This is a genomic window from Xanthomonas sp. NCPPB 3218 (assembly GCF_056725185.1).
Genome location: NZ_CM161516.1, coordinates 917,247 through 974,761, shown reverse-complemented (window position 1 = coordinate 974,761; position 57,515 = coordinate 917,247). Strand labels below are relative to the sequence as shown.

Annotated in this window: 49 protein-coding genes and 1 other RNA gene (2 of these 50 cut by a window edge); 16 read left to right on the top strand and 34 right to left on the bottom strand. The window is 67.5% G+C overall.

Annotated features, from left to right (window positions below):
• The 15 genes from lpxC to mraZ form a co-directional block, all read right to left on the bottom strand.
• A protein-coding gene (gene lpxC, locus AC1PLS_RS04145; protein ID WP_024938333.1) for a UDP-3-O-acyl-N-acetylglucosamine deacetylase crosses the window boundary here: on the bottom strand, window positions 1–85 show its beginning. It extends 827 nt beyond the left edge of the window; only the first 85 of its 912 coding nucleotides appear in the window; its start codon is at window positions 83–85; the stop codon falls past the left edge of the window.
• Window positions 86–317: 232 nt separating this feature from the next.
• Window positions 318–1,556 carry a cell division protein FtsZ gene (gene ftsZ / locus AC1PLS_RS04140; protein WP_126965299.1) on the bottom strand — a complete coding sequence of 413 codons (1,239 nt, stop codon included), beginning with the start codon at window positions 1,554–1,556 and terminating at the stop codon, window positions 318–320.
• Between the two features lie 295 nt (window positions 1,557–1,851).
• Complete coding sequence (gene ftsA / locus AC1PLS_RS04135; RefSeq protein ID WP_003485272.1) at window positions 1,852–3,087, bottom strand: cell division protein FtsA; 1,236 nt, start codon at window positions 3,085–3,087, stop codon at window positions 1,852–1,854.
• Window positions 3,084–3,920, bottom strand: coding sequence for a cell division protein FtsQ/DivIB (locus tag AC1PLS_RS04130; RefSeq protein WP_154831473.1), 837 nt, complete (start codon window positions 3,918–3,920; stop codon window positions 3,084–3,086). Before AC1PLS_RS04130 ends, ftsA begins: the two co-directional genes overlap by 4 nt.
• A 169-nt stretch (window positions 3,921–4,089) precedes the next feature.
• Window positions 4,090–5,046 (bottom strand): D-alanine--D-alanine ligase, encoded by a 957-nt coding sequence (locus tag AC1PLS_RS04125; RefSeq protein WP_481104242.1) that lies wholly within the window; start codon window positions 5,044–5,046, stop codon window positions 4,090–4,092.
• Entirely contained in the window at window positions 5,043–6,476 is a 1,434-nt protein-coding gene (gene murC / locus AC1PLS_RS04120) for a UDP-N-acetylmuramate--L-alanine ligase (RefSeq protein ID WP_481104241.1), read from the bottom strand. Before murC ends, AC1PLS_RS04125 begins: the two co-directional genes overlap by 4 nt.
• Complete coding sequence (gene murG / locus AC1PLS_RS04115) at window positions 6,473–7,750, bottom strand: undecaprenyldiphospho-muramoylpentapeptide beta-N-acetylglucosaminyltransferase (protein WP_481104240.1); 1,278 nt, start codon at window positions 7,748–7,750, stop codon at window positions 6,473–6,475. Before murG ends, murC begins: the two co-directional genes overlap by 4 nt.
• Window positions 7,747–9,126, bottom strand: a complete 1,380-nt coding sequence (gene ftsW / locus AC1PLS_RS04110; protein WP_024939424.1) for a putative lipid II flippase FtsW — start codon at window positions 9,124–9,126, stop codon at window positions 7,747–7,749. The genes murG and ftsW overlap by 4 nt, the downstream gene beginning before the upstream one ends.
• Entirely contained in the window at window positions 9,126–10,211 is a 1,086-nt protein-coding gene (gene mraY / locus AC1PLS_RS04105; protein WP_024939425.1) for a phospho-N-acetylmuramoyl-pentapeptide-transferase, read from the bottom strand. Before mraY ends, ftsW begins: the two co-directional genes overlap by 1 nt.
• Complete coding sequence (locus tag AC1PLS_RS04100) at window positions 10,201–11,694, bottom strand: UDP-N-acetylmuramoyl-tripeptide--D-alanyl-D-alanine ligase (protein ID WP_184432084.1); 1,494 nt, start codon at window positions 11,692–11,694, stop codon at window positions 10,201–10,203. Before AC1PLS_RS04100 ends, mraY begins: the two co-directional genes overlap by 11 nt.
• On the bottom strand, window positions 11,691–13,166 hold the full coding sequence (locus AC1PLS_RS04095; RefSeq protein WP_024939427.1) for a UDP-N-acetylmuramoyl-L-alanyl-D-glutamate--2,6-diaminopimelate ligase: 1,476 nt from the start codon (window positions 13,164–13,166) through the stop codon (window positions 11,691–11,693). Before AC1PLS_RS04095 ends, AC1PLS_RS04100 begins: the two co-directional genes overlap by 4 nt.
• Window positions 13,167–13,174: 8 nt before the next feature.
• The gene (locus AC1PLS_RS04090; RefSeq protein WP_016903085.1) at window positions 13,175–15,043 is read right to left on the bottom strand and encodes a peptidoglycan D,D-transpeptidase FtsI family protein; all 1,869 of its coding nucleotides are present in this window, start codon (window positions 15,041–15,043) and stop codon (window positions 13,175–13,177) included.
• 154 nt (window positions 15,044–15,197) lie between these two features.
• Window positions 15,198–15,461 (bottom strand): cell division protein FtsL, encoded by a 264-nt coding sequence (gene ftsL, locus AC1PLS_RS04085; RefSeq protein ID WP_005991913.1) that lies wholly within the window; start codon window positions 15,459–15,461, stop codon window positions 15,198–15,200.
• On the bottom strand, window positions 15,458–16,516 hold the full coding sequence (rsmH, locus tag AC1PLS_RS04080; protein ID WP_212579598.1) for a 16S rRNA (cytosine(1402)-N(4))-methyltransferase RsmH: 1,059 nt from the start codon (window positions 16,514–16,516) through the stop codon (window positions 15,458–15,460). Before rsmH ends, ftsL begins: the two co-directional genes overlap by 4 nt.
• Before the next feature lie 14 nt (window positions 16,517–16,530).
• Entirely contained in the window at window positions 16,531–16,986 is a 456-nt protein-coding gene (gene mraZ, locus AC1PLS_RS04075) for a division/cell wall cluster transcriptional repressor MraZ (RefSeq protein WP_024939430.1), read from the bottom strand.
• A 314-nt stretch (window positions 16,987–17,300) separates the two neighbouring features.
• On the opposite strand from mraZ, the gene AC1PLS_RS04070 reads away from it, so the two are divergent.
• Complete coding sequence (locus AC1PLS_RS04070) at window positions 17,301–18,074, top strand: NRDE family protein (RefSeq protein WP_184432087.1); 774 nt, start codon at window positions 17,301–17,303, stop codon at window positions 18,072–18,074.
• Between the two features lie 349 nt (window positions 18,075–18,423).
• On the opposite strand, the gene rnpB is transcribed toward AC1PLS_RS04070, so the two are convergent.
• Window positions 18,424–18,853: RNase P RNA component class A (gene rnpB, locus AC1PLS_RS04065), an RNA gene on the bottom strand.
• Window positions 18,854–19,016: 163 nt separating this feature from the next.
• Window positions 19,017–19,838: a 16S rRNA (cytidine(1402)-2'-O)-methyltransferase gene (gene rsmI / locus AC1PLS_RS04060; protein WP_039523544.1), complete on the bottom strand. Its 822-nt coding sequence runs from the start codon at window positions 19,836–19,838 to the stop codon at window positions 19,017–19,019.
• Between the two features lie 82 nt (window positions 19,839–19,920).
• On the opposite strand from rsmI, the gene AC1PLS_RS04055 reads away from it, so the two are divergent.
• Genes AC1PLS_RS04055 through AC1PLS_RS04040 form a run of 4 tightly spaced genes read left to right on the top strand, consistent with a single transcriptional unit; the run spans window position 19,921 to window position 23,962 of the window.
• Window positions 19,921–21,651 carry a penicillin-binding protein activator gene (locus tag AC1PLS_RS04055; RefSeq protein WP_039530705.1) on the top strand — a complete coding sequence of 577 codons (1,731 nt, stop codon included), beginning with the start codon at window positions 19,921–19,923 and terminating at the stop codon, window positions 21,649–21,651.
• A gap of 4 nt (window positions 21,652–21,655) precedes the next feature.
• Window positions 21,656–22,024: a YraN family protein gene (locus AC1PLS_RS04050; protein WP_046345708.1), complete on the top strand. Its 369-nt coding sequence runs from the start codon at window positions 21,656–21,658 to the stop codon at window positions 22,022–22,024.
• Between the two features lie 16 nt (window positions 22,025–22,040).
• A complete protein-coding gene (locus AC1PLS_RS04045; RefSeq protein WP_274340979.1) occupies window positions 22,041–22,580 on the top strand; it encodes a metal-dependent hydrolase in 540 nt (179 codons plus the stop codon).
• Window positions 22,577–23,962 (top strand): FAD-binding oxidoreductase, encoded by a 1,386-nt coding sequence (locus AC1PLS_RS04040; RefSeq protein WP_481104239.1) that lies wholly within the window; start codon window positions 22,577–22,579, stop codon window positions 23,960–23,962. Before AC1PLS_RS04045 ends, AC1PLS_RS04040 begins: the two co-directional genes overlap by 4 nt.
• A gap of 13 nt (window positions 23,963–23,975) precedes the next feature.
• Here the strand turns inward: AC1PLS_RS04040 and AC1PLS_RS04035 are convergent, their stop codons facing one another.
• From AC1PLS_RS04035 to AC1PLS_RS04010, 6 genes are all read right to left on the bottom strand, one after another.
• Window positions 23,976–24,692 (bottom strand): response regulator, encoded by a 717-nt coding sequence (locus AC1PLS_RS04035; protein ID WP_016903095.1) that lies wholly within the window; start codon window positions 24,690–24,692, stop codon window positions 23,976–23,978.
• Window positions 24,682–27,342: a sensor histidine kinase gene (locus tag AC1PLS_RS04030; RefSeq protein ID WP_039523533.1), complete on the bottom strand. Its 2,661-nt coding sequence runs from the start codon at window positions 27,340–27,342 to the stop codon at window positions 24,682–24,684. The genes AC1PLS_RS04035 and AC1PLS_RS04030 overlap by 11 nt, the downstream gene beginning before the upstream one ends.
• A 61-nt stretch (window positions 27,343–27,403) precedes the next feature.
• Entirely contained in the window at window positions 27,404–28,057 is a 654-nt protein-coding gene (gene kdpC / locus AC1PLS_RS04025; protein ID WP_184381301.1) for a potassium-transporting ATPase subunit KdpC, read from the bottom strand.
• Between the two features lie 3 nt (window positions 28,058–28,060).
• Complete coding sequence (gene kdpB / locus AC1PLS_RS04020; protein WP_039515790.1) at window positions 28,061–30,109, bottom strand: potassium-transporting ATPase subunit KdpB; 2,049 nt, start codon at window positions 30,107–30,109, stop codon at window positions 28,061–28,063.
• A gap of 11 nt (window positions 30,110–30,120) precedes the next feature.
• Window positions 30,121–31,935 carry a potassium-transporting ATPase subunit KdpA gene (kdpA, locus tag AC1PLS_RS04015; protein WP_481104238.1) on the bottom strand — a complete coding sequence of 605 codons (1,815 nt, stop codon included), beginning with the start codon at window positions 31,933–31,935 and terminating at the stop codon, window positions 30,121–30,123.
• Window positions 31,936–31,950: 15 nt separating this feature from the next.
• Complete coding sequence (locus tag AC1PLS_RS04010) at window positions 31,951–32,043, bottom strand: potassium-transporting ATPase subunit F (RefSeq protein ID WP_006452907.1); 93 nt, start codon at window positions 32,041–32,043, stop codon at window positions 31,951–31,953.
• A gap of 1,007 nt (window positions 32,044–33,050) precedes the next feature.
• Between AC1PLS_RS04010 and AC1PLS_RS04005 the strand changes: the two genes are divergently transcribed.
• Entirely contained in the window at window positions 33,051–33,389 is a 339-nt protein-coding gene (locus tag AC1PLS_RS04005; protein ID WP_039509881.1) for a hypothetical protein, read from the top strand.
• Between the two features lie 41 nt (window positions 33,390–33,430).
• Here the strand turns inward: AC1PLS_RS04005 and AC1PLS_RS04000 are convergent, their stop codons facing one another.
• Entirely contained in the window at window positions 33,431–34,357 is a 927-nt protein-coding gene (locus AC1PLS_RS04000) for a DMT family transporter (protein ID WP_184432097.1), read from the bottom strand.
• Entirely contained in the window at window positions 34,354–35,145 is a 792-nt protein-coding gene (locus AC1PLS_RS03995; RefSeq protein WP_184432944.1) for a PhzF family phenazine biosynthesis protein, read from the bottom strand. Before AC1PLS_RS03995 ends, AC1PLS_RS04000 begins: the two co-directional genes overlap by 4 nt.
• A 128-nt stretch (window positions 35,146–35,273) precedes the next feature.
• On the opposite strand from AC1PLS_RS03995, the gene AC1PLS_RS03990 reads away from it, so the two are divergent.
• Window positions 35,274–36,683, top strand: coding sequence for an aminotransferase-like domain-containing protein (locus tag AC1PLS_RS03990; RefSeq protein ID WP_184432099.1), 1,410 nt, complete (start codon window positions 35,274–35,276; stop codon window positions 36,681–36,683).
• Window positions 36,684–37,263: 580 nt separating this feature from the next.
• Here AC1PLS_RS03990 and fghA read toward each other — a convergent pair.
• The 7 genes from fghA to AC1PLS_RS03955 all read right to left on the bottom strand — a co-directional run bounded on the left by fghA (window position 37,264) and on the right by AC1PLS_RS03955 (window position 46,354).
• The gene (gene fghA / locus AC1PLS_RS03985) at window positions 37,264–38,094 is read right to left on the bottom strand and encodes an S-formylglutathione hydrolase (protein ID WP_184432101.1); all 831 of its coding nucleotides are present in this window, start codon (window positions 38,092–38,094) and stop codon (window positions 37,264–37,266) included.
• A gap of 58 nt (window positions 38,095–38,152) precedes the next feature.
• The gene (gfa, locus tag AC1PLS_RS03980; protein ID WP_102255721.1) at window positions 38,153–38,728 is read right to left on the bottom strand and encodes an S-(hydroxymethyl)glutathione synthase; all 576 of its coding nucleotides are present in this window, start codon (window positions 38,726–38,728) and stop codon (window positions 38,153–38,155) included.
• Between the two features lie 68 nt (window positions 38,729–38,796).
• Window positions 38,797–39,906 (bottom strand): S-(hydroxymethyl)glutathione dehydrogenase/class III alcohol dehydrogenase, encoded by a 1,110-nt coding sequence (locus tag AC1PLS_RS03975; protein WP_054591879.1) that lies wholly within the window; start codon window positions 39,904–39,906, stop codon window positions 38,797–38,799.
• Window positions 39,907–39,969: 63 nt separating this feature from the next.
• Window positions 39,970–40,245 (bottom strand): formaldehyde-responsive transcriptional repressor FrmR, encoded by a 276-nt coding sequence (gene frmR, locus AC1PLS_RS03970; protein ID WP_016902624.1) that lies wholly within the window; start codon window positions 40,243–40,245, stop codon window positions 39,970–39,972.
• Window positions 40,246–40,517: 272 nt separating this feature from the next.
• Window positions 40,518–44,096 (bottom strand): PAS domain-containing sensor histidine kinase, encoded by a 3,579-nt coding sequence (locus AC1PLS_RS03965; RefSeq protein ID WP_481104237.1) that lies wholly within the window; start codon window positions 44,094–44,096, stop codon window positions 40,518–40,520.
• Between the two features lie 362 nt (window positions 44,097–44,458).
• Window positions 44,459–45,010 carry a hypothetical protein gene (locus AC1PLS_RS03960; protein WP_481104236.1) on the bottom strand — a complete coding sequence of 184 codons (552 nt, stop codon included), beginning with the start codon at window positions 45,008–45,010 and terminating at the stop codon, window positions 44,459–44,461.
• A 243-nt stretch (window positions 45,011–45,253) separates the two neighbouring features.
• Window positions 45,254–46,354 carry a glycosyltransferase gene (locus AC1PLS_RS03955; RefSeq protein WP_054591881.1) on the bottom strand — a complete coding sequence of 367 codons (1,101 nt, stop codon included), beginning with the start codon at window positions 46,352–46,354 and terminating at the stop codon, window positions 45,254–45,256.
• Between the two features lie 137 nt (window positions 46,355–46,491).
• Here AC1PLS_RS03955 and AC1PLS_RS03950 point away from each other — a divergent pair, with 137 nt between their 5' ends.
• Window positions 46,492–47,211: a response regulator gene (locus AC1PLS_RS03950; RefSeq protein WP_280817629.1), complete on the top strand. Its 720-nt coding sequence runs from the start codon at window positions 46,492–46,494 to the stop codon at window positions 47,209–47,211.
• The gene (locus tag AC1PLS_RS03945) at window positions 47,208–48,731 is read left to right on the top strand and encodes an ATP-binding protein (protein WP_481104235.1); all 1,524 of its coding nucleotides are present in this window, start codon (window positions 47,208–47,210) and stop codon (window positions 48,729–48,731) included. Before AC1PLS_RS03950 ends, AC1PLS_RS03945 begins: the two co-directional genes overlap by 4 nt.
• A gap of 135 nt (window positions 48,732–48,866) precedes the next feature.
• Here the strand turns inward: AC1PLS_RS03945 and AC1PLS_RS03940 are convergent, their stop codons facing one another.
• On the bottom strand, window positions 48,867–50,231 hold the full coding sequence (locus AC1PLS_RS03940; protein ID WP_024939451.1) for a glutamate--cysteine ligase: 1,365 nt from the start codon (window positions 50,229–50,231) through the stop codon (window positions 48,867–48,869).
• 319 nt (window positions 50,232–50,550) lie between these two features.
• On the opposite strand from AC1PLS_RS03940, the gene AC1PLS_RS03935 reads away from it, so the two are divergent.
• Window positions 50,551–51,387 (top strand): helix-turn-helix transcriptional regulator, encoded by an 837-nt coding sequence (locus AC1PLS_RS03935; protein WP_435004316.1) that lies wholly within the window; start codon window positions 50,551–50,553, stop codon window positions 51,385–51,387.
• A gap of 104 nt (window positions 51,388–51,491) precedes the next feature.
• Window positions 51,492–52,469: an MBL fold metallo-hydrolase gene (locus AC1PLS_RS03930; RefSeq protein WP_481104234.1), complete on the top strand. Its 978-nt coding sequence runs from the start codon at window positions 51,492–51,494 to the stop codon at window positions 52,467–52,469.
• A 72-nt stretch (window positions 52,470–52,541) separates the two neighbouring features.
• On the opposite strand, the gene yihA is transcribed toward AC1PLS_RS03930, so the two are convergent.
• Entirely contained in the window at window positions 52,542–53,165 is a 624-nt protein-coding gene (gene yihA / locus AC1PLS_RS03925; protein ID WP_024939454.1) for a ribosome biogenesis GTP-binding protein YihA/YsxC, read from the bottom strand.
• Between the two features lie 144 nt (window positions 53,166–53,309).
• Between yihA and AC1PLS_RS03920 the strand changes: the two genes are divergently transcribed.
• The 5 genes from AC1PLS_RS03920 to betT form a co-directional block, all read left to right on the top strand.
• On the top strand, window positions 53,310–54,107 hold the full coding sequence (locus AC1PLS_RS03920; protein WP_184615659.1) for a c-type cytochrome: 798 nt from the start codon (window positions 53,310–53,312) through the stop codon (window positions 54,105–54,107).
• Window positions 54,108–54,204: 97 nt separating this feature from the next.
• Window positions 54,205–54,855, top strand: coding sequence for a thiol:disulfide interchange protein DsbA/DsbL (locus tag AC1PLS_RS03915; RefSeq protein WP_039528724.1), 651 nt, complete (start codon window positions 54,205–54,207; stop codon window positions 54,853–54,855).
• A gap of 91 nt (window positions 54,856–54,946) precedes the next feature.
• Window positions 54,947–55,762: a thiol:disulfide interchange protein DsbA/DsbL gene (locus AC1PLS_RS03910; RefSeq protein ID WP_016902612.1), complete on the top strand. Its 816-nt coding sequence runs from the start codon at window positions 54,947–54,949 to the stop codon at window positions 55,760–55,762.
• Between the two features lie 49 nt (window positions 55,763–55,811).
• Window positions 55,812–56,549, top strand: coding sequence for an endonuclease/exonuclease/phosphatase family protein (locus tag AC1PLS_RS03905; RefSeq protein WP_024940789.1), 738 nt, complete (start codon window positions 55,812–55,814; stop codon window positions 56,547–56,549).
• Window positions 56,550–56,686: 137 nt separating this feature from the next.
• Window positions 56,687–57,515 carry the 5' portion of a choline BCCT transporter BetT gene (betT, locus tag AC1PLS_RS03900; protein WP_481104233.1) on the top strand. The gene runs 1,151 nt beyond the window's last position, so only the first 829 of its 1,980 coding nucleotides appear in the window; it begins with the start codon at window positions 56,687–56,689; its stop codon lies off the right edge, out of view.

Below are 57,515 nucleotides of genomic sequence, written 5' to 3'. Positions count from 1 at the left end.
GTAGCGTCATGTACACCTTGTCGCCGCTATGCAGGCCGACGCCGGTGGCGCGAATGGTGTTCTTGAGAGTGCGTTGCTGGGTCATATGCGAAGTCTGGATGAACAATGCAGACAGACGCTGAACCGGCTGTCTAATCCGTAGAGATTATCTGAATTTTAACAAGTCGCGCGTGACGGGAACTGTAATCCCCAGGTCACGCCACTGCAAAAGCTGCCGGATCGTGGCCGATCCGGCAGAAAGGACATGGCACTGCACCCCCGGGGCGAACCCCGGGGCGGAACGGACCGCGCCGCCGTAGCGACGCAGCCGACGATCCTCAGTCGGCCTGGCGGCGCAGGAACGCCGGGATATCCAGGTAATCGTTGGGCAGGTCTGCGGCCGGCGTAGCCGAACCGCCGCCGTTGTTGCCGCCGCTGCCGACCGAGTCGCTGCTCGGACGACGCAGGCCCAAGCCCATGCTGCCGCCGACGGCCTTGGACACCGCATCGCCGCCGCTGGTGTCGAAATCGCCGAACTCAGGCTGACCGGTGGTGGCGTTGCGCACCAGCTTGATCGGCGCGCGCTGGTCCGGACGCTGGGTCTGGCGGGCAACCGCACGGTTCAGGCCGGTGGCCACCACGGTGACGCGCACTTCGTCCTGCATGTCCGGGTCGAGCACGGTGCCGACGACCACGGTCGCATCTTCCGAGGCGAACGCCTCGATGGTGCGGCCGATCTCGTCGAACTCGGACATGGTGAAGTCCGGGCCGGCGGTGATGTTGACCAGGATGCCGTTGGCACCGGCCAGGTTGACGTCGTCCAGCAGCGGGTTCTGGATGGCGGCTTCGGCAGCGGCCTGCGCGCGATCGTCGCCGCGTGCCGAGCCGGTGCCCATCATGGCCAGGCCCATTTCCGACATCACGGTGCGCACGTCGGCGAAGTCGACGTTGATCAGACCCGGACGCACGATCAGGTCGGCGATGCCCTGCACGGCGCCCTGCAGCACGTCGTTGGCAGCGCGGAAGGCCTGGATCATGGTGGCGTTGCGGCCGAGCACGGTGATCAGCTTTTCATTGGGGATGGTGATCAGCGAGTCGCAATGCTGGCTCAGCTCCTCGATGCCCTTGAGCGCAACCTGCATGCGGCGACGGCCTTCGAACGGGAACGGCTTGGTGACCACGGCCACGGTCAGGATGCCCATTTCCTTGGCCAGCTGTGCAACCACCGGCGCTGCGCCGGTGCCGGTGCCGCCGCCCATGCCGGCGGTGATGAACACCATGTCCGCACCCTGCAGCGCGTCCATGATGCGCTCGCGGTCTTCCAGTGCGGCCTGGCGACCGACTTCCGGATTGGCGCCCGCGCCCAGGCCCTTGGTGACGTTGGTGCCGAGCTGCAGCTGCAGCTTGGCGCCGCAGTTCTTGATCGCCTGCGAGTCGGTGTTGGCGGTGATGAACTCCACGCCATCGACATTGGTGTTGACCATGTGCGCAACCGCGTTGCCGCCGCCGCCGCCCACGCCAACGACCTTGATTACCGCATTGGGAGCCATCTTTTCGATCAGTTCAAAATGTGCCATGTCAGTGTCCTCTTGAGCCGGGATTGGGGGGTGGGGATTGGGGAGTCGCAAACGCGCTGGTCCCTGTCCCACTCCGCATCACGGCGAGTGTTGTTGTTTGAAAGTCGGGATTCGTGTGCCTGGGCCATGGATGCGCTGTTGCGCTCTACGACTCACGGCACCTACTCCTCGACGCAATGCCTGCAAAAAAATTTTACCGCCTACCCGCTCGCCGCTCTCCACTTAATCGTTGCTACCACTCTGCTTTTTCTTCGCCCTTGCCAATCCCAAATTCCGAATTCCAAATCCCGGCCCCTCAGAATTCCCCGCGATACCAGTTCTTCAATTTCTTGAACAAGCTCCCGGCGCGGCCGGTCGGGATCGACGGGCGGCGCGGGTGTTCGATCTGGCTGCCCATCAGCAGCAGGCCCACGCCGGAGGCGTGCACCGGGTTGCCGACGACTTCGCCCAGGCCGGTGACGTGCTGGGGAATGCCCACGCGCACCGGCATCTGCAACATTTCTTCGGCCAGTTCGACCACGCCTTCCATCTTCGACGCACCGCCGGTGAGCACCATGCCGGCGCGCACCATTTCCTCGAAACCGGAGCGGCGCAGTTCGGCCTGCACCATTTCGAAGATTTCCTCGTAACGGCCCTGCACTGCCTGCGCGAGCGCATGCCGCGGCATGCGACGCGGCGGGCGGTCGCCGACCGACGGCACCTGGATGCTTTCTTCGGCGGTGGCCAGCTGCGCCAGCGCACAGGCGTAGCGCACCTTGATCTGTTCGGCTTCCGGGGTGGGCGTGCGCAGCATGTGCGCGATGTCGTTGGTGACGTGGTCGCCGGCGATCGGCAGCGAGGCGGTGTGGCAGATCGCGCCCTGCACGTAGACCGCAAGGTCGGTGGTGCCGGCGCCGATATCCACCAGCACCACGCCCAGTTCGCGCTCGTCGGCGGTCAGGACCGCCACGCTGGAGGCCAGCGACGACAGCACCAGATCGTCCACCTGCAGGCCGCACTTCTGCACGCACTTGGTGATGTTGGCCGCTGCCGACTGCGCGCACACCACCAGGTGCGCGTGCACCTCCAGGCGCACGCCGGTCATGCCGACCGGATTGCGGATGCCTTCCTGCGAATCGTCCAGCACGTACTCGCGCGGGATCGCATGCAGGATGCGCTGGTCGGCAGGAATGGCCACGGCCTTGGCCGCATCCAGCACGCGCTCCAGATCGCTCCAGGTCACTTCGCCGTCGCGGATCGGCACGATGCCGGGCGAGTTCTTGCACTGCACGTGGTTGCCGGAAATCGACGCGTACACCGAGCGGATCTCGCAACCGGCCATCAGCTCGGCCTCTTCCACCGCGCGCTGGATCGACTGCACGGTGGATTCGATATCCACCACCACGCCGCGCTTGAGACCGCGCGATTCATGCGAACCGATGCCGATCACTTCGATCGGATTGCCGGGCGAGTACTCGCCGACCAGCGCGACGACCTTGGAGGTGCCGATGTCCAGTCCAACGATGAGGGATTTGTCGCCTTTGCGGTTCATGTCTTAAAGCCGGGATTCGGGATTTGGGATTCGGGATTGGAGAAAAGCGGGGTACGGGTGCGAGGGAGTTGCAGCACGACCGTGTGATGTGCGGCGGGCGTGGCCGGCGGAGGTTTTTTCTTGGTCTCGGGCACCGCGTTTTCCAAATTCCGTTCGACCGTGAAGCCGTTGGTGTAGCGCAGGTCGGCGCGGGCGATCGGGCGTTGCGGGTCGGCCAGTTGCGGCAGCACGCGGGCGAAGCGCTGCAGGCGCGCGCGCGCGTCGTCGCGGCCGATCACGATCTGCACGCCGTTGCTCAGGCCCAGCGACCAGCTGCCGCGCGCGTCCATTTCCAGCCGCTCCACATCCAGCCCGGTCGGCGCGAACAGCGCACGCGATTCGTTGTAGAGCGCCACCACGTCCTGGGTCTTGCTGTCCGGGCCACCGAGTTGCGGCAACTTGAAATCCTTCAACAACGGCGGGGTGCGGAACAACCGGCCCTGCTCGGACAACATGCGGTCGGTGCCCCAGCGCGCGAACGGCTTGTGCTCGGTGACGTGCACTTCCAGCACATCCGGCCAGCGCTTGCGCACCTGTGCACTTTCCACCCACGGCAGGCGCGCGATGGCATCCTGCGCGTTCTGCAACTTCACCGCGAAAAAGCCCGCGCGCGCATATGGCAGGACCACCGCACGCAACTCTTCGGCCGGCACCCGCTTGAAGTCGCCCGACACCCGCAAGCGCGCCAACGGCCAACGCTCGGCACCGACCCAGCCATTGAGCACGGCCACCACCGGCAACGCGACCAGCGCCACCGCGAGCAACCACGCCAGGATGCGCAGGGTGGCGTTCATGCGCGCGCTCCGCGCGCGGGAATGGGGAATCGGGAATAGGGAATCGCAACGGCGCGCGCTGCGCGCGCGGGATTGGGGATTAGGGATTGGAGATTCGCCACGGCAACAACAACGGCGCGCATGGCGTCGCTGTTGGCCAATCCCGAATCCCGAATCCCCAATCCCCGCGTCATAGCGTCTGCTCCAGCACGCGCCAGACCAGTTCTTCGAAATCGATGCCGAGCTGGCGCGCGGCCTTGGGCACCAGCGAGTGGCTGGTCATGCCGGGGGCGGTGTTGACCTCCAGCAGATACAGCTGGCCGCTGGCACGGTCGCGCATCACGTCGACGCGGCCCCAGCCGCTGGCGCCGGCAGCGCCGAAGGCGTCCAGGGCGAGCTGGCGCAGTTGCGTCTCGGCATCGCCGTCCAGGCCCGGGCACAGGTACTGGGTGTCGTCTGCCAGGTACTTGGCGTTGTAGTCGTACCACTGGCCCTTGGGCACGATGCGGATCGACGGCAGCGCGACCTCGCCGAGCACGGCCACGGTGAGTTCGTCGCCTTCGATCAGCTGCTCCATCAGCAGCGCGCCGTCGTAGCGCGCCGCCAGCAGCACGGCTTGTTCGAGCTGGGCCTGGTCGAACACGCGGCTGATGCCGACGCTGGAGCCTTCGTTGGCCGGCTTGACGATCACCGGCAAGCCGATCTGCCGCGCGGCGGCATGGATGTCGTCGGCGCTGGCACCGGCGGCCAGGCGCGCATAGCGCGGCGTGGACAGGCCCAGCGACAGCCACACCTGCTTGGTGCGGATCTTGTCCATGCTCAACGCCGAGCCCAGCACGTTGGAGCCGGTGTACGGCACCTTGAAGGCTTCCATCAGGCCTTGCACGATGCCGTCTTCGCCGCCGCCTTTATGGCCGTGCAGCACGTTGAAGACGCGATCGAAGCGTTTTTCGACCAGGGCCTGCGCCAAGGCCGGAATGCCGTCGACCGGCTGCGCGTCGACACCGCGCGCGCGCAGTGCGTCAAGCACGTTGCTGCCGGAGTTCAACGACACTTCGCGCTCGGACGAGGTACCGCCGAGCAGCACGGCGACGCGGCCGAACGCGGCCGGATCGCTGGTACGTGCGTTGGGAATCTCCGCGCTCATGCGCTCGCTCCGGTGAAACCGTTGTTGATGATGTGCTGCGCGACATAGCCGATATCGCCGGCGCCCATCATCAGCAGCAGATCGCCGTCCTGCAGCACGTCCGGCAGCACTTCGGCCAGGCCGGAAATCTGCCCGACCACCACCGGTTCGCTGCGGCCGCGCGCACGGATCGCACGCGCCAGCGCGCGCGCATCGGCGCCTGGAATCGGCGCTTCGCCAGCCGGATAGACCTCGCTCAGCACCAGCGCATCGACGGTGCTCAGCACCGCGGCGAAGGCATCGAACTGATCGCGGGTACGGCTGTAGCGATGCGGCTGGAATGCGACGACCATACGCTTGTCCGGCCAGCCGCCACGGGCGGCGGCGAACACCGCTTCCAGCTCGCGCGGATGGTGGCCGTAATCGTCGACTACGCGCACGCGCGCACCGGTGCTGGTGGTGACTTCGCCCAGGTCGTTGAAGCGACGGCCGATACCGGCGAAGTTTTCCAGCGCACGCGCGATGGTCTCCGGCGCCACGCCCAGCTGCCAGCCGATCGCAGCGGCCGCCAGTGCGTTGAGCACGTTGTGGCGGCCCGGCAAGGCGAGCGTCACCGGGGTGGTGGTGCCTTCGGGCAGGCGCAGCGTGAAGCGCATGCGCGGGCCGTCCTGCACGACGTCTTCGGCGCGTACGTCGGCGTTTTCGCTCATGCCGTAGCTCATCACGTGGCGCGGCGTCTTGCCGGCCAGCGCAGCCACTTCCGGGTCGTCGATGCACAGCAACGCCAGGCCGTAGAACGGCAGGCGCTGCAGGAACTCGGCGAAGGCGGCCTGGATGCGTGCGAAATCGTTGCCGTAGTTTTCCAGGTGATCCGAATCGATGTTGGTGATCACCGCCATCAGCGGATTCAGGCGCAGGAAGCTGCCGTCGCTCTCGTCGGCCTCGGCCACCAGCCACTGGCCGCCACCCAGCTTGGCGTTGGCGCCGGCGGCCAGCAACTGCCCGCCGATGACGAAGGTCGGATCCAGCCCGCCCTCGCTCAGCACCGCTGCGGCCAGGCTGGTGGTTGTGGTCTTGCCATGCGTGCCGGCCACCGCGATGCCGCGACGGAACCGCATCAACTCGGCCAGCATTGCCGCACGCGGCATGATCGGAATGCGCTGGCTGCGCGCTTCCATCAGCTCGGGGTTGTCTTCGCGGATCGCGCTGGACACCACCACGCAATCGGTGCCGAGCACGTTGGCCGCCGAATGCCCGCGCATCACCCGCGCACCCAGCTTGGCCAGCCGCCGCGTCGCCACGTTATCGGAGTTGTCCGAGCCGGAGACTTCATAGCCCAGCGTCAGCATCACCTCGGCAATGCCGCTCATGCCGGTGCCGCCGATACCGACGAAATGCACGCGCGGAAACGCCCGCACCAGGTCGCCACTGTCCTGCAGACGGCGGATCACGCAGCACCTCCGGTGGAGGTGCCGGGATTGGGAATTCGGGATTGGAGATTGGCAACGGCGGCGATCGATCGCGCCGAGAATTGACCATTAACGGATTTCTGCATGCTTTCCTGCTTGTGCTGTTGCTCTTTACGAATCCCCAATCCCGAATCTCCACTCCCGGCTTCCTGAAGAATGATGTCGGCAATGCGTTCGGCGGCGTCCGGCTTGGCCAGGGTGCGGGCGGCCTGCGCCATCGCCAGGCGGCGGGCGGGGTCGGTGAGCAGGGTCTGCAAGACCTGCTGCAGGCGCGCGGCCAGGGTGTCGTCCTGCTTGAGCAGCACGGCGGCATCGGCGCCAACCAGGTATTCGGCATTGCGGGTCTGGTGGTCGTCCACCGCTGCGGCGAAGGGCACCAGCACGCTGCCGATGCCGGCGGCGCACAGTTCGGCCAGCGTGGAGGCACCGGCGCGGCACACGACCAGGTCGGCCCAGGCGTAGGCGGCGGCCATGTCGGCGATGAAGGGTTCGACGCTGGCGTTGACGCCCGCCTGCGCGTACGCGGCCTCGGCTTCGGCTTCGGCACGCAGCTTTTCGCCGCACTGGTGGCGCACGTCCACATCCGGGTGACCGAGCGCGGCCAGTGCCGCCGGCACGGCCTGGTTCAATGCGCGTGCGCCCTGGCTGCCACCGAGCACCAGCACGCGTACGGCAGTGCCACGGCCGAGCAGGCGCGTGGCCGGCGCGGGAAGCGCTGCGATTTCCGCACGCACCGGATTGCCCACCGCTTCTTCGCCGGCGAAGCTGCCTGGGAAACCGGTCAGCACACGGCGCGCAAACCGCGACAACACCTTGTTGGTCATGCCGGGCGCACGGTTCTGCTCATGCACCAGCAACGGCACCCCGAGCAGCCGCGCTGCCAGGCCGCCCGGGCCGGCCGCAAAGCCGCCGAAACTGATCACCGCGCGCGGCTGGCGCTTGCGCAGCACGAAGCCGGCGGCGCGCACCGCGCGCATCACCCGCACCGGTGCACCGAGCAATTTCACCAGGCCCTTGCCGCGCAGGCCGCTGATGGCCAGCGTATCGAGTTGAATATCGTGCTGCGGTACCAGCCGGGTTTCCATTGCACCGTCGGCGCCCAGCCAGGTCACCGGCACGCCACGCGCGCGCAGCACCTTGGCCACGGCCAGACCCGGGAAGATATGCCCGCCGGTGCCGCCAGCCAGAATCATCACTGGTTGGATCCCCGCACCTGGATGTGCAGGCGTTTGCGCGGGATTTGCATGAGCGCTCATGCAATCCTCCCGAAGGTCGGTTCCACGCGCGGCTGCATGCGGCTGGTGCCGCGCAGGAACTCGGACGCATGCGCAGACGTGGCCGAGGCTGCAGCAACCGGTGCCGGGGCGGGTGCGGCGGCAACCGGCTCGCGCTGCGGCTTGCGCGCGGGCGCATAGGCCGGCGCGGCCGATTCGACCACCGGTTCGGCCGGCTCGGCCGACGCTGCGCCCGCACCCTGCGGCGACAACTTGCTGCGCAGGCGCTCGGCACGATCCATTTCGTAGGACACGCGCAGCAGCAGGCCCATCGCCACGCAGGTCATCAGCACCGACGAACCGCCGGAGGAAATCAGCGGCAGGGTCAGGCCCTTGGTCGGCAGGATGCCCAGGTTCACGCCTACCGAGACGAAGCTCTGCAGGCTGATCCACAAGCCGATGCCGAAGGCGATGTAGCCGGAGAAGTGACGCTTCATTTCCACGCAGCGCATGCCCAGCCAGAACGCGCGGCCGACCAGCAGCGCGTACAGCGAAATCACCCCACACACGCCGACAAAGCCGAGCTCTTCGGCGATGACCGAGAAGATGAAGTCGGTATGCGCTTCGGGCAGGTAGTTGAGCTTCTGCACCGAGGCGCCCAGGCCCACGCCGGTCCACTGGCCGCGGCCGACCGCCATCAAGGCGTTGGACAGCTGATAGCCGGAGCCGAGCTGGTCGGCCCACGGGTCCAGGAACGAGGTGATGCGACGCAGCCGGTACGGCTCCAGGATCGCGATGAAGGCGAACACCGGCAGGCCGAACACGATCGGCATCGACATGCGCGGCAGGTTCACCCCGCCCAGCACCAGCATGCCGGCGGTGATCGCCAGCAGCAGCGTGGACGAGCCGAAGTCCGGCTGCATCAGCAGCAGGCCGACCAGTGCGATCGCCACGCCCAGCGGCTTGAGCATCGCCGGCCAAGTCGCATTGACCTCGTCGCGAAAGCGCACCAGGTAGCTGGACAGCCACACGATGTAGAGCACCTTGACCGCTTCGACGGTCTGGAATTTCGACACGCCCAGGTTGATCCAGCGCTTGGCGCCGTTGACGCTGCTGCCCAGGCCGGGCACGAACACCACCATCAGCAGGCCGAAGCAGGCCAGCAGCAACACCTGGTTGTACTGCTCGATGGTCTTGAGCTCGGTGCGCATCGCCCAGAACGCCAGGCCCACGCCGATGCCCAGGAACAGCAGATGGCGGGTCAGGTAATAGAACGGATTGTCGGACAGCTCGATCGAGCTGGACGCCACCATCACCACGCCCAGCGAGGCGAGCGTGGCCGCGGCCCCGAGCAGCCACGGGTCGTAGCGGCCGCCGATGGCGTCCAGTCGCGTGGCCTGGCGGGACATGTCGTTCATCAGCGCACCTTCAACGTGGCAAGGCCGATCAGCACCAGCACTACCGAAATGATCCAGAAGCGCACGATCACGCGCGGCTCCGGCCAGCCCTTGAGTTCGAAGTGGTGATGGATCGGCGCCATGCGGAACACGCGCTTGCCGGTCAGCTTGAAGCTGGCGACCTGGATCATCACCGACAGCGTTTCGATCACGAACACCCCGCCCATGATTACCAGCACCATCTCCTGGCGCACGATCACCGCGATGGTGCCGAGCACCGCGCCCAGCGAAAGCGCGCCGATATCACCCATGAACACCATGGCCGGATAGGTGTTGAACCACAGAAAGCCCAGGCCTGCGCCAGCGATCGCCGAGCAGATGATGATCAGCTCGCCGGCTCCGGGAATCAGCGGGATCTTCAGGTATTCGGCAAACACCACGTTGCCCGAGGCGTAGGCGAACACGCCCAGCGCACAGGCCACCAGCACGGTCGGCATGATCGCCAGGCCGTCCAGGCCGTCGGTCAGGTTGACCGCGTTGGAGAAGCCGACGATCCAGAAGTAGGCGATCACCACGAAGCTCACGCCGGCCAGCGGCAGCGCGATCGACTTGAACATCGGGATGTAGAAGGTGATCGCGGCCGGCACGTCGGCGGTGTAGTACAGGAACAGGCCCGCAGCCAGGCCGAAGATCGACTGCAGCAGATACTTCCAGCGCGACTTCAGGCCGTTGGGATCGCGGCGCACGATCTTGATCCAGTCGTCGTACCAGCCGATCGCACCGAAACAGACCATCACCGCCAGCACCAACCACACGTAACGGTTGCGCAGGTCGCCCCACAGCAGCACCGACAAGGTCACCGTCAGCAGGATCAGCGAGCCGCCCATGGTCGGGGTGCCGGCCTTGGAGAAATGCGTCTGCGGGCCGTCCTGGCGAATCGGCTGGCCGCCCTTGAACTGGGCCAGCTTGCGGATCACCGCCGGGCCCATCCACAGCGACAGGAATAGCGCGGTCAGCGCGGCCAGGATGCCGCGGAAGGTCAGATAGTTGAACAGCCCGAACAGGCTCTCCAGTTGCTGCAGCCAACGCGCCAGCTCAAGCAGCATGGGATGCGTCCTCCGCTGGTGCGAGCAGCGCGGCGACGATGCGGTCCATGGCGCTGCCACGGGAGCCTTTCACCAGCAGCGTGGGCGGGGTTTGCGCCGTGGTGGCGGCAGTCTGCGCCGCCGCACCGGTGTGTTCGTACATCGAAGAAGATTCCTGCGTTTGGGTCGGCGAAACGGCGAGCTGCGCCAGATCCGCCTGCAAGGCCGCGATCAACGCGGCATGGGTGGCGAATACGCGGCCGCCCTCACCGAACGCCTGTGCGGCGGCGGCACTGAGCTCGCCCAGCGCGTACAGGCGCTGCAGCTTGGCCGCGCGCGCGCGACGGCCGGCGGCGGCATGCAGGGCGGCGCCTTCCGGGCCGAGTTCGCGCATGTCGCCGAGCACCAGCCAGCCTTCGCCAGGCGCAGCGGCCAGGGTGTCGATGGCGGCATCCAGCGAGCCGGGGTTGGCGTTGTAGCTGTCGTCGATCAGCACCGCGCCGCCAGGCAGGGCGTGGGTGATCTGACGGCCGGCCACCGGACGCACCTGCGCCAGACCGGCGGCGATGATCGGCAAGGCGATGCCCGCACCCAAGGCCAGGCCGGCCGCGGCCAGCGCATTGAGCACGTTGTGGCGGCCCGGCAACGGCAGCGCAATCTGCGCCTGGCCTTGCGGGGTCACCAGGGTGAATTGCGCGCCACTGGCCTGCAGCCGCAAGCCATGCGCGGTGATGTCGGCACTGGCCTGCAGGCCGTAGCGCAACACGCGGCGGCCCTGCACCGGCTGCGCATGCAGTTGCTGCTCGAACCAGGCACCGAAGGCATCGTCGGCATTGATCACCGCCACGCCATCGGCCGGCAATGCGGCGTAGATGGCGCCCTTGGTGCGGGCGACGCCGAGCAGGCTGCCCAGGCGTTCCAGATGGGCAGGCGCAATGTTGTTGACCAGGGCCACGTGCGGCTGGGCGATCTCGGTGAGATAGGCGATATCGCCCGGCTTGCCGGCGCCCATTTCGTAGATCGCCAGGTCCGCATCGTCCGGCGCCGCGATCACCGCCAGCGGCAGGCCGATCTCGTTGTTGCGGTTGCCCGGCGTGGCGTACACGGTGGTGCCGTCGACACGCCCGGCCTCGGTCAGGATGGCCAGCAGCAGCGCCTTGACGCTGGTCTTGCCGTTGGAGCCGGTCAAGGCGATCACCCGCGTGGCACGATCGCGCTGCATGCCGGCGGCGATACGCGCCAGCGCCAGTTCGGTATTTTCCACCAGCACCTGCGGCACGCTCAGCGCCGGCAGCAGGCGATCGACCAGCACACCGCTGGCGCCGTGCGCCACCGCGTCTGCGACAAAGTCGTGCCCGTCGAAACGCTCGCCGCGCAGCGCCACGTACAGGCTGCCGTTAGTCAGCGTGCGGGTGTCGTTGCCGACGGTGTCGATCATGGCGTCGTCGCCATGCAGCTCGCCACCGGCCCAGTGGGCGATCAACGACAGCGGCGTGAGCTTCATGCGCGCACTCCCAGCACGGTCCGCGGCAACAGGGCCTGCGCCGCCACGATGGCGTCGTCGAAGGCATGCCGCACGCCGGCGACTTCCTGGTACGGCTCGTGGCCCTTGCCGGCGATCAGCACGATGTCGGAGGCACTAGCCATGCTGATGGCCTGATGGATCGCCGCGGCGCGGTCGCGCTGCACGATGGCCGCATCCGGGCGCGCGAAGCCGCGCAGGATATCGGCCACGATCACATCGCCATCTTCGCCACGCGGGTTGTCGTCGGTGACGATCGCCACGTCGGCATTGACCTCGGCAATGGCCGCCATCTGCGGGCGCTTGCCGGTGTCGCGCTCGCCGCCGCAGCCGAACACGCAGATCAGCCGGTCCTGTGCATGCGCACGCAGGCTGGCCAATGCCTGTTCCAGCGCGTCGGGCGTGTGTGCGTAGTCGACGACCACCAGCGGTGCGCCATGCGCACCACCCAGGCGATTCATGCGGCCGTGGATCGGTTGCAACCGACCGAGCACTTCGGCGATCTGCGCCGGCGCGATCTCCAGCGCAGACAACGCACCGGCCACGGCCAGCAGGTTGTCCACGTTGAAGCGGCCCAGCAGCGGCGAGTGCACCGGGTGCACCTGGCCGTCGAGATGCAGCGCGAAATTGATGCCGTTGTGATCCAGCTGCAGTGCCTGCGCACGCACGCCTGCCTGGGCCTGCGCGCGCGAACTCACGCCGATCGCGCGCAGCGCGGGGTCGAGCGAGGCCAGCAGCGTGCGGCCGAATTCATCGTCCAGGTTCACCACCGCGGCTTTCAATCCGGCGCGCGTGAACAGCCTGGCCTTGGCCGCGCCGTACTGCGCCATGTCGCCGTGGTAATCGAGATGGTCGCGGGTGAGATTGGTGAACACCGCCACGTCGAAATGCACTGCATCCACGCGGCCCTGGTCCAGCGCATGCGAGCTGACTTCCATCGCCACCGCCTGCGCGCCCGCGTCGCGCAACTGCGCCAGCAAGGCATGCGTCTGCAGCACCAGCGGCGTGGTGAAACCGGTCGGCACGGCGCTGCCGTACAGACCGACGCCCAGGGTGCCGAGCGTGCCGGCAGGGGTGCCGAGCAGCGTCAGGGCCTGCGCCAGCAATTGCACGGTGGAGGTCTTGCCGTTGGTGCCGGTGACGCCGACCATGCGCATCGCCCGCGAGGGCTGGCCGTGGAACTGATCGGCCATCGCGCCCAGGCGCGCACGCAGGCCCGGCACCGCGATCGCGTCGGCCGGTGCCGGCAGATCGGCCGGCGCCGGCGGCTCGAACAACACCGCCGCCGCGCCATTGGCGCGCGCCTGGTCGACGAAGCCCAGGCCATGCGCACCGAAACCGGCGATCGCCACGAAGGCATCGCCCGCACGCACCGCACGGCTGTCCATCACCAGGCCCGAGACCTGCACCTCGTGCGCAAGCGGCACGTCCGGCAACAACTGCGACAGCGGCATGCTGCGGCTCACTGGCGGCTCTCCTGCAGCGGTGCAGGCTGGGCGGGTGCGGGCAGTGCAGCCGGTGCGAGTGCGGTGGGAATACCCGCAGACACTTCATCCACCGGGTCCGGCACCAACGCCGGGTCCAGATCGGCCGGCTGCGGCTTGACCACCGGCTGCCCGGTCTTGCCGGCGGCCTGCGCGGCCAGCCACGACTGGATGTCGTCCGGCGGCACGTCCATCAGCCGCAGCGCGCCTTCCATCACCTTGTGGAACACCGGCGCCGACACCAGGCCGCCGTAATACACCTTGCCCTGCGGATCGTTGATCACGATGACGGTGGCAAAGCGCGGCCGCGTGGCCGGCACCAGGCCGGCGAACAGCGCGTTGTAATGCCCGCGCTCGTACCCGTTGGCGCCGTTCTTGCGCGCGGTACCGGTCTTGCCGGCCACGTGATAGCCCAGGATCGCCGCGCCCTTGGCGCCGCCCTGGGTGACCACGGTTTCCATCATGTCGATGACCTGGCGCGCCACTTCCGGAGTGACCACCTGGCGGGTTTCGTTGTGCTGGCCGCGCACGAAGGTCGGCGGGGTCAGCTTGCCGCCGTTGCCCAGCGTGGCGTAGGCCTGCGCGATCTGCAGCGGCGTCACCGACAGGCCGTAGCCGTAGGACATGGTGGTCTTGGACGGGCCGCTCCAGCGCGCCGGCTGCAGCACCACGCCGGCCGATTCGCCGGGAAAACCGCTGTGCGGGGCAGCGCCGTAACCGAAGTTGCGGATCGACTGATAGAAGGTCTGGTCCGGCACCTTGGCGGCGATCTTGGCCGCGCCGATGTTGGAGCTGCGGGTGATCACGCCGGTGACGTTGAGCACGCCGTTGTTGCGCGGCACATCGCGGATGGTGAAGCGCCCCACCGACATGTAGCCGGGGTTGGTGTCGATGACCGTGTCCTTGGTCACCACACCGGCGGTCAGCGCGGTGGCCACGGTCAGCGGCTTCATCGTCGAGCCCGGCTCGACCAGATCGGTGACCGCACGGTTGCGGCGCGCCGACGGGTTGATGCCGGTGACCGCGTTGGGGTTGTAGGTGGGCAGGTTGACCATCGCCAGCACTTCGCCGGTGGCCACATCCATCACCACCATCGACCCGCCGGCCGCATTGTTTTCGACCAGTGCGTTGCGCAGTTCCTTGTAGGCCAGGAACTGGATGCGGCGGTCGATGCTCAGCGTCAGGTCCTTGCCCGGCTGCGCCGGACGTACCAGATCCACGCTCTCCACGATCGCGCCGCGCGCATCGCGCACCACCTTCTTGGAGCCCGGCTTGCCGCGCAGCCATTCGTCGAAGGCCAGCTCCAGGCCTTCCTGGCCGCGGTCGTCGATATTGGTGAAGCCCAGCACATGGGCCATCGCCTCGCCTTGCGGATAGAAGCGACGGAACTCGCGCTGCGAGAACACACCGGGGATCTTCAGGTCGACGATCGCATGTGCCTTGTCCGGGTTGATCCGGCGCTGCAGGTACATGAATTCCTTGCCGGCCTTCTGCGCCAGCTTGGCGTTCAACTCGTCCAGCGGCTGGCCGAGCGCCTTGGCCAGCTCGGGGATGCGGTCCGGGTTGCGCAACAGTTCCTGCGGATTGACCCAGATCGATTCCACCGGCGTGGACACCGCCAGCGGCTCGCCGTTGCGGTCGGTGATCATGCCGCGCGAGGTGGCGATCGGCAGTTCGCGCAGATAGCGCGCTTCGCCCTGGCGCTGGTAGAAATCGCGGTTGACCAGCTGCACGAACGCCGCCCGGCCGATCAGCGTCACCGAGCACAGGCCCAGCGCGATGCCGACCAGCGTCAGGCGGCCACGCAGGTTGAAGTTGCTGCGCGCGCGGTTGCGGCCGGCCTTCATGGCGCACCTCCGTGTGCGCCACCCTGCGGGCGGCTACGCCGTGCAAAACGGCTGTCCTGCCGTTTTGTCATGGGCGTACCTGTGTGTGCGCCCCCCTGCGGGCGGCTACGCCGTGCAAGACGGCTGTCCTGCCGTTCGGTCACCTGCAGTCCGCTCATGGGCGCACCACCACGATGTCGTTGGTCTCCGGGAACTTCATCCCGATGCGCGCACGCGCAACCTGATCCACGCGATTGCTTTCCGCCCAGGTGGCCTGCTCCAGCTGCAGCCGGCCGAATTCGATATTCAATTCATCGCGCGTGTGCTCGAGCTTGGACAACTGCACGAACAGCTTGCGATGCATGTGGCGCATGTACACGACCCCGATCGCCGAGGCGATGCTGCAGGCAAGCAGCACGATGAGCAGCAGGCGGCTCATGCAGCGTCTCCGTTCGGAGACGCCGGGAATCGGGATTCGGGATTCGGGATTCGTGAAGCAGCGGCACTGTTGCCTTTGCCCATTCCCGATTCCCCATTCCCCATTCCCAGCTTCTCGGCCACCCGCAACACCGCGCTGCGGGCGCGCGGGTTGACGCTCAGTTCGGCGTCGTCGGCCTTGATGGCGCCGCTGATCAGCTGCAGCGTCGGCACGAACGGCTGCGCTTCGGGCAGGCGGCGGTTGCTCGGCGGGGCCTTGGCGTAGCGGGCCATGAACTGCTTGACGATGCGGTCTTCCAGCGAGTGGAAGCTGATCACCGCCAGGCGGCCGCCGGGCTTGAGCGCGCCCAGGGCGGCGTCCAGGCCGGCTTCCAGATCGTCCAGCTCGCGGTTGATGTAGATGCGGATCGCCTGAAAGCTGCGCGTGGCCGGGTGGGTCTTGCTGTCGCCGCGCGGCATCACCGAGGCGATCAGCTCGGCCAGTTGCGCGGTGCGCAGCAGCGGCTGTTCGGCGCGGCGGGCCACGATGGCGCGCGCGATGCGGCGGCTCTGGCGCTCTTCGCCATAGGTCCACAGCACGTCGGCGATCTCGCGGTCGCTGGCATGCGCCAGCCACTCGGCCGCGCTCTGGCCGGCGTCCGGATCCATGCGCATGTCCAGCGGGCCGTCCTTGCCGAAACTGAAACCGCGCCCGGCCACGTCCAGCTGCGGCGAGGACACGCCCAGATCCAGCAGGATGCCGTCGACGGTTGCCGCAGCGACCACCTGGCCGAGGCCGGCGAAGCTGCCGCGATGGATGGACACGCGCGCATCGTCACCGAACGACTGTTCGGCCACGGCGATCGCGTCGGGGTCCTTGTCCATCACCAGCAGTCGACCTCCCGGGCCAAGATGTTGCAGCACGCCACGGGCGTGTCCGCCACGTCCGAACGTGCCATCGAGATAGGTTCCGTTTTCGATCACCTGCAGGCCGTCCAGAACCTGCGTGTACAGCACCGGCACATGGGCCGCCGGTGGCTGCGACACCGGGTGACCGGGCTGCGCTTCACCGCGCATCCGGGCACCCCGGCTCACAACCTGAGATCGAGCAATTCATCGCCCAGATCCCCGTCAGACAATGTCTGCTGGATCAGTGCGCGATGTGCCTGCTCGCTCCAGAGTTCGAATTTGTCGCCCATGCCCAGCAGCACGGCCTTCTTCTCGATGCCGACCGCATTGCGGTGGCTGGCCGGGATGCTCAGACGGCCATTGGCGTCCAGCTCCAACACTGCGGAAGAACCCACCAGTTTCTGCTGCAGCGTGCGGATCACGCGTTGGGTATTGGGCTTGGACATCACATCGTCACGCACCCGCTCCCACTCCTTTTCCGCGTACAGCCACAGGCACCCGGCTTCGAACGGGTTGTAGGTGAGCACCAGGCGATTGCCGCTCACGCGCGTGACCAGGTCGCGGTACGCGGTTGGCACCGCCATACGCCCCTTGTCGTCCACCGTGATGGCAGTCTCGCCCTGAAACACCGAATACAACCTCGAATACCCGCTGGGGGATCATTGAACCACGAAAAACCACAAAACACCTGGTTTTCCCTCCGTTGCCCACCTTAGCAGCGCGTCAAAGGTTGTCAACAACTTTGAAGGTCACAAATCGCCAGTCGCATCAATGAGTTGCAGCACTCTTTAGAGACTTGTTCAAAGGTTATCCACAAGTTGCTGTTTCATCTCAGATTTTGAGATTGAACAAAAATTCAGGGGCGTGAAGGCCATGTAAACCCGACCGCAGTCTCACTTCACACTGCGCCAGCTGCACATGGTCGTTGCGCAAACAGGCGACAATCGGCGCCATGTGCCTGGTCGCTCTTGCCTGGAAAACCCACCCGCGTTGGCGTCTACTGCTGGCGGGCAACCGCGATGAATTCCACGACCGGCCGACCGCTGCACTGGCGCCCTGGCCGGCACCCGCCGACGGCGTGCTGGCGGGCCGCGACCTGCGCTCGGGCGGCAGCTGGGTGGGGTTGGGCAGCGACGGCCGCGCCGCGGTGGTGACCAATGTGCGCGACCCGCTCGCCACTGCGTCCGGCCGCTCGCGCGGACATCTCATTGCCGACTACCTGGCCGGCAGCCTGGACGCGGCCGCTTACGCCGGCGACCTGGCAGCGGCCGCGCACGAATTCCCGCCATTCAATCTATTGCTGTGCGACGCCGAGCGCTGCGAACACCTCAGCAACCACCCGCCGTTGGCACGCACCTTGGCGCCGGGCATCCACGGCATGTCCAATGGCCCGCTGGACGCGCACTGGCCCAAGACCGCCGCACTGACTGCAGTCCTGCACGACTGGTGCGCGGCAGGCAGCGACGACCTGCAACCGCTGTGGACCGCCCTGGGCAACCCCGCCATCGCGCCCGACGCCGCCCTGCCCCACACCGGCGTGGACCTGCCCACCGAACGCCTGCTCTCGGCCGCCTTCATCAACGGCTCCAGCTACGGCACCCGCGCCAGCACCATCGTCGCGGTGGACCACGAGGGCAGCGGCTTCATCCACGAACGCCGCTTCGGCCCCGCCGGGATCTTCCAGGGCGAAACGCGGCTGGACATCGTCGGGACGCGTAGACAATGACTGCCGCAACCAGCGCCCAGCTAGCACCCAAGTGCAAGCCCCCTTGAGTCAAGGGGGCGCGGCGACAGCCGCAGGGTTTTGGCATGCCCGGCGCGGGGCCCGCGTTTTGGACTGCCGAAGGCGGTACCAAGCGTGGGTGTCTGCTTAGGGCGAACGCCAAAGAAGGCAACGGCACAGCCGCGGGGGTTCTGGCATGCCCGCAGCAGGGCCCGCGTTTTGTACTGCCGAAGGCGGTACCAAGCGTGGGTGTGGTCTTGGGGCGAACGCCCAAAGAAGGCAGCGACACAGCCGCGGAATTCTGGCCCCCAGAGGGGCCCGCGTTGAGAAGGGCGAACGCCCGAAAGTAAGGTGGCGGAGCCGGCCGGTAAGCCGGGTTCTGTCGTGGACAGTCATTCGTCTAGGCGCTACGTCACCGCAGCGCTCAAGCAACCTACCCGGATCCAGCGCGGGCCACGCCAATGGATCCCTATTTGGTCTTGCTCCAGGTGGGGTTTGCCGTGCCGGTCCGTTACCGGACTCGCGGTGCGCTCTTACCGCACCATTTCACCCTTACCGGCCCCTCGCCACCCCTCTGCGGCCTCCGAACGCACTTGGCGATGCCTATATGCATCGCCGACACGCTTCAGTGGCGGCAGAGGGGTGACGAGGGACGTAGGCGGTATCTTTCTGTTGCACTTTCCGTCGGCTTGCGCCGCCCAGGCGTTACCTGGCACCTTGCCCTATGGAGCCCGGACTTTCCTCGGCACTCTTGCGAGTGACGCGACTGTCTGGCCGACTCCGCCGGGGCGCACTATACGCTATCGCCACCGTGCAGAACGGCGCCGCGAGCCGGCCCCGCCATCGCCGGCAGGCCCGCAATTGCCCGTAGGAGCGCACCCGGGCGCGAGAGGCCTTACCGAGAAAAATCCCACTACAGGTCAACGTGCTCCTGCAACAGCACACCTACCCGCCATACAAGGCCTTGCGCGGCGCACCGGTCAGCTCGGCAGCCAGCTTGGCCGCGGTGGACGGCGGCAGGTGTTCGGCCAGCTTGGCGTAGACTCGGCGGCCTTCGGCCAGCTGGCCTTCGGCGGCGTCGGCGGCGCCCTGCACCATCACCACGAACTCGCCCTTGCGCTGGTTGTCGTCGGCTTCGACCCTGGCCTGCAGCTCGGCCAGGGTGCCGTCGAGCACGGTTTCGAACAGCTTGGTCAGCTCGCGGGCGATCACCGCCGGGCGCTCGTCACCGAAGGCTCCGCGCAGGTCTGCCAGCGACTCGACAATGCGGTGGGAGGACTCGTAGAACACCAGGGTGCGGGTTTCGCCGGCCAGGTGCGCCAGGCGCTCGCGGCGGGCGGCACTCTTGGCCGGCAGAAAGCCCTCGAAGCCGAAACGGTCGCTGGGCAGGCCGGCCACGCTGAGCGCGGCGATGGCGGCGCAGGCACCCGGCACCGGGCTGACCCGGATCCCGGCCGCGCGGGCGGCGCGCACCAGCTTGAAGCCGGGGTCGCTGACCAGGGGGGTGCCGGCGTCGCTGACGATGGCCAGCGACTCGCCCTCGCGCAGGCGCGCGACGATGCGCTCGGACATCGCCTCTTCGTTGTGGTCGTGCAGGGCCAGCAACGGGCGATCAATGCCGAAATGGCCGAGCAGCTGGCGGGTATGGCGGGTGTCTTCGGCGCAGATCGCGGCCACGCCACGCAGCACCTCCTGCGCACGCGGCGACAGGTCGGCCAGGTTGCCGATCGGCGTGGCGACCACGTGCAGGGTTCCGGGGGAGGTCATCAACGGTATTCCGTAGGGCAAAGGGTAGAATCGTAGCGTTTTTAACGGTCCGCCCCGGCGGGCCCCGTCCAATGGATCTGAAATGAACAAGCGTGTTGCAAGGATCTCCGCCCTGTCGCTGATGGTGATGCTGGCCGCCGGTTGCGCCACCAGCAGCGTGACCCAGACCGCCTCGCCGACCCAGAGCGCGGCGCTGGCGTTGCTGGACCAGGGCAAGCCGCGCGAGGCGGCGCAGCAACTGGAAGCCGAGGCGGCCAGCGCTAGCGGTGCGCAGCGCAGCCGCCTGCTGGCCGCGTCTGCATTCGGCTGGCACGACGCCGGCGATGACGCACGTGCGCGCACGCTGCTGGCCCAGGTGACCCCGCGCCATCTCAGCGGCGAAGACCGCGCCCGCTTCGCGCTATTGACCGGCGAGCTGGCGGTGATCGACAAGCAGGCCGCGCAGGCGCTGCAGGCCCTGGGCGACAGCCCGCAAGGCCTGCCGCAGCCGCTGCAGACCCGCTGGCTGCTGGCACGCGCCGCCGCACTGGAAGGCACCGGCGACCTGTTCGGGGCCGCCGCCGACCGCGCACGCGCCGACGCCAGCCTGACCGGCACCCCGCGCAGCGAGAACCAGCGCGCGATCGTGCGCCTGCTCGCCGCACTCGACGACGCCACGCTGAAGGGCCGCACTGCGGCGCTGCCGGCGGGCGACCCGCTGTACAACTTTGCCGGCCGCGCCTTGATCAGCCGCGGGCTGGCGCTGCCGCGCGCGTTCGATCGCGACGCGCAATGGGGCTTTGACACCAGCAAGCGCCCGCCGGCCGAACGCGACGGCTATCGCCCGCCGGTCAAGCTGGGCGTGCTGCTGCCGCTCAGCGGCAGCCTGGCGACCGCCTCGGCGCCGGTGCGCGACGGCCTGCTGGCCGGTTACTACGCCGAAACCCGCCGCCGCCCGGAACTGCGCTTCTTCGATACCGCCGGCACCGCCGCCGGCGCCAATGCCGCCTACGACAAGGCGGTGAGCGCCGGGGTCGACTATGTGGTCGGCCCGCTGGGTCGCGACGAGGTCAGCGCCGTGTTCGCGCGCGGCCAATTGGCAGTGCCGGTGCTGGCGCTCAACCGCCCCACCGACAACAAGGCACCGCCCAGCGGCAGCGCCGGCTTCTCGCTGGCGCCGGAAGACGACGGCATCATGGCCGCCGAATACCTGCTCTCGCGCGAGCGCCGCAACGTGCTGATCGTCGGCACCAGCGACGACAACGGCAAGCGCACCATCAAGGCCTTCCGCGACCGTTTCACCGAACGCGGCGGCAGCGTCGCCGGCAGCATCAGCGTGGCCGAGGTACCGGGCGACATCGGTGCGCAGCTGCGCAACTACGGTGCTGCCGATGCGGTATTCCTGGCGGTGCGCGGCAACACCGCGCGCGCGCTGGCGCCGCAACTGGCCTTGAGCGGATTCGCCGGCAAGTCGCGCGTGGGCACCTCGCAGCTGGTGGCCGGCACCGGCAAGGTCGAAGACGACCTGGCCCTGGATGGCATCATCTACCCGAGCGAAACCTGGACCGCGCTGGGCGTGTCCGGGCTGCCGGCCTCCACCCAGGTTGCCAGCACGCTGCCCAGCGCACGCGGACCCGGCGCGCGCCTGTTCGCGTTCGGCTACGACGCCTGGAAGATCAGCGCCTATCTGGAAAAACTCGCCACCGGCACCGACGGCGGCCTGCGTGGCGCCACCGGCACGCTGCATCTGGATGGCTTCGGCAACGTGCTGCGCACCCCGGCCTGGTCCACCTTCAACGGTGGCCGCCCGGTGCCGATCGCCGACGGCCGTTGACGCCATGCCGGCAGCGCGCCAGCAGCGGGGTGCGGCGGTGGAAGCGGCCGCACGCACGCTGCTGGAGCAGGCCGGGTTGCAACTGGTGGTGGGCAATGCCAACTACCGCGGCGGCGAACTGGATCTGGTGATGCGCGACGGCCAGGCACTGGTGTTCGTGGAAGTGCGCTATCGCCGCGACAACCGCTTCGGCGGCGGCGCGGCATCGGTGGATGCGCGCAAGCGCCGCAAGCTGGTGCTGGCCGCGCAGTTGTTCCTTGCCTATCACCCGGCGCTGGCGACCTTGCCGTGCCGCTTCGATGTAGTGGAAGCCAGCGGCGAGCCGGTGGTGCTGAACTGGATCCGCGACGCCTTCCGCGCCGACGATTGCTGACGACGACCCACGCGCGATGCCGACCATCATCACCCATGCCGCGGTGCCGCTGGCGCTCTGGTGCGCCAGTGAACGCGGCCGCCTGTCGCCGCGCCTGCTCGGTGCCGGCATCGTCGCGGCGATGTTGCCCGATGCCGATGTGCTGGCGTTCGCGTTGCATGTTCCGTATGCGGATGCGTTCGGCCATCGCGGTGCCAGCCACTCGTTGCTGTTTGCCGGGCTGATCGCGCTGCTGGGTGGTGTTGCGCATCGCCTGTTGCGTGCGGACGCGCTGCAGGCAGCAGCGTTCTTGTTCGTCTGCGCCGCATCGCATCCATTGCTGGATGCGATGACCTCCGGTGGCCTGGGCGTTGCACTGACCTGGCCCTGGAGCGAGGCGCGCTGGTTCGCGCCCTGGCGGCCGATTCGCGTGTCGCCTTTCGCCAACGGTTTCTTCAATGCGCGCGGCCTTGCCACGCTGCTCTCCGAGCTGCGCTGGGTCTGGCTGCCGCTCACCGTCGCGGTGCTGGGATGGAAATGCATCCAGCGCGCGGCATCACAGGATCACACTTCATGACCGATGTGCTTCCCACTGCCCTGGCCGCGTTGCTGGCCGCGCGGCTTGGCCCCGATGGCTGGTTGACCGGCGACGACGCGCGGCGCCGCTATGGCGAGGACGATTCGCGCCGCTGGGCATTGCCCGGCGCCGTCGCCTTGCCGGGCGATACCGAGGATGTGGTGGCGATCGTGCAGGCCTGCCGCGCGCATGGCGTGCCGATCGTCGCGCGCGGCGCCGGCACCGGCACCACCGGTGCGGCGGTACCGTTTTCCGGCGGCGTGGTGGTGTCGATGGCACGCATGGATCGCATCCTTGCGCTGCGTCCGGCCGATCGCTGCGCCATCGTGCAACCGGGCCTGCTCAACGGCCAATTGCAGCAGGCCTTGCAGCCGCATGGCCTGTTCTGGCCGCCGGATCCGTCCAGCGCGGACATCTGCAGCGTCGGCGGCAACCTGGCCACCAATGCCGGCGGCCCGCGCGCGGTGAAATACGGCGCCACCCGCGACAACGTGCTCGGCCTGGTCGCTGTGACCGGCACCGGCGAGGTGATCCGCTGCGGCGGCGCGTACACGAAGAATTCCACCGGCTACGACCTGACGCATCTGCTGGTCGGCAGCGAAGGCACCCTGGCGATCATCGTCGAAGCGACCTTGAAGCTGACGCCGCGCGCGATCGCGCAAGCCGGCGTGCGCGCGCTGTATCGCGATGCGGCCAGCGCCGCGGCGGCGGTGTCGCGCATCATGGCGCAACCGGCCACGCCGACGATGCTGGAATTCATGGATGCCAGTGCGATCGCATTACTGCGCCGCAACGGCAGCGATGTGCCCGAGGCCGGCGCGATGCTGCTGATCGAAGCCGATGGCGATCACGACACCCTGCCCTACGCATTGCAGGCCTTGCACGATGCCGCCGATGGCGAGGGCGTGGTGAGCCTGGACGTGGCCGCCGATGGCAGCGCGCGCGACAGGTTGTGGGCCGCGCGGCGTGCGCTGTCGCCGGCATTGCGCACGATCAAGCCGGGCAAGATCAACGAGGACGTGGTGGTGCCGGTCTCGCGCATCCCCGAACTGGTGGCCGGCGTGGAAGCGCTTGCCGCCGAGTTCGCGTTGCCGATCGTCGCCTTCGGCCATGCCGGCAACGGCAACCTGCACGTCAACATCATGTACGACCCGGCCAATGCCGACGAAGACGCGCGCGCACATGCCGCATTGCCGCGTCTGTTCGCACTGGTGCTGGCGCTGGAAGGCACACTCTCCGGCGAGCACGGCATCGGCGTGGCCAAGCGCGACTTCATGGCCCAGGCCTTCAGCGCAGAGACGCTGGCGGCGATGCGCGCGATCAAGGCCGCGCTGGATCCGGACGGGATCCTGAATCCGGGCAAGGTGCTGCCACCGCGCTAGTGGCGTTGTCGCCTCAGCGCGTCACCCCGATAAAGCGCAAACCCACGCCCGGTTCGGTGACGATGTAATGCGGGTCGGCGGCATCGTCGTGCAGTTTCTGGCGCAGCTTGCCGACCAGGATGCGCAGGTAATGGGTGTCTTCCTCGTGGGTGGGGCCCCACACCTCGCGCAGCAGTTGCGGCTGGGTGACCACGCGGCCGGCGTGCTTGAGCAGCAGCGCGAGCAGGGCGTATTCCTTGCGACTCAAGGGCACCGCCTCGCCATCGAGGGTGACCTCGCGCAGGCCCAGGTGGATGTGCAGGCGGCCGTCGTCGAACACGCTCTCTTCCACCGTGCTGCCGGCGCCGGCCTGGCGCAGCAGTGCGCGGATGCGCGCCATCAGTTCCTGCACGCCGAACGGCTTGGTGACGTAGTCGTTGGCGCCGGCATCGAGCGCGGCGACCTTTTCGGTTTCGCCGGCGCGCACGGTGAGCATGATCACCGGCACGTTGGACCACTGGCGGATCTCGCGCAGCACCTCGTGGCCGTCGCGATCGGGCAGGCCGATGTCCAGCACCACCAGTTCGGCGCCCTGCCCGGCCAGCGTGGCCAGGCCTTCCTCGGCGGTGCCGGCCTGCAGCACGCGGTAGCCCTGCGCACGCAGGCTGATGTCGAGAAAGCGGCGGATCTGCGGCTCGTCGTCGACGATCAGCACGCGGGCAGGCGGGATGGCAGTGGGGTCAGTCGGCATCGGGGCGAGGTGGCGCGGCGGGAACGAGCAACGGCAGCGTAATGCGGATCGTGGTGCCGTGACCATCGGCACCGGCCAGCGCCTCCACGCTGCCGCCATGCGCGCCGATCATGCCCTGGCAGATGGTCAGGCCCAGTCCGGTGCCGTGACGGCCGCGGTCGCCACGCTCCACGCTGTAGAACATGTCGAAAATGCGCGCACGCTCGTCCTCGGGAATGCCGGGACCCTGGTCGCCGATATCGATCTGCAGGGCGCCGGCCTGCAGCCGTGCCTGCACGGTGACGGCCACACCGGCTGGCGAAAATTTCGCCGCATTCTCCAGCACGTTGAAGATGGCCTGTTCCACCAGCGCCGGGTGCACCCAGATCGCCGGCAGGTCGGCGGCCAGATCCAGTTGCAGGCGCACCGCCGGCTGGTAGCGCTGCAGCCGCCGCGTGGCCGAGCCGATCAACTCGTCCACGCCGATCCAGTCGCGCTTCAAGGTCAGCCCGGTATGGCCGAGCCGGGTCATGTCGAGCAGGTTCTGGATGTAGCGATCCAGCCGCTCGCCTTCGAGCTGGATGGTGTCGAGCAGGCTGTGGCGGTCCTGCGCGTCCATTGCATCGCCGTAGCTGGCCAGGCTGCTGGCCGAGCCGATCATCGAGGCCAGCGGCGAGCGCAGATCGTGCGAGACCGAGGACAGCAACGCCGAGCGCAGGCGTTCGGTTTCGCCACTGACGCGCGCGCCTTCCAGATCGGCGACCAGGCGCGTGCGCAGCGCCGCCTGGCCGATGTCCTCCACCATCGCTTCGGCCAGCCGACGCTCCTCCAGGCCGGGCCGCTGCACGCTCTGACGGAAGCGCAATGCGGCCACCCCGAGGCTGCCGCGTTCGTGCCGCACCGGCAGGCACCACCACTGCGCGCCGGCCAGCGTATCGGTGAAGCGGCCGGCCGGTTGACCGTGGCGCTGGGTCCAGTCCGCCGCGCTGCGATCGAGTGCACCGAAGCTGGCCGGTGCATCGCTTTCGCGTTGCTCCAGACGCAGCCAGGCCTCGGCATCCAGGGCCGTGGCCAGCGCGCGACGGCCGGCTTCCAGCACCTGCCCCAGGTCGGCGGCGGTGCTGAGCTCGCGGGCCAGCGTCTGCAGCGCATTGGCATGCGCATTGGCGGCGCGCAAGGCCAGCACCTGGCTGCGCAGGCGCGAGGCCAGGCGGCCGGCGACCAGGGCAGCGATCAGGAACAGGCACACCGTCACCACGCCCTGGCGTGCGCTGATGTGCAGGGTGAAGCGCGGTTCGATGAAGAAGAAGTTGTAGGCGACAAAACTCAGCAGCGCGGCGATCACCGCGGCAGCCATGCGCGTGCGCGAGGCCACCAGCACCACCGCGACGATGAACACCATCGACAGGTCGTCGATGTCGGTCCAGCGCTGGATCACCCACGCCACCGCGACCGCGGCAGCGGCGGCGATCGCCGCAAACGCCAGGTCGTAACGCTGCAGCCACTGGCGCGGATTGCGCCAACGCTGGCGTGCGCGTGCACGCGCGTCCGCGGAGCTGACGATGACCAGTTCGTAATGCGCGCCACGCTGCAGCAGTTGCTGGGTCAGCGTGCGGTTGAACATGCGCGCCAGCGGGCGTTCGCGCGTGCGCCCCAGCACCAGCGTGGACACGCCGTTTTGCGCGGCGAAATCCAGCAACGCCTCGGCGACGTTGGCACCATGCAGCAGCGCGGTATCGCCCCCCAGGCGGCGTGTCAGTGCGAACGCGCGGTCGATCTCCAGCTGCCAGGCGGCGTCGGCCACGGTGCGGGTCTGCACGGTGACCACCGTCCACGGGGCATCGCGTCGTTCGGACAACCGCCGCGCCACCCGCACCAGATAATCCGAGCTGCCACGCCCATCGATGGCCACCACCACGCGGCGGCGCAAGGCGGCAGTGCCCGGCAAACCGCGTGCGGCCTGGGTGTCGCGCAGGTCGCTGTCGACGCGGTCGGCCGCGGTCTGCATCGCCAGCTCGCGCAGCGCGGTGAGGTTGGAAGGCGAGAAAAACGCCTGCAAGGCCTGTGTCGCCTGCTCGGGCAGATACACCTTGCCCTGCTGCAGGCGCTCGATCAGTTCGCGCGGCGGCAGGTCCACCAGCACGATGTCGCGCAGGCGGTCGAACACCGCATCGGGCACGGTTTCGGACACGCGCACGCCGGTGATGCGCAGCACGATGTCGTTGAGGCTTTCCAGGTGCTGGATGTTGACCGTGGTGTAGACATCGATGCCGGCATCGAGCAGTTCCACGATGTCCTGCCAGCGCCGCTCGTGCCGGCTGCCCGGCACGTTGCGATGGGCCAGCTCGTCGATCAGCGCCAGCTTCGGCTTGCGCGCCAGCAACGCGTCCAGGTCGAGTTCTTCCAGCTCCCGGCCCTGGTAGTTGATGCGGGTGCGCGGCAGCAGCGGCAGGCCATCCAGCAGTGCCGCGGTTTCGCTGCGGCCATGGGTTTCCACCACACCGGCCACCACGTCCATGCCCTGGCGCAGGCGCTCGCGCGCCCGCGACAGCATGGCGTAGGTCTTGCCAACCCCGGGCGCCGCGCCCAGAAACACGGTCAGGCGCCCGCCATGTTCGCGCTGCAGTTCGCCGATCAGCGCGTCGGCTTGTTGGGTGCGGGCATCAATCATGGAGGCCGGGATTGGGGAAGCGGGATTGGGGATTGGTGCAGCCTACCGCGAGCTGACAGCTCTAGTGCTGTTGCCTTGGCCCATTCCCGATTCCCGACTCCCCATTCCCCGCGCGATCCAGCGCCAGGTTCAGTGCCAGCACATTCACCCGCGGCTGCCCGAGCAGGCCGAACTGTGGCTGTTCGGTGGCGGCCTGTACCAGCGCGGCCACGCGCTGTTCCGGCCAGCCGCGCGCGGCGGCGACGCGGCGCACCTGGACCTGGGCGCCGGCCGGGCTCAGGTGTGGATCCAGGCCACTGCCAGATTGGGTGATCAGCTCGGCGGGGACCGCCTCCGGTGCGAAGCCGTCGCGTGCAGCCACCTCGGCGCGCGTGGCGGCAATGCGGCTTTGCAGGTCGGGATTGGAACGCGCCTGGTTGCTGCCGGCCGCCGCGCTCGGGTCGTACTTGGCCGCCGAGGGGCGCGGCTGGAAGTAGCGCGCGTCGGCAAACGGCTGCGCCACCAGGGCCGAGCCGACCACACGCGTGTCATCGCGCAGCAACGAGCCGTGCGCCTGCGCGGGGAACAGCGCACCGGTGATGCCGGTGGCGACCAGCGAATAGCTCAGGCCCAGGCCCAGCAGGATGAACAACGCCAGCATCACCGCCCCGCGCAGGGCGCCGTCGTCGCGCAACGGCTGCGCCGTGGACTGACCGGCTTTCGAAGAAATCGTCATGACTCAGTTCCCCAAAGTGGCGACAAGCGCCAGGTCGATCAACTTGATCGCGGCAAACGGCAGCAATACGCCACCCACGCCGTACATCAGCATGTTCCGGCGCAGCAGCGCCGTGGCGCTGGACGGACGAAAGCGCACGCCGCGCAACGCCAGCGGAATCAATGCCGGGATGATCAGCGCATTGAAGATCAACGCCGCCAGCACCGCATGCCGCGGGTTGGACAACTGCATCACGTTGAGCGCGGCCATCGACGGAATCGCCGCGGCAAACAGCGCCGGCAGGATCGCGAAGTACTTGGACACATCGTTGGCCAACGAGAACGTGGTCAGCGCACCGCGCGTGATCAGCTGCTGCTTGCCCACTTCGACCACCGCCAGCAGTTTGGCCGGATCCGAATCCAGATCGACCATGTTGCCGGCCTCCTTGGCCGCCTGCGTGCCGGAGTTCATCGCCAGGCCCACGTCGGCCTGGGCAAGCGCCGGCGCATCGTTGGTGCCGTCGCCGACCATTGCCACCAGCCGCCCGCCGGCCTGCTCGGCACGGATGCGGGCCAGCTTGTCTTCCGGGCGCGCCTGGGCGATGTAGTCGTCCACGCCGGCTTCGGCGGCAATCGCGGCGGCCGTGAGCGGGTTGTCGCCGGTGATCATCACCGTCTTGATGCCCATCGCACGCAGCTGCGCGAACTTTTCCTTGATGCCTTGCTTGACCACATCGCTCAGCTCGACCACGCCCAGCACATGCCGGCCTTCGGCCACCACCAGCGGGGTGGCGCCGCCGCGCGCGACTTCTTCGATGCGGCCGTTCAACTCCGGCGACACCGTGGCGCCCTGCGCCTGCACATAGGCCACGATCGCATCGCCGGCACCCTTGCGGATGCTGCGCCCGGCCAGATCCACGCCAGACATGCGGGTCTGCGCGGTGAAGCCGATGAAATGCGCGCCCTCCGGCTCGACCGCCACCGCGCCCTGCTGGCGTGCCAGCTTGACGATGGATTTGCCTTCCGGCGTCGGGTCGGCCAGCGAGGCCAGCATTGCCGCATCGCGCAGCTGCGCACGGTCGATGCCGGCCAGCGGATGGAACGCGGTGGCCTGCCGGTCGCCGTAGGTGATGGTGCCGGTCTTGTCGAGCAACAGCACGTCCACGTCGCCGGCCACTTCCACCGCCTTGCCGGATTTGGCCAGCACATTGGCAGACAGCGCGCGGTTCATGCCGGCGATGCCGATTGCCGGCAACAGCCCGCCGATGGTGGTCGGGATCAGGCACACCAGCAGCGCGATCAGCAACAGCGGGTCCAGCGTGACGCCGACGAAGCCGGCGATCGCCGGCAGCGAGGCCACCACGATCAGGAAGGTCAGCGTCATCGCCGCCAGCAACAAGGTGAGCGCAATTTCGTTCGGCGTCTTCTGCCGGTTCGCGCCTTCCACCAAGGCGATCATGCGATCCAGGAAACTATGCCCCGGCTCGGCGGTGACCTTGAACACGATCTCGTCGGAGAGCACGCGCGTTCCGCCGATCACGCCACTGCGATCGGTGCCGGCCTCGCGCAGTACCGGTGCCGATTCGCCGGTGACCGCCGCTTCATTGATCGTTGCAACGCCGCGCACGATCTCGCCATCGGCCGGGACGAATTCGCCTTCGGACACCATCACGTAGTCGCCCGGGCGCAGCTCTGCCGCCGGCACGCGGGTCTCGCGGCCGCCGAGTGCGGTTTCCACCCGGCGGGCGACCAGATCCTTGCGCGCACGGCGCAGCGATGCGGCCTGCCCACGCCCGCGCGCCTCGGCGATGGCCTCGGCGAAATTGCCGAACAGCACGGTGACGAACAGGATCGCCGTCACCGCCCAGCCAAACCCGGCATTGCCATACCCGCTGGCGGTGATCACCGCCGCCAGCAGCGTGCCGCCCATCACCACCGCCATCACCGGGCTGCGCAGCAGATGCCGCGGCGCCAACTTGAGGAAGGCCGCGCGCATCGCCGCCACCAGCACGGCGGCGTCGAACAACGCCGCGTCACCGCGCGCGCGTTTTTCAGTCGTATCGATCGTAGACATTGCTCAAACTCTCAGGACGCCGCCAGGGCGAGGTGTTCAGCGATAGGACCCAGCACCAGTGCCGGCATGAACTGCAGCACGGTGAGCACCAGCACGATCGCCATCAGGGTCAGCGCGAAGGTTGGCGTTTCGACCTGCAAGCTGCCGGCCGATTCCGGCGCGCGCCGCTTCACCGCCATGCGCGCGGCAACCATCAGCGGCAGGATCAGCGCGGGATAGCGGCCCAGTGCCAGCACCGCCGAGCAACTCAGGTTCCACCAGTACGTCGCATCGCCCAGGCCTTCGAAACCCGAGCCGTTGTTGGCAAAGGCCGAGGTGTACTCGTAGAACACCTGGCTGATGCCATGGAAGCCGGGATTGGAATTGGCGGTAAATGCCGGCACCGCCAGCGCCACTGCGGTGAAGCCCAGCACCACCAATGGCTGCAGCAGGATCAGCAGCGCAAGCAACTGCACCTCGCGCGCTTCGATCTTGCGGCCGAACAACTCCGGCGTGCGCCCGGTCATCAAACCGGCCAGGAACACGCTCAGCAGCAGATACACCACGAACTGCTGCAGGCCGCAGCCGATGCCGCCCCAGATCGCGTTGATCAGCATGTCCACCAGCGTGACCAGGCCGCTCAACGGCGCCAGCGAATCGTGCATCGCATTGACCGAGCCGTTGGAGGTCTGCGTGGTCAAGGCCGCCCACAACGCAGACGCATCCGCGCCGACACGCACCTCCTTGCCTTCCATCAAGGCAGCCGAGCCGGCGCTGGCCGAATGCGCTTCGGACCACAGCAACAGCGCGGTGGATGCGACCGACATCGTCAGCATGGTGCCGAATACCAGCGCGGTGAGACGCTTGCGCCCGGTCAGATAGCCGACCATGAACACCACGCTCATCGGCAACAGCACCAGCGCCAAGGTCTCCAGCAGGTTGCTCAGCGGCGTGGGATTTTCCAGCGCCACCGAACTGTTGGGGCCGTACCAGCCGCCACCGTTGGTGCCGAGCTGCTTGACCGCGACCATCGCCGCAACCGGCCCGACCGGAATGGTCTGCTTGGACATGCCGGCGCTGCTGTCCAGCGGTGCGGCGGTGGCCGCACCCTGCAGCGTGGAGGGCACGCCCTGCCAGCCGAGCAGCACGGTCCACAGCAGGCACAGCGGCAGCAACACACGCACGCTGGCGCGGATCACATCCGCCCAGTAATTGCCGACGTCGGCCTCCGGCAATGCCTCCAATCCGGTAGCCGACTGCTGCCGCCCCGGGCGCGGCGTGACGATCTCCGGCTCTTCCAGCCCGGCCACCCGTGGCTTGGCGCTGGCCGTCGCATTGGATGCCGGCAAGGCGTCGGACACAGTTGCAACGGCTCGCCCACCGAACAATGCGCGCAAGGTCGCCACCGCCAATGCCAGACCCATCATCGGCGTCACTACCTGCAGGCCGACGATGCCGGTCATCTGCGCCAAATACGACAACTGCGCCTGGCCTGAGTAGTGCTGCTGATTGGTGTTGGTGACGAACGACACCATGGTGTGCAGCGCGGTGTCCCAGCGCATGTTCGGGATGGCGTCCGGGTTGAACGGCAGCCACGCCTGGGTCATGAACACTGCCCAGGTGAGCAGGCCGACAACCAGGTTGCTGAGCAGGAACGCTACCGCATACCCACGCCACGACATCCCCTGCTGCGGGCGGGTACCCAGCAACGCATACAACGGCCGTTCGATCCAGCCGAACAGCACGTCGCCACGCATCGGGGCGCCGCGCATCACCGCTGCCAGATAACGGCCCAGGGGCCAGGCCAGCACGATGGCCAGCGCGTAGACAAGGAGAGTTTCAATCATTGGAGCGCACTCGCATCAGAAGTCTTCGGGGCGCAGGACCACGTACAACAGGTACGCGGCGGCAACGAGTACGGCCACGCCGCACAACAGGGACAACCAGGCAGGCATGTCGGCTACTCCCCGAGGCGCGCGCAACGCGGCGCGATGGATGCGAGATGCGACGGCGCATGCAGCGTCTGCAGGCCGACAAGGCAAAGCGCTGCCGCACCGCGCGCGCAGCGGCGATGGAGCAGACAGGTCAAGGGATGCATCGGAATCGTCCACGGCGGAACCGCTCCGCCAACCCGCGCAGTGTCTTCCCGGGCTGCGTAAAGTCGCTATGGACCTGCGACAGCCGCCGCGTAAATTCCGCATAAATGCTGTGTGGCGACGGTCTGCAGTCACGTCTCCACGCTATGCAGTCGTTTCCGGGCAACTTCCGCCTCTAGTCCCAACTCAGGACGACCAGGTTTTGAGTCAGGGCGTTATGAGGTTGGAGCAGAGCCTCGTTGGTCGAGGGCGCGGTGCCCTCACCACTTCCGGGACACGCCGTAGATCCGTCCATGGAGGCTCCTTGGCGGCATCCATGCCGCCAAGGGTCCCGGAACCGGCAAGGTCACCGCACCAGGACGTTCTGAGATTGCTTTATCGAAAGCCTGCCGATTGCTCGGCTCGTCTTGGCAACTGATTGGCCATGCTGCAAACACTGCATGCCACGCCCTGCTCGCCCGTGCACACCGACTATCTGGACTGGTCCTTGCCCGCCCACCGTCGCGGGACCTTACGCGGCATGGATGCCGCGTAAGAGCCTACAAGGACGTACTTGCGGCGTGTCCTGCGATGGTGGGCGGTCAAGGGCCCTGCTAAAAAGCCGCAGATCAACCGCTCTACAGCAGACCTATCCGCGCCACCTACGCCCCAAATGTCCTAATACACAAAAACAACCGGGATTCCGACTCGCAGCCTCGCTCACCAGATGCCGTCAAAACCTGGCGAGGCGAGCACACAGCGCCCTCCCCGCTCGCGAAACAAGCCGTGACGCCGCACCTGGAGGCTCCCACGTGTCCACACCTGTCGACGGAGCGCTCACCGCCGCTGCACTAACGTACCGAAGTCATCCATCAGAGTCTTTGCACATGCCTGTCAGCTACTCGATCAGCCTGCCCGACCCCAAGCTCGCCCGCGGCGGCGATGCGAGCGTGAGCTTTAGTGCCCATGGTGCCGAGGCCTTTGCCGAACAGTTGCAGGCCGCCTTGCGCGATCCGGCCTGGTTCGATCGCTGGCGCCAGCTGCAGGCCGACCCGGACGCGGTGGACCCCAGCCTGGGCGTGACCGATCCATCGGCCACGGTTACCGGCAAGCAGGGCGATCTGCGTGTGGACCTGGTCGCCACCACCAGCATCCCCGGCGACCTGCTCAAGCAGCGCATGCAGGCCCTGGCAGGGCACCACTGGGAACTGCGCGACGTGCGTTGAGTTCCACGGCCGCCGCGTGCACGACGCGGCGACAACGTCGCTCAGGCCGGTGCGCTGTCTGCCACACGCCGCGGCCAGCGCCATTTCAGATTCACCGCCAGTGTGCCCACCACGATCAGCGCCAGGCCCAGCCACTGCACCGGCACCAATGCGTGGCCATAGAGCAGATAGTCAAGCAGGAGCGTCACCAGCGGATACACGAACGCCAGCACCGCAATCGTGGCCACATGCAGATGGCGATAGGACGAATAGAACAGCACATAGACGATGCCGCTGTGGATCACGCCCAGGCCCGCCAGCCACAGCCAGTGCACACCCGGATGCAACGCCGCACTGCTGGAAAACCCGGCCAGCAGGAACGTGCCGACCCAGCATTGCACCGTCACCACCGCCAGCGGCCGCTCGCGGCTGATACGGCGCGACATCAGCAGCGACGCACCGCATAGCAGCGCCGCCAACAGCGTGAGTGCAATGCCGATCAGATAGCCACGGTCGGCCGCCTGCCACAACCGCGCCGGATTTGCCGAGCAGGCCACGCCGACGAATGCCAGCAACGTCCAGCCCAGATCGGCACGCCGCGTGCGCTCGCCTCGCACCAGCGCGGCCAGCAGCAACATCACGAACGGAAACACGTGGTAGACCATGGTCGCCACGCCGATCGACGAGCGCGCCATGCCGGCGAACAACGCCACCCAATTCAACACCAGCAGCACACCGCTGACGATGGCATCGCGCAACAGCGCACGCTCGCGCAACAGCCCTCGTAGCTGTCCACCGACCAAGCCGCATACGGTAAGAAACAGCGCCCCGAACAGGCAGCGATAGAACACCGCCGTCACCGGATCCTGCCCGCTTTCGTGGACGAACACGCCGACCGAACCGATCAGGACTTCGGCAACCAGCAATTGCCAGACCGCCCGTCGCCCAGCGCCGGCCGATACTGCATGCACGGATAGAGGACTGCTCATAGCGCAATGGTTCCCTGCAGATACTGGACAGCGCTGCCGCGCACGTAGACATGCCGCGGCTCGACCCGGCACTGCAGTTCGCCGCCACGCGCGGAGGCCTGCAGCGCGGTGAGCTGCGTCTTGCCCAGCCGCTGCGCCCACAACGGCGCAAGCGCGGCATGAATCGATCCGGTAACCGGATCTTCGCTACCGCCGTTGCAGGGCCAGAAGTAGCGAGAAACAAAATCATGCTCAAGGCCTGGCGCGGTGACCGCCACATCGCGCGGCGCCAGTGCCAGCATCCGGCCCAGATTCGGCGTCACCGCACGCACCTGTGCTTGGTCGGCGTAGACGGCGATATACGCCTGCGCGTTCGCATAGACAGCGTGGGGCGCGATCGATAACGACTCAGACAACGCGTGCGGCACTACTTGCAGCAGCGACGGCTCCTGGTTGGGAAAGCGCAGCTCGAAGCTGCGCTCATCCATCCTGGCAACGGCGATCTCACCGACAGCCGGCGCACGCAAGCGTAGTGGAAACGCCGCCAGCTGGTGCGTCGCGATCACGAACGCGCTGGCCAAGGTCGCATGCCCGCAGAAGCCGACCTCCTTGAGCGGAGAAAACCAGCGGATGTCGAATACGCCACTGTCGTCGCGAACGAAGAAGGCGGTCTCCGAAAGATTGTGTTCGCTGGCGATGGCCTGCATCACCGGCTCCGGCAACCAGGCCTGCAATGGTACCACGGCTGCCGGATTGCCCTTGAAACGCAGCGTGGTGAACGCATCGACGATAAACACAGGAAGCAGCACAGCCAACCTCACAGAAGGGAAGATACCTGGCGTACTCACCGGGCACGGCCAGTCTGCAACGTGCTACCCGACCATCACAGATTCAGATACGCTGCAAATTGACCAATACAGATGGAAGGCGCCCGCAGATGCTGCTGTACGAATCGCTGGCCAGGCAGCTGCGGCAGCAGATCGAAGGCGGCACCCTGCGTGCCGGCGAGCGCCTGCCCTCGATCCGGCAACTGGCCGCCAACCATGGCATCAGCACCGCCACCGCCGTGCAGGCCTGCCTGCAACTGGAACGCGAGGGGCGCGTGCAAGCGCGCCCGCGCTCGGGCTACTTCGTGCGCAGTGCGGCGCCTGCATTGCCGGCCGCCGCACCCGTCCCACGTCGGCGCAAACCGGGCATGGTCGACAACCCCGCCTTGCAGCGCGTACTCGACACCTTGGCGCGTACCGACCTGGTGCCGCTGCACACTGCCACCCCCGCGCCTGCGTTATTGCCCACCGCGCAACTGGCCGCAGCCCTGTCGCGGCAGCTGCGTCGCCAGCGCACGGCGGCGTTGGATTACGCACCACCACAAGGCCACCCCGCACTGCGCCGGCAGATCGCACAACGTTATGCACACTGCGCAACCACCGTCGACGCAGAAGAGGTGGTGATCACCGCCGGCGCGATGGAGGCGATCAGCCTGGCGCTGCGCACGCTCACCGCACCAGGCGATGTGGTGCTGGTGGAAACGCCCACGTATCACGGCATCCTGCAGGCGGTGGCGGCACTGCGCCTGAAGGTGCTGGAGGTACCCAACCGTCCCGGCCAGGGTATCGATGTCGCGCGTCTGGATACGCTGTTGCAGCGCACGCCGGTGCGTGCGGCAGTGCTGATTCCCAACTTCAACAATCCAAGCGGCAGCCTCACGCCCGACAGCGCCAAGCGCGCATTGCTCGACAGCTGCGCACGCCATGGCACCGTGGTGATCGAAGACGATATCTACGGCGAACTGGATTGGTCGGGCCAACGTCCACGTCCGCTGCGCCATTTCGATACCCATGCCAACGTGATCACCTGCGGCTCGTTCTCCAAGGTGCTCTCGCCCGGCCTGCGGGTGGGGTGGTTGCTGGGTGGCGACTGGACCGACGCCCTGGTGCGCGCCAAGTACTTTTCCACCGTCGGCAGCGCCAGCCTGCCGCAACTGGCACTGGCCGACTACCTGGCGCAACACGATCTGGAACGGCATCTGCGCAAGCTGCGCCGCACCCTGGCCGACAACGGGCAGCGGCTGCGCGATGCCATCGTGCGGCATTGGCCGGAAGGCACGCGCGTGGGCGACCCGGCAGGCGGGTTATCGCTATGGCTGCAGTTGCCCGACGGCGGTAGCGGCCAGGCCGTGTTCGAGGCCGCGCTGGCAGAACGCATCGGCACCTCGCCCGGTCATCTGTACTCCAGCCGTGGCGACTACGCAGATCACCTGCGGCTGACCTGCGGCCAGCCATGGAGCGACACGCTGGAGCGCGCGATGCGCCGATTGGGCAAGCTTGCGGCGCAGGTAGTGCGTTAGCCGTTCTTGGTTTGTGGCAATGGCGATAGCCGACAAGATAATGATGTGACGCAGCTGGTCGACGCAGACTTCAGATGCGAAAAGGCTGCTTGCGCGCCTTACCAGGAAGTTTGCAGGGCGTTGTGTTGAAGCCTGCCTGTTGAATGCGCTGTATTGAAAAGCTGACAGGACGCCGTTATCCAAACAACGGTACGCCATGCTCTGCTTGCACCAGCACACCGACCATCTCGCCTGGTCCTTGCCCGCTCACCGTCGCGGGACCTTACGCGGCATGGATGCCGCGTAAGAGCCTACACGGACGTACTTGCGGCGTGTCCCGCGAGGGTGGGCGGGCAAGGGCCCTGCAGCCACGCCGCAGATCGGCTGCTCTACCGGCCGACCTACGCGCTCTACCAAGCTTCGCCGTATCCTCATCCGCCCCTGCGGGGCACCTTCTCCGGAGGGGAGCAGGGAGGTCAATTCGACGCTTTACTCATGCCGCGGCCCACGCAACACGGCAGCGCGGCAATGCAAGGTAACGCAATGCGCACCACCATCCACCATCGCATACCACGCACCTACCGCGCACTCGACCAGCCGATCAACCACGCAACGCCGCGGCATGGTGCGCGATGTGTTCGCCGATAAAGCTGGCGATGAAGTAATAGCTGTGGTCGTAACCGGGCTGCAGCCGCACCGTGACCGGATAACCGGCGGCCTTGGCGGCCTGTTCAAACAGCGGCGTCTTCAGCTGGTTCTCAAGGAATTCGTCGGCATCGCCCTGATCGATCAACAGCGGCAGGCGCTCCTGTGCCTGTGCAATCAACGCGGTGGCGTCGTACGCTTGCCACGCTGCGCGGTCCGCCCCCAGGTATTGGCCGAACGCCTTCTCGCCCCATGGCACCTGGCTGGGCGCGACGATCGGCGAGAATGCCGACACGCTGCGATAGCGGCCCGGATTCTTCAACGCGATGGTCAAGGCGCCGTGGCCACCCATCGAGTGGCCGCTGATCGCGCGCGCACCGGTGGTGGCGAACTGCGCTTCGATCAATGCCGGCAATTCGTTCACCACATAGTTGTACATGCGGTAATGCGCCGCCCACGGCTGCTCGGTGGCGTCGACATAGAAGCCGGCGCCCTTGCCGATGTCGTAGCCATCCGCGTCGGCCACATCGTCGCCACGCGGGCTGGTGTCGGGCGCGACGAGGATCACGCCATGCTCGGCCGCATACCGCTGCGCGCCGGCCTTGTTGATGAAGTTCTGCTCGGTGCAGGTCAGCCCGCTCAGCCAGTACAGCACCGGTAACGGGCCATCGGCGGCCTGCGGGGGCAGATAGACGCCGACCTGCATGCTGCAGTTCAAGCTCTGCGACTGATGCCGGTAGACGTCTTGCCAGCCGCCGAAACAGGCATGGTGTTCGATACGTTCCATGAGATTCCTTCGATAAAAACCCGCGGCCGGCACGAGCGCCGGCCGCGGGGTTGGACGATCAGTGCAGCAAACCTTTCTTGCGTGCCACGTTGGCGGCCAGCGCATCCATCAATCCCGGCGACAGGCAGTCGTACGGGGTCAGCCCGAGCTCGTTGAGACGCGCGCGCACGCCGTCCATGTCCGCCGGCGGCGTGCCGGTTTCGATGATGGAGGACACGAACGCCGCAAAGCCCGGCGGCGACCAGCCCGACTGCTGCGATAACTCGGTATGGATGAAGTCCAGACCGTAAAACGCGTGCCCCTTGTCTTCGATGCGACCGAACATATGCACACCGCAGCCGGTGCACGCATGCCGCTGGATCGCCGCGCTTTCGTCGACGATCTTGAGCTTTTCCGCATGCGCGGTCACCGTGACCTTGTCGCGCGGCACCACCGCAATCACCGAAAACGTCGCGCCTTCCGGCTTCCAGCATTTACTGCAGCCGCAGGCGTGGTTGTGCGCGGTCTGCGCAGCCACGTCCACGGTCACCTTGTCGCTGGCGCAGTGGCATTCAAGGGTTCCGCCCTGAAAGCTCTCCGCACCGCCACGCGCTATACCACTGTCTACCGAAGGATGAATCGAGACGCTGGTCATCATGCCCCTCCCGGAGTATCGGGTACCACGTGCGCGGAAGCGGCCGCGCGCCGCTCCTGGCCGTACGGTCAGAAATGGATCACGGTGCGGATCGACTTGCCTTCATGCATCAGGTGGAAGGCCTCGTTGATCTCTTCCAGCGGCATGGTGTGGGTGATGAACGGATCGAGATCGATCTCGCCGTTCATCGATTGCTCCACCATGCCCGGCAACTGGGTCCGTCCCTTGACGCCGCCGAAGGCCGACCCGCGCCATACGCGGCCGGTCACCAGCTGGAACGGACGGGTGCTGATTTCCTGGCCGGCGCCGGCCACGCCGATGATGACGCTCTCGCCCCAGCCCTTGTGGCAACACTCCAGCGCCGAACGCATCACGTTGACGTTGCCGATGCACTCGAAGCTGAAGTCCACGCCGCCATCGGTCAGCTCGACGATGACCTCCTGGATCGGCTTGTCGTAGTCCTTGGGGTTGATGCAATCGGTGGCGCCCATGCTGCGCGCCAGATCGAACTTGCCCGGGTTGGTGTCGATGGCCAGGATGCGCCCGGCCTTGGCCTGCACCGCGCCCTGGATCACCGCCAGCCCGATGCCGCCCAGGCCGAACACCGCCACGCTTTCGCCCGGCTTGACCTTGGCGGTGTTGTGCACCGCGCCGATGCCGGTGGTGACGCCGCAACCGAGCAGGCAGACCTTTTCCAGCGGCGCTTCCGGGTTCACCACCGCCAGCGAGATCTCCGGCACCACGGTGTACTCGCTGAAGGTGCTGCAGCCCATGTAGTGGTAGATCGGCTCGCCGTTGTAGGAGAAGCGCGTGGTGCCGTCGGGCATCAGGCCCTTGCCCTGGGTGGCGCGCACGGCCTGGCACAGGTTGGTCTTGCCCGACAGGCAGAACTTGCACTTGCGGCATTCGGCGGTGTACAGCGGGATCACGTGGTCGCCGACCTTGACGCTGGTGACGCCCTCGCCGACCTGCTCGACGATGCCGCCGCCCTCGTGGCCCAGCACGGACGGGAAGATGCCCTCCGGGTCGTCGCCGGACAGCGTGAACGCGTCGGTGTGGCACACACCGGTGTGGGTGATGCGGACCAGCACTTCGCCAGCCTGTGGCGGTGCGACGTCGATCTCGACGATTTCCAGCGGCTTGCCGGGTCCGAATGCAACTGCTGCACGGGATTTCATGTGGTGGCGCTCCTGACGATGGGGTTCAAGGACGGGCACGGCAGGCGCCGGCCCGGTGGGAGTTCATTTGAGATAGGACCGGACCAGCCCGAGCAGCTCCTGCACCCGCTCGGCGCGCTGCGCGTCGGAAGCGGCGGCGTGGCCGAAGTCCTCGCGGATATGCGCTTCGAGCACCTGCGACATCAGCCCATTGACGGCACCCCGGATTGCGGCGATCTGCTGCAGCACAGGCGCACAGTCTGCGCCCGCCTCCAGCGCGCGCTCAAGCGCGTCGCACTGCCCGCGCAGGCGTCGCACGCGTGCTAGCGCCCGCTTTTTCTCCTGCGGCGAATGCGGCATGACGGCTCCGGCCAGATACTGGGGGGCAGTATATGGATTCGTCCGAAAAAATCCATGCCCGTGAGCATGTCGGCGCAAAGAGGCTGCTGACGGTTGTGGCCTGGATCGGAGTCCAGCTGCGACACCACCACGCCAGCCATGGCGTTGAAGGTCCATCCAGGCGTCTGCAGCTCCTCGCCCCATGCTGCTGCACGGCGGCGGATTCGGCCCGCCGGCCGCCGCCGCACTGCAGCACGCCACTGGCAGGCGTGTGCAGGCGCAACACGCGCCCGTCAGCTGTCGTCGCTGTCCAGACGCATGCTCTGCGATACCGGCAGCTCGATGGTGCAGCGCACGCCGTCCGGCCCCAGCGCGTAAGTCGTCTCGGCCTGCAGCTGGTACGGCAACGCGCGTTCGATCAGCTCGCGCCCATAGCCGGAGCCCTGCGCCGCTTCGCCAGGCGCCGGCATATGCACACCGGTCTCGCTCCACTCGATATGCAGGCGGGTGCCCTTGGCGGTACCCAGCAGGCGCCAGCGCACCCGCAACTGGCCGCCGGCCTGTGCAAGCGCGCCGTACTTGTTGGCATTGGTCGCCAGCTCATGCAGGGCCAGCGCAAAGGTCTGCACGGTGCTGGAGCGCAGACGCACGCCGGCGGGGCCGTCCAGTGTCACGCGGTCGCCTTGGCCTTGCGCATCGATCGCGCCCATGGCCGACAGCTCGACCTGGATCAATTCATCGAACAGGATGCGATCGCCCTCGTTCAGGCGCGATAGCAGGCCCTGCACGCGCGCCAGGGCATCCAGGCGATCGTTGTAGATCAGCGCCAGCTCGGCGATGGTCTTGCTGCTGCGCTGCGTGTGATTGAAGACCACACGCACCACACCCATCAGATTACGCGTGCGGTGCTGCAACTCGGCCAGCAACACCTGCTGGCGATCTTCCCACTGCCGTCGTCGGGTCACGTCCTGGCCGATCTTGAGATAGCCCAGCGGCTCGGCGCTGCCATTGCGCAGCGGCCGCGTTGCGCCTTCGATGAAGACGTGCCGGCCATCCTTGCACCGATGCCAGCGCACATTCGGCGCGCCGCCTGTGTAATGCGCCTGCTCGATCTCGCGCTGCGGCACGCCGGTCAGGCGATCTTCGGCAACGAAGGTCATCGCGATGTGTTGGCCGATCGCCTCTTCCGCGGTCCAGCCGAACACCGCCTCCGCACCCGGCGGCCAGGTCTGGATGTGTCCGCGCGTATCGGTGGTAAAGATTGCGTAGTCGAGCGCGCTCTCCAGGATCACCCGGTAGCGCTCCTCGCTTTCGAGCAGCGCGCCCTGTGCACGCGCACGCTCCAGCGCCGCCCAGGTGCGCTCGGCGGTTTCCTCTGCCAGACGGATCTCGGCGGCATTCCAGTTGCGTGCGCTGCGTTGATTGACCACGAAGGTCGCCACCAGCTGGCCGCCCCTGATCAGCGGCACCACGATCAGCGCAGCGATCTGGTTGCCCAGATAAGCCGCGCGCTGATCGTCGGGCAATGCAGGATCGGTGGCGGCATCGCGCACCACCCAGGTCTGCGCGTCGAGCAGCCAGGGCATCGGCCAGTCGGTCAACGCGAAACGACGTGCATGACTGGTTTCATCGGGCTGATGCCAGTCGCGCTCGACCACGTACTGCTGCGCCCTGGCATCCACCTCGACGTAGTAGGCGCGGCCGGCGGCCAGATGCTCGCCCAGCACGCGCGCGGCCTCGCCCTGGATCGCAGCCGGATCGGACAGCGGCCGCAGCGCGTCGGAGAGTTTCAGCAGGAAGGCATTGCGGTCCTGCACCTCGCGCAGCGCCGCTTCTGTGAGCTTGCGGTCGGTGATGTCGAGCACGAACTCGAAGCCGGTGCCGTCGGGCAAGCGCTTGGATGCAAACAGGGCCCAGCGCCGGGTTCCGTCCTTGCACAGGTATTGGCGCTCATACGGTGTGGCGCTGCCCTTGGTCCTGAGTTCCTCGAACGCCCGCTCGCACAGGTCCCTGGCTTCGGGTGGGGTCAGCGCCTGCCAGGAGAGCGTGCCCGCTTCCACGTCGGCACGGCTGTAGCCGCTCATTTTCAGGAAGGTGTCGTTGGCATCGGTGAGGCGGCCGCCCATGTCGAAGTAGGTCGCACCAACGGTTTCGATCGTCAATGCGGTGCGGAAGCGTTCTTCGCTGGCACGCAGCCGCGCGTCGGCGCGTTTCTTGTCGGAGATGTCGCGGAAGTACACCGACATGCCACCATCGTTGGTGGGATAGATGCTGATATCCACCCAGTACCCCAATGCCGGCGACAAGGCTTCCAGTCTGACCACCTGGCGTGTCTGTGCCGCGCGCACATGCGCCTGATACGGAAGCGACCCGATCGAGTCGGGAAACTGCTCCCACAGCAGGTTTCCCAGCAGTTGGTCGCGCGAACGCCCCCACAGCAGCTCGGCTTTCTGGTTGATGTAGGTGAAGCGCCCCTGCGCGTCGACGCCATAGAAGGCATCGGAAATACTTTCAAGGATGTCGCGATTGCGCTCGGCAAGCGCGCCCACTTCCGTCTGCACCTGGCGCTGCACCGTGACGTCCTGCACCACCGCAACGCCACCGGTCACACCATCCTCTTCGCGCAGCGCCACCGCGGTGATGCGCAACCAGCGCTGCGCAGTGTCACGGGGATCGAGGAAATCCACCGGCATGGTCGCATCTTCGCCACGCAGCGCACGGGCGCAGGGAAATTCCTCGATCGCAACCGCCCGCCCCTGCTGGTCGACCCCGGCCCACGGTTGCTCCTGCAATGACTCGCGCGAGGGCACCCGCTCTGCCAGCTGCTCACGCAGTTGTGGATTACGGTAGGTGAATCGGCCTTGCGTATCGAACAGGCCGATTCCGATCGGAACCTGATCGAGCACATAGGTCAGCCGCGCCTCGCTTTCGCGTAGATGTTCCTCGGCCTGCTTGCGCGCGGTAACGTCGGCGCCGGCACCGAACCACTCGGTGATGCGCCCGTCCGCATCCAGTGCCGGTACCGCCTTGGTCGCCATCCACGCAATGCTGCCATCGGCGCGTCGCACCCGGTGCTCGAACACGATCGCGCTGCGCGCGCGGATCCCTGCATCGATCCTGCTCCGCACCAGCGCCTGATCCTCTGCAGGGATGTAATCCATGATCCAGGAACGGCTGGTCGCCATCGCATCGGCAGTGCGTGCGCCGGCGTTCAGCTGGTGCATCTCGTCCCAGTCGGCGCTCATGCGGTAATGCACCTCGGAACTTGCCGCCGAAAGCGCGGCCAGCCGCGACTCGCTCATGCGCAAGGCCAGCTCGCCGCGATGGCGCTCGATGTAGTCGGCAGCCGTCCATGCGAGCAGTTCGAGCAATCTGAGTTCGTGCTCCGCAGGCCGATACGGCACCGTGAACTGGGTCCCGAGCAATCCCAGCAGGCCACCGGCACGATTGAACAACGGAGTGAACTGGGCAGCACGGATGCCGCTGCACAGCGCGGCCTCATAATCGGGCGTTCCCTTCAACGGGGTGAAGGTTTCGATGTCCTCGATCACCAACTGCCGACGTTCGCGCCGCACGGTGTCGCAAGTCGCCTGGAAGCCGTCCTTCAGGAACTGCTGGACGAATGCGCTGCGTTCGTCATGTCCGCGATAGACACGCAGCTCCATCTCGCTGTTGTGTGCACTGACCAGTTGCACGCAGCCGCAGTCGGTACGCGCGAAGGCACAGGCAAGCGCGGTGATCTCCTGCAGCGCGATGCGCGCATCGGCCTGTGCCGCCAGGCTGACCTGCAGGGCATGCAGGCGACGCATGCCGGAAAGCTCGTCCCGCAGCGCCGCGTTGTCCTGCATGGTGTCGTCGGGCACGGCACTCATCGTGGCCGGCTCTTGCCTGCGCGCATCGTCGTCGATCATTCGTACCGGGTGAGCCCACACAGTGCGCAATCGATGGCGAAGAGCTTGTCAGTAGCGTGCTCGACACTGCCGAGTGTCATCGAGTGCCTGGCGTACGGATAGGACCCGGCTGAAGCATCACGGAGGGAAATCGCTTCAGTCGGCCTCGCGACTGCCTGGCGATTGTCAGAGGATCCAGGTAGAGGCCGCCAAGCGCGGCCAGTGTCCGCTTCGTCCGGATCCAGCGATGCATCGTGCAGGGCGACCGCCGCTCCTGCGCAACTCACTCCAGCTGCAGCGTCGCCGCCAGCAGTTGGAACCGACGGGCGGCGTGATCAGCACGATCAGCCATGCCGCGGCGGTGGCGCGAAACCTTCGGCCTCCAGGCATTGCGACAGCGCGGGCGGAGGCGGGCCAAGGGGCGGCGCGTCAGGCGCAGGCAACGCGATGCCTTGCGCGGTGGCACAGGCCTGCAACGCGGCATCGAAGTCGGGATCGTGGGGTGGCGGACCATGTGGTTCGCCAGGCCCGTGCGGGCGATCTGGCGCCGGGCCGTCGCGCCAGGGCCCGCCGGGCAACGGCGTTGGCTGCCGCACGCCGTTGCTGGCCAGACAGCGCTCAAACGCACTGTGGTCCATACCCTGCGTGGGCGCATCGGGATGCGGCGTGGCCGCAGCTGGCGAGGGCAAGGCCACTCCCTGCTCTTGAGCACAGGCCTGCATCGCGGCCAGATCGCTCGCACTCGGTGGCGGTGGCGGACCACGCTGTGCCTGCGGTGGCGCGGGCGGCGGCGGTGGCCCGCCGGAAGGCACGCCGCAGAAACTGGCGCAGCCGCCCAGGCCGATCACTGCGAGCAATGCACTGATGGCAACGGCTGTGGAGCGTGTCTGGACCATCGTCGATCTCCCTGGCTGGATGGCGCATGCGCGTACCGCACGCACATGGCAATAGCGGGCGATACCCGCTTGGTCAGGGAGAGCGTTGCATCGTGATATGTCGTGCATTTGCCGCTGCGCGCCGATCGCTGGCGTGCGCCGTCATGCAGCGTGCAAGACCTGGGACCACGCCAGCACCGTGCTGTATCCAACACGCTGGGGCTTTGTCAGAGCGGTGTCCCGGCCAAGCCAGGGGCTAACGCATCAGTTCTCGACGACCGCCTGGGCCACGTCTGTGGCGACGTCCGCCGCATCTGCCGGCAACGACGCCAACACCGCATTGCGAAAGCGCGCGGCGAATGCGGCATCGTTGGCCTGGTAGAACGCCCGCGCGTTGGCCGACAGCTGATCCAACTGCGCCTGCGACAAGGCAAGCGCGGTTTCCACCGCCTGCGCAATGCCCGCCGCGTCCACGAAGTAGTACGACGCCAGACGCCGCTGGTGCACCTCGGCCACCGGAATCAGCACGCCGTGCTCGGGCCTGACCAGTTCGTTCATCGGCTCACCGTCGGTGGCCAGCGTCACCGCGCCCACGCTCAGCGCTTCCATCAGGTAATGTCCGAAGCCTTCGGCCTCGGATGGGCACAGATGGAACAGGTGCGCGTTCTGCAGGCGGCGCAGTTCGGCGTCGTCGAGATAACGGACGCGGTGGTCGATGTTCGGCGCCACCACCGGCTTGCCTGCCGTGCGCGGATTCTGCACCACCGTCAGCAGCGGCCATTCCGGATGCCGCTGCCAGGTCTCCAGCAGCACACGGGTGCCCTTGGCGGTGCTGCGCCCGGCCAGATGGAAGAACGCACGCTGACGCACGACCTGTGCGTCGTAGCGATCCGGGCTGGTGAAGCCGATGAACCGCGTGGTGCAGCCCAGACTGCGGAAAATCCGCTCCGCGTGATGGGTCTTGCACAACACCGCGTCGAACTGCGGCAGCCGCGGCAGCCACTTGGGCAGCAACCATTCCGGATTGGGCACCAGCAGGTTGGTCTGGCCCAGCGGCAGGCAGCGCGCATACACGCGCTCGGAAAAGATCTGCACCGGCACCCGCCCGAACAGCGCGCGACTGGCCCACAGACGGGCTTCGCGTGCGGTGTCGTGCAGCCGCTGACTGGTGAAGCCCACTTCCTGCACCGGTATGCCGCCGGCACGCAGCGTCTGCGCCATCAGCACCATGTCCCGGGTCAGGCCCACGCCGTTGTCGCGGCTGATCACCCGCATCATCGGAAACGCCTTGTCATGCGTACACTCGCCATTGCTGCGGCACAGTGTCGATGGCCCGGTTTCCTGCGCGATGTCCCGTTCTGTCATGTTACGTCACACGTGTGCCAAAGGTTGACAAATTCAATCATTATGATGCGTGCTCCAGCCCTGCAACTGCGAGCACCATGTACCCGGTCGCCACCACCCTGCGCGGGCCAAGCTCCGCGCCACCGACGATGATCTCCATGGACATGCAACAACCCTGCGTTCTTGTGGTCGACGACGACCCGGACCTGCGCAAGCTGATCGGCGAGTTCCTCAGCGCCCACGGCTACCAGGTGGACGTTGCCGAAAACGTGGCGGAGATGCGCAAGAGCATCGCCCAGCGCCGCCCGGACCTCATCGTACTCGACGTGATGATGCCTGGAGAAGACGGCCTGAGCGCGGCGCGGACGCTGGCCAGCGAGCGCGGTTCACCTGCGGTCATCATGCTCAGCGCGCTGGGCAACGACACCGACCGCATCATCGGCCTGGAAGTGGGCGCCGACGATTACCTGGCCAAACCCTGCAATCCGCGCGAACTGCTGGCGCGGGTACGCGCCCTGCTGCGCCGCAGCCAGGCCAGCAGCGAGCAGGCCGACCACCGTGGCAATGTCTACGAGTTCGCCGGCTGGCGGCTGGACGTGGTGCGGCGCGACCTGCGTGACCCCACCGGCATCTTCATCAACCTGTCCGACGGCGAGTTCGCGCTGCTGCGTACCTTCGTCGAGCATCCGCAGCGGGTGCTCAGCCGCGACCAGTTGCTGGACTACGCTCGTGGCCGCGATACCGACGTCTACGACCGCGCCATCGACAGCCAGATCAGCCGCCTGCGCCGCAAGATCAACGAGCGCGTGCATACCGAGTTGATCCGCACCGTGCGCAACGAGGGCTACATGCTGCTGCCGGGCGTTTCGCGTCTGTGAGCAAACCGGCACGTCGCGGGCTGTCGATCTTTGCCCGTACCTTCGTGCTGCTGGCGGTGGCACTGCTCACTGCCCAGGCGGTCGGCATCGCCCTGCTGGTGATGCGCACTCCGGTCTACGAGCCGCCGGTGCATCCGCCGGAGGTGGTGGCGCTGCTGTCCACGCGCATGCCGGCCGGCACCCAGACCCTGACGGTGCACGAATCGGCCCAGGCCCCGCTGCCGCCGGCAGGCCAGGTGCGCGACGGGTTCGCCGAAATGCTGCTGGCCCATTGGCTGGATGTCCCCGAGCAGCGCGTGCGCTTCTACCGCAGCGCCGACGATCGTCAGGGCCCGCGCATCGGCATGTCCCCACCGCCGCGCATGCCCGGCCAATCGCAGGCATTCGGGGCCGATGATGGCGATGCCAGTTACACCGGCAATCGCCACGAGGCCTTGCAGCGCTCGCCGCCGGCGCCAGGCGGCTGGCCGCACGAGCGCCCCCCCGGTGCCCCGCCGTTCGGCAATGGACTGCGTCCGGACGACAGCCCCGGCGCCTGGGAAAGCGAGCGCCTGACCCCGGGCGTGCCCTTGCTGGACGGCTTCACCGCCGCGCTGCAACAGCCCGATGGCCGCTGGCGCACGGTCGAGTCGCCACCGCGGCGGCTGTCGGCCGAGTTCAAGACCCATGTGGTGATGCTGTTCCTGGCCGGCCTGCTGGCCAACGTCCCGCTGGCGTGGTGGTTCTCGCGTGCGTTGTCGGCGCCGATCAAGCGCTTTGCCGAAGCCGCCGACCGGCTGGGCCGCAACCCGGATGCTGCCGCACTGCAACGCAGCGGCCCACCGGAGATCGTGCGCGCGGCCGATTCGTTCAATGCGATGCAGGCCCGCCTGAACCGCCTGATCAACGAACGCACCCACATGGTGGCGGCGATCGCGCACGACCTGCGCACGCCGCTGGCGCGCCTGTCGTTCCGCCTGGACGGCCTGCAGCCGCCGTTGCGCGACAAGGCGCTGGCCGACATCGACGAGATGAAGGCGATGATTTCCGCCGCGCTGGATTTCATCCAGAACGATCGCCACCGCGGCAAGCGCGCGCCGCTGGACCTGCGCCTGCTGGTGGAAAGCGTGGTCGACAACGCCACCGACATCGGCGCCGATGCCGAACTGCTGCCCGGCCCGGCGATCACCCTGGATGGCGACCCGCTGGCCTTGCGGCGCGCAGTGATGAACCTGCTGGAGAACGCGCTGAAATACGGCAAGCGCGCGCGCCTGCAACTGCAGCGCGACGGCGAAGAGGGCGTGCTGTGGATCGACGACGACGGCCCCGGCATCGACCCGACCCAGCGCGAACAGCTGCTGTTGCCGTTCGTGCGTGGCGAGTCCTCGCGCAATCGCGACACCGGCGGCATCGGGCTGGGTTTGTCGGTGGCGCACAGCATCGTGCTGGCGCATGGCGGCGACCTGCGCCTGGACAACCGTGCAACAGGTGGCGGCCTGCGGGTGACGGTGCGCCTGCCGTGCATGCCGGAGCGGCGCTAGGGCCGGGTTGGAGCACGTTCTCTCGCCCGCAGGCTCGGCGGTGCAGGCCGGCGCGCACGCGAGAGTTCACGCCTGCAAGCAACGATCCGCGCGATCGATCAGCCGCGCGCGACCACTGCTGCGATCAGCAAGCGCTCAGTACGCAAACTCGCGGAACACGCGATCGATGTCGCCCTTCCATGCACCGTGATACAGCGCCAGCTTGCGCTCGGCAGCAGTCACGCCGCTCTCGGCGATCTCGGCGATCACATCCACAAAGCCGGTTTCGTCCTGACCATCAGCATTCAGGCGCGCACGCCGACGCAGGCCCTCGCGGGCGATCTTGACCGCTTCCACCGCCAAATCGCGCACCGTGCCATTGCGGAACGGCAGGCCGAGCGCATGCTTGGGCACGCCGTCGCGCAGCGCGTGGCGCTCGGTGGTGCTGAAATCCTTGACCAGATCCCAGGCCGCATCCAGCGCGGTGTCGTCGTACAGCAACCCCACCCAGAACGCCGACAGCGCGCACAGGCGGTCCCACGGGCCGGCGTCGGCGCCGCGCATTTCCAGGTACTTCTTGAGGCGCACTTCCGGGAATGCGGTGGTCATGTGGTCCGACCAGTCGCGCAGCGTCGGCAACGCGCCCGGCAATGCCGGCAACCTGCCCTGCATGAAATCGCGGAAGCTCTGCCCGCTGGCATCGACGTAGACGCCGTCGCGGTAGGAGAAATACATCGGCACATCGAGCAGGTAATCGACATAGCGTTCGTAGCCGAAGCCGTCCTCGAACACGAAGTCCAGCATGCCGGTGCGGTCGGCGTCGGTGTCGGTCCAGATGTGCGAGCGGTAGCTGAGGTAGCCGTTCGGCTTGCCTTCGGTGAACGGCGAATCGGCGAACAACGCGGTGGCGATCGGCTGCAACGCCAGCGACACGCGGAACTTCTTCACCATGTCCGCTTCGGTGGCGTAATCCAGGTTGACCTGCACCGTGCAGGTGCGGGTCATCATGTCCAGGCCGAGCGAGCCGACCTTGGGCATGTAGTTCTTCATGATCTGGTAGCGGCCCTTGGGCATCCACGGCATTTCATCGCGGCGCCACTTGGGCTGGAAGCCCATGCCCAGGAACCCCAGCTGCAACTCGCCGGCCACCTGCGCCACTTCGTCCAGATGGGTGCCGGTTTCCACGCAGGTGTGATGCAGGGTTTCCACTGCCGCGCCCGACAGTTCCAGCTGGCCGGCCGGCTCCAGCGTCACCGAGGCGCCGTCGCGCAGCAGCGCGATGGTGTGGCCGTTTTCCTGCACCGGCTCCCAGCCGAAGCGGGTCAACCCGGTCAGCAATGCCTGGATGCCGCGCTCACCTTCGAACGTGGGCGCGCGCAGGTCGTCGAGCTGGAAGCCGAACTTTTCGTGCTCGGTGCCGATCCGCCAGTCAGCGCTGGGCTTCTCGCCGGAGGCCAGCACCTGGACCAGCTCCGCGCGTTCGGTGATCGGCGTTTCGGCAACGTGGCTGGGACTCGACAAGGGCAGGCTCGCAAAAAAATTTAGGGGAACGATGTGGGGGTCCTCCCCTGCCACCGCAAGGCCCGCACTATAACCGCAGGGCATGGAAAGAATTGCTGCCATCGGCCGGGTCTGAGATTTCCATCCATGCGCACGGCGTGGCCGAGGCAGGCAGCAAGCGCTGGCGTGACCGCGGCACCCGAGGCCGGGCGTGACGGAGGCGCAGTGGGTCGCAACCGTCCAGGCTGAAACTGGACACCCGCAACTTCCCGCAGGCGCGGATCCACGGCGTTTGATCGTCCGCAGCCGCGCAGCCGCGATCCTGTAGCATCGCCCGGCCATGACCGTTGCGCCCACACCCACCGACGCCCTGCTCGCGCAGATGGCCAGCCTGCTGCACTGCGAGCGCGCCGAGGGGTTTGCCTGCGTGAGTGCGCGGCGCGAACACGGGGCGCGCTCGGTGGATCTGACCCAGGCGCAGTTCGCAATTGTGTTGCAGGGTCGCAAGCAGGTGCGCAGCGCGACCCAATCGCTGCAGTTCATGCCGGGCGACCTGTTCCTGGTGACCCGCCGTTGCCGCATCGATGTGATCAACACGCCCGACCCGCAGACCGGGCTCTACCTGAGCGTGGTGGTCCCGCTCTGCGAAGAGGCGCTGGCCGCTGCACGCGCATTGTGGAACGAGCCGCTGCCCGAGGCCGGCGCCGACATCGCGCAACTGCCGGCGATCGATTTCGCGCTGACGCTGCGGCAGTGGCGCGATGCGCTGCAGCACGGCCTGTATACCGAAGCACGCCTGGCGCTGGCCGCACTGGTCGTCACCCTCTGCCGCCGCGGCCACGGCGGCCTGTTGCTGCCGCCGGCACCAAGCGTTGCCGAGCAGGTGCGTACGCTGATCACCGCGCAACCGCAGCGGGCGTGGCGCTCGCGCGATATCGAGGACAGCCTGGGCATCAGCGGCGCCACCTTGCGCCGGCATCTGGCTGCCGAACACCGCTCGCTGCGCGAACTGATCACCGACGCGCGGCTGGCGCACGCCATGGCCTTGCTCTACAGCACGCGCTGGCCGCTCAAGACCGTGGCCGCGCGGGCCGGCTATCGCTCTACCCGCAGCTTCAGTCAGCGCTTCCAGCAGCGCTACGGGCTGGATCCGGCCAGCATCGGCAATAGCCGCTAGATCGCCGACGCGAGCGCTTCGCGCAGCGCAATGAGCGAATCGCGCAGGTCGCAGCGGCCAGCATGGCGACACCGCGGCGCTTGCCGCCTGTCCTGGAGTTGCTCATGTCTGTTTTTTCTGCCCTGCGTTCGCTGGCGCCGCTGTTGCTCGCCGCAAGCGCCACGCTGGCGCACGCCGCTGCGCCCGCAGCCACCCGCGCACAGGTCCCCGGCTTCTACCTGCAGCGCATCGGCACGCTGCGCGTCACCGCCTTGTTCGACGGCAGCGTGGCGTTGACGCGGCAACAGCTGTCCAACGTGGCCCCGGCAGAGCGCGACCGCCTGCTCGCGCAGGGCTACGTGCCCGAAGACGGCAAGGGGCTGCAGACGGCAGTCAACGCCTATCTGATCCAGGACGGCCGCCACCTCAGCCTGGTCGATACCGGTACCGCGCAGTGCCTGGGGCCCGGCCTGGGTCAGGTGCTGAGCAACCTGCGCGCCGCCGGTTACGACCCCGCCCAGATCGACGATGTGCTGCTCACCCACGCGCATCCGGACCACCTGTGCGGCCTGCTCGATGCGCAGGGCAGGCCGGCCTTTCCCAATGCCACGGTGTGGCTGTCCGAGGCCGATGCCGCGTACTGGCTGGACCCGGCCTCGGAGGCCGGTGCCGCGCCGATGCTGCAGTTCGCCTTCCCGCTGGCACGCGCAGCGGTGGCGCCGTATCAGGCCCAGGGTCGGCTGCGCCGCTTCCAGCCCGGCATCAGCGCATTGCCGGCCGGCATCACCGCGCTGGACAGCCAGGGCCACACGCCCGGCCATGTCTCCTATCGCTTCGACGGTGGCACCGGCAACACGGTGCTGGTGTGGGGCGATGTGCTGCATTACCACGCGGTGCAGTTTGCCCGGCCGGACGCCTCGTTCGAGGCCGACAGCGACCGCAGCAAGGCGATCGCCTCACGGCGTCACCTGCTGGCGCAGGCCGCCGACGGCCGCTGGTGGGTGGCCGGCGCGCATCTGCCGTTCCCGGGGCTGGGTCATGTGCGCCGTGAGGGCAAGGCGTTCGCCTGGGTGCCGACCGAATTCGGCGCGGTGCCGCAATGAAAAAACGGCGAGCCCTGGCTCGCCGTCCTGATGCTCTGAAGGCCAGGCGTCATCCGCCAGGCCCGGCCCGGCTCACTCCGCGGCAGGCGCCGCGACGTCCAGGCCCAACCAGCCGCCGACGATGCCGCGCAACTCGTCCACGCCCTGGCGCGACTCGCCGGAGTAGGTCTGCACGGTCACGCTGTCGCCAAAGCGCGAGGTCACTTCCTTCTTGACCTTCTGCAGCGTCTGCATCTGCTGGCCACGGCCGAGCTTGTCGGCCTTGGTCAGCAAACCGTGCGCGGGCAGGCCGCGCTCGGCCGCATAGCCGAGCATCTGCAGGTCGTAATCCTTGAGCGGATGGCGGATGTCCATCACCACCACCAGCCCGCGCAGGGCTTCGCGGGTGCGGAAATAGCGGTCGATGAAGGCCTGCCAGTGCGCCTGCAGGTCCTGCGGCACCTTGGCGTAGCCGTAACCGGGCAGATCCACCAGATAGCGCTCGGGCTGGATCTGGAAGAACACCAGCTGCTGGGTGCGGCCGGGGGTCTTGGACACCCGGGCCAGTGCGTTCTGGCGGGTCAGCGCGTTGAGCGCGCTGGATTTTCCGGCGTTGGAGCGGCCGGCGAAGGCGACCTCGTAGCCGCCATCGTCGGGCAATTGCCGGGCGTTGTGGGCGGACAGGTGGTAGCGGGCTTGTTCGATAAGGAGCGACATCTCCCTAGGATCGCACGTTCGGGGCCTGACGGTTTTGCTGCACTGTTCGTTGACCCTGGCGCAAAGGCGTGTCGATAATCGAAGCACGCCTGCCACAGCCAGCACCCAACGCGCGCGGGCCGGGTCCATACGGAGCTTTAGCTGATGCGCCATGCTCGTGTGCTAGTCCTCGCCGCCCTCGCCGTGCCGGTCATCGCCGCCGTGGCGTTTGCGCAGTCGGCGGTCACGCCGATCCCCGATCCGCCGCCGGTGCGCATTGCCCCGCTGGAGGTGGACCTGTCCAAGACCACCTGGGGCGATGCCAAGGCCGGCCAGACCAAGGCCGCCGCCTGCGCGGCCTGCCATGGCCCGGACGGCAATCCGGCGGTGGCCATGTACCCGCGCATCGCCGGCCAGACCGAGCGCTACGTGGCGCACCAGGTCGCCTTGATCGCCAGCGGCGAGCGCAATACCGGCATGTCGGCGGTGATGGTGCCGTTCGTCAAGGACCTCACCGCGCAGGACATGCGCGACCTGGGCGCCTACTTCGCCACGCAAAAAGCCGCTGCCGGGGTGGCCGACGATGCGGTGGTCAACGAGGGGCCGTACCAGGGCCTGAAGTTCTACCAAGTCGGCGAGAAGCTCTACCGCAGCGGCGATGTCGCGCGCGGCGTGCCGGCCTGCATGGCCTGCCATGGCCCGTCCGGCAGCGGCAATCCGGGCCCGGCGTATCCGCGCCTGGGCGGCCAGCATGCCGAGTACGTGGCGCGGCGCCTGAAGGAATACAAGGCCGGCACCACCCAGGAGCGCAACCCGGCGCTGTTCAATATCATGGCGCAGGTGGCGCACCCGCTGACCGAGCAGGAGATCCAGGCGCTGGCCAGCTATCTGCAGGGTCTGCACGACCGCGCCGACGATGCCGCCGCCGCGCAACTGCCCGCAGCAACGCCCGCCCGCTCATGAGCTGACCGCCGCAACCGCCACAGCGTGTCACGACGCCGGTCCCGCGACCGGCGTCGTCGTTTCCCGCCCTCCCCCTTCCCACCCCCACGGAGCCTGCATGAATCTGCTTTCCCGCCTGTCCCTGCTGTTGTTGCTGTTGATGCCGCTGGCGGCCTGTGCCGCCGACAAGAACGCCCCGCCGGTCGAGGGCGACGACTACATCGTCATCGACGGCGGCCAGCCGTACGCGCCGCTGGCCGGCAAGGTGGAAGTGGTCGAGGTGTTCGGCTACACCTGCCCGCACTGCGCGCACTTCGAGCCAACCCTGGAGGCCTGGGTGGCCAAGCAGCCGTCGTATGTGCGCTTCACCCCGGTGCCGGCGGCCTTCGGCGGGTTCTGGGATGCCTTCGCGCGTGCCTACTTCGCCGCCGACATCCTGGGCGTGGCCAAGCGCAGCCATCGCGCCATGTTCGAGGCGATCCACGAGAAGCAGACCGTGCCGACCCAGAACGTCGCCCCGGAGGAACTGGCCGCCTTCTACGCCGGCTATGGCGTGCCGCAGCAGCGCTTCATCGAGACCTACAAGAGCCAGGCGGTCGATGCCAGGCTCGATGCCGCGCGCGAGTTCGCCAAGCGCAGCAAGCTGCCCGGCACCCCGGCGATCATCGTCAACGGGCGCTACCTGATCGGCGCGCGCAACTACCCGGACATGCTGCGCGTGGCCGACTACCTGATCGCCCGCGAACACGCTGCGCCTGCCAAGCGCTGAACCGCGTAACCGCCACCGACGGCCGCCCGTGGCATCATGCGCCCCGCGGCCGTCCGGCCCTTTCCTCGCCCCACGCTGGAGATCCAATCCGATGAAGACCCGCTTCGCCCTGACGCTGATGGCGCTGCTGCCGATCCTGGTCGCCTGCAAGGCCCAGGACGGCTCGTCCGACACCGCACCTGCCGCCACCACGCCGGCTGCCGAAACGGCACCTGCTCCGGCCGCTGCCACGCCGGCCGCCGACCCCGCCGCACCGCCTGCGGTTGGCGAGAGCGCCAGCACCCCGCCGGCCGCCGCCCCCAGCGCCGCACCGCGCGCGCCGAACGGCCCCGAGCCGGTCGCCGGCACCGACTATCTGGATATCGAAGGCGGCCAGCCGTACCAGCAGGCCGCCGGCAAGATCGAAGTGGCCGAGGTCTTCGGCTATGTCTGCCCCGCCTGCAACGCGTTCCAGCCGCTGATCGGGCCGTGGAAGGCCGGCCTGCCGTCGGACGTGCACTTCGTCTACGTGCCGGCGATGTTCGGCGGCCCGTGGGACGACTACGGCCGTGCGTTCTACGCCGCCGAAACCCTGGGCGTGCAGGAAAAGACCCACGAAGCGCTGTACAAGGCCATCCACACCGAGCAGACCCTCAAGGGCGAGCGCGGCAAGGATTCGGTGCAGGACATCGCCGCGTTCTACGCCAAGTACGGCGTGGACCAGAAGACCTTCATCGACACCATGAGCAGCTTCGGCGTGTCGGCCAAGACCAACCGCGCCAAGCAGTTCGCCACCCGCAGCAAGCTCACCGGCACCCCGTCGCTGATCGTCAACGGCAAGTACCTGGTCAAGGGCCAGAGCTTCCCGGACATGCTGCGCATCGCCGATCACCTGATTGCGCGCGAACGCGCCACGCTGGCCAAGTGATCCTGTCGATCGCCGCCCTGTGAACGCTTCGGATTCGCGCACCCTGCGGGTGCTGACGGCCAATATCCAGGCCGGCTCCAGCACCCGCCGTTACAGCGATTACGTCACGCGCAGCTGGTCGCATGCGTTGCCGCTGGGCAGCAAGCGCACCAGCCTGGACAGCATTGCCAAGCTGGCCGGCGAGCGCGACATCGTGGGCCTGCAGGAGGCCGACCCGGGCAGCCTGCGCTCGGGCTTCACCAACCAGACCCACTATCTGGCCGAGCGCGCCGGCTTCCATTACTGGAGCCACCAGCCCAACCGCCGCATGGGCGGGGTGGCCTCCAGCGCGAATGGTTTGCTCAGCAAGCTGGAACCGCTGGAAGTGCAGGACCACGCCCTGCCCGGCCGGATCGGTGGGCGCGGCATCCTGCTGGCCAAGTTCGGGCAGGGGCGCGAAGGCCTGGCGGTGGCGGTGGCGCATCTGTCGCTGGGCGCCAATTCGCGCATGGCGCAGCTGGCCTTCATCGCCGAGTTGCTGTCCGAGCATCCCAACGCGATGTTGATGGGCGATTTCAACTGCATGGCCGACCGGCCGGAAATGCAGGCGCTGTACCGGCACACGCGGCTGCAGCCGCCGAGCTGCGAAGTGCATACGTTTCCGAGCTGGCGTCCGGACCGGGCGATCGACCATATCCTGGTCAGCGACAGCCTCACCATCGAGCATATCGAAGCGATTCCCGCAGCGTTCTCCGACCATCTTGCGGTGGGCATGGATATCCGCGTACCACTGCAGCTGCTGCGCTAGCCGCCCCCGCAAAGTGGCTACGGGTTCGCACTGGCGGACTCGACCGATGACACCCCCTCGACACCGCCTGTGCGATAACGCAGGCGGTTTTTCGTTGGGAGCACAGCACGTGATACGCGTCATATGAGTGTGTCGGCATGAGTGCGGTTGAGCCGCAGCTGTTGCCGGTGCGCACCCTGCGCCCGGTGTTCGTGCTGGCGGCCACGGTGGTGTGTACGTTTGCGTTGTTGGTGTCGTTGTTTCCGCTCGAAGCGGGCCGCGTGCTGCTGGACGCGCAGACCTGGGCCTCGCGCAATGTCGGCTGGTACTACCTGCTGGCGATGACGGTGTATCTGGTGTTTGTGCTTGGCGTGGCCTTGTCCAGCTACGGCAACATCAAGCTCGGCGCCGATCACGACGAACCGGAATTCAGCTATCTGTCCTGGGCCGGCATGTTGTTCGCCGCGGGCATCAGCATCACGCTGTTCTTCTTCTGCATCTCCGAACCGCTCACCCATTACCTGCAACCGCCGCAGGGCGGCACCGGCAGCGGCGAAGCTTCCGCGCGGCAGGCGATGCAGTTGCTGTTCCTGCATTGGGGATTGCACGGCTGGGGCGTGTTCGCGCTGGCAGCGATGGCGCTGGCGTATTTCGCATTCCGCCACAACCTGCCGCTGGCCCTGCGCTCGGCGCTGTATCCGCTGATCGGCAAGCGCATCAACGGGCCGATCGGCTACACCGTGGATGCGCTGGGCATCGTGGCCACCGTGTTCGGCCTGGGCGCGGACATGGGCTTTGGCGTGCTGCATCTCAACGCCGGCCTGAGCACCTTGATGGATGTGCCGCACACCCATTGGGTGCAGGTCGCGCTGATCGTGGCGATGATGGGCGCGGCGATCGTGGTGGCGGTGTCCGGCGTCGAGAAAGGCGTGCGCTGGATGTCGGACATCAACATGCTGCTGGCGATCGCGCTGCTGCTGTTCATGC

Bases quoted from the DNA above. Each gene is read 5' to 3' on its own strand.
- ftsZ (WP_126965299.1), bottom strand. From the start codon at position 1,556: ATGGCACATTTTGAACTGATCGAAAAGATGGCTCCCAATGCGGTAATC.
- ftsA (WP_003485272.1), bottom strand. From the start codon at position 3,087: ATGAACCGCAAAGGCGACAAATCCCTCATCGTTGGACTGGACATCGGC.
- AC1PLS_RS04130 (WP_154831473.1), bottom strand. From the start codon at position 3,920: ATGAACGCCACCCTGCGCATCCTGGCGTGGTTGCTCGCGGTGGCGCTG.
- AC1PLS_RS04125 (WP_481104242.1), bottom strand. From the start codon at position 5,046: ATGAGCGCGGAGATTCCCAACGCACGTACCAGCGATCCGGCCGCGTTC.
- murG (WP_481104240.1), bottom strand. From the start codon at position 7,750: ATGAGCGCTCATGCAAATCCCGCGCAAACGCCTGCACATCCAGGTGCG.
- ftsW (WP_024939424.1), bottom strand. From the start codon at position 9,126: ATGAACGACATGTCCCGCCAGGCCACGCGACTGGACGCCATCGGCGGC.
- mraY (WP_024939425.1), bottom strand. From the start codon at position 10,211: ATGCTGCTTGAGCTGGCGCGTTGGCTGCAGCAACTGGAGAGCCTGTTC.
- AC1PLS_RS04100 (WP_184432084.1), bottom strand. From the start codon at position 11,694: ATGAAGCTCACGCCGCTGTCGTTGATCGCCCACTGGGCCGGTGGCGAG.
- AC1PLS_RS04095 (WP_024939427.1), bottom strand. From the start codon at position 13,166: ATGCCGCTGTCGCAGTTGTTGCCGGACGTGCCGCTTGCGCACGAGGTG.
- AC1PLS_RS04090 (WP_016903085.1), bottom strand. From the start codon at position 15,043: ATGAAGGCCGGCCGCAACCGCGCGCGCAGCAACTTCAACCTGCGTGGC.
- ftsL (WP_005991913.1), bottom strand. From the start codon at position 15,461: ATGAGCCGCCTGCTGCTCATCGTGCTGCTTGCCTGCAGCATCGCCTCG.
- rsmH (WP_212579598.1), bottom strand. From the start codon at position 16,516: ATGCGCGGTGAAGCGCAGCCCGGTCACCCGGTGTCGCAGCCACCGGCG.
- AC1PLS_RS04070 (WP_184432087.1), top strand. From the start codon at position 17,301: ATGTGCCTGGTCGCTCTTGCCTGGAAAACCCACCCGCGTTGGCGTCTA.
- rsmI (WP_039523544.1), bottom strand. From the start codon at position 19,838: ATGACCTCCCCCGGAACCCTGCACGTGGTCGCCACGCCGATCGGCAAC.
- AC1PLS_RS04055 (WP_039530705.1), top strand. From the start codon at position 19,921: ATGAACAAGCGTGTTGCAAGGATCTCCGCCCTGTCGCTGATGGTGATG.
- AC1PLS_RS04050 (WP_046345708.1), top strand. From the start codon at position 21,656: ATGCCGGCAGCGCGCCAGCAGCGGGGTGCGGCGGTGGAAGCGGCCGCA.
- AC1PLS_RS04045 (WP_274340979.1), top strand. From the start codon at position 22,041: ATGCCGACCATCATCACCCATGCCGCGGTGCCGCTGGCGCTCTGGTGC.
- AC1PLS_RS04040 (WP_481104239.1), top strand. From the start codon at position 22,577: ATGACCGATGTGCTTCCCACTGCCCTGGCCGCGTTGCTGGCCGCGCGG.
- AC1PLS_RS04035 (WP_016903095.1), bottom strand. From the start codon at position 24,692: ATGCCGACTGACCCCACTGCCATCCCGCCTGCCCGCGTGCTGATCGTC.
- AC1PLS_RS04030 (WP_039523533.1), bottom strand. From the start codon at position 27,342: ATGATTGATGCCCGCACCCAACAAGCCGACGCGCTGATCGGCGAACTG.
- kdpC (WP_184381301.1), bottom strand. From the start codon at position 28,057: ATGACGATTTCTTCGAAAGCCGGTCAGTCCACGGCGCAGCCGTTGCGC.
- kdpB (WP_039515790.1), bottom strand. From the start codon at position 30,109: ATGTCTACGATCGATACGACTGAAAAACGCGCGCGCGGTGACGCGGCG.
- kdpA (WP_481104238.1), bottom strand. From the start codon at position 31,935: ATGATTGAAACTCTCCTTGTCTACGCGCTGGCCATCGTGCTGGCCTGG.
- AC1PLS_RS04010 (WP_006452907.1), bottom strand. From the start codon at position 32,043: ATGCCTGCCTGGTTGTCCCTGTTGTGCGGCGTGGCCGTACTCGTTGCC.
- AC1PLS_RS04005 (WP_039509881.1), top strand. From the start codon at position 33,051: ATGCCTGTCAGCTACTCGATCAGCCTGCCCGACCCCAAGCTCGCCCGC.
- AC1PLS_RS04000 (WP_184432097.1), bottom strand. From the start codon at position 34,357: ATGAGCAGTCCTCTATCCGTGCATGCAGTATCGGCCGGCGCTGGGCGA.
- AC1PLS_RS03990 (WP_184432099.1), top strand. From the start codon at position 35,274: ATGCTGCTGTACGAATCGCTGGCCAGGCAGCTGCGGCAGCAGATCGAA.
- fghA (WP_184432101.1), bottom strand. From the start codon at position 38,094: ATGGAACGTATCGAACACCATGCCTGTTTCGGCGGCTGGCAAGACGTC.
- gfa (WP_102255721.1), bottom strand. From the start codon at position 38,728: ATGACCAGCGTCTCGATTCATCCTTCGGTAGACAGTGGTATAGCGCGT.
- AC1PLS_RS03975 (WP_054591879.1), bottom strand. From the start codon at position 39,906: ATGAAATCCCGTGCAGCAGTTGCATTCGGACCCGGCAAGCCGCTGGAA.
- frmR (WP_016902624.1), bottom strand. From the start codon at position 40,245: ATGCCGCATTCGCCGCAGGAGAAAAAGCGGGCGCTAGCACGCGTGCGA.
- AC1PLS_RS03965 (WP_481104237.1), bottom strand. From the start codon at position 44,096: ATGAGTGCCGTGCCCGACGACACCATGCAGGACAACGCGGCGCTGCGG.
- AC1PLS_RS03960 (WP_481104236.1), bottom strand. From the start codon at position 45,010: ATGGTCCAGACACGCTCCACAGCCGTTGCCATCAGTGCATTGCTCGCA.
- AC1PLS_RS03955 (WP_054591881.1), bottom strand. From the start codon at position 46,354: ATGACAGAACGGGACATCGCGCAGGAAACCGGGCCATCGACACTGTGC.
- AC1PLS_RS03950 (WP_280817629.1), top strand. From the start codon at position 46,492: ATGGACATGCAACAACCCTGCGTTCTTGTGGTCGACGACGACCCGGAC.
- AC1PLS_RS03935 (WP_435004316.1), top strand. From the start codon at position 50,551: ATGACCGTTGCGCCCACACCCACCGACGCCCTGCTCGCGCAGATGGCC.
- AC1PLS_RS03930 (WP_481104234.1), top strand. From the start codon at position 51,492: ATGTCTGTTTTTTCTGCCCTGCGTTCGCTGGCGCCGCTGTTGCTCGCC.
- yihA (WP_024939454.1), bottom strand. From the start codon at position 53,165: ATGTCGCTCCTTATCGAACAAGCCCGCTACCACCTGTCCGCCCACAAC.
- AC1PLS_RS03920 (WP_184615659.1), top strand. From the start codon at position 53,310: ATGCGCCATGCTCGTGTGCTAGTCCTCGCCGCCCTCGCCGTGCCGGTC.
- AC1PLS_RS03915 (WP_039528724.1), top strand. From the start codon at position 54,205: ATGAATCTGCTTTCCCGCCTGTCCCTGCTGTTGTTGCTGTTGATGCCG.
- AC1PLS_RS03910 (WP_016902612.1), top strand. From the start codon at position 54,947: ATGAAGACCCGCTTCGCCCTGACGCTGATGGCGCTGCTGCCGATCCTG.